Annotated in this window: 51 protein-coding genes and 2 pseudogenes (1 of these 53 cut by a window edge); 21 read left to right on the forward strand and 32 right to left on the reverse strand. The window is 58.8% G+C overall.

All coding sequences use genetic code 11. The features are described 5' to 3' along the window. Positions 1-77: pseudogene (locus B3797_RS08565) on the reverse strand (6-phosphogluconate phosphatase); the annotation flags it as partial. Positions 78-225: 148 nt separating this feature from the next. Here B3797_RS08565 and B3797_RS08570 point away from each other — a divergent pair. After that, positions 226-1,539, forward strand: coding sequence for an NCS2 family permease (locus B3797_RS08570; protein WP_311790870.1), 1,314 nt, complete (start codon positions 226-228; stop codon positions 1,537-1,539). A 58-nt stretch (positions 1,540-1,597) separates the two neighbouring features. On the opposite strand, the gene B3797_RS08575 is transcribed toward B3797_RS08570, so the two are convergent. The 8 genes and pseudogenes from B3797_RS08575 to rpmH form a co-directional block, all read right to left on the reverse strand. Continuing rightward, on the reverse strand, positions 1,598-2,611 hold the full coding sequence (locus B3797_RS08575) for an acyltransferase family protein (protein WP_311790871.1): 1,014 nt from the start codon (positions 2,609-2,611) through the stop codon (positions 1,598-1,600). A 397-nt stretch (positions 2,612-3,008) separates the two neighbouring features. Beyond that, a complete protein-coding gene (locus B3797_RS08580) occupies positions 3,009-3,758 on the reverse strand; it encodes a 4'-phosphopantetheinyl transferase family protein (protein WP_311790872.1) in 750 nt (249 codons plus the stop codon). A 166-nt stretch (positions 3,759-3,924) separates the two neighbouring features. Further along, complete coding sequence (locus tag B3797_RS08585) at positions 3,925-4,515, reverse strand: malonic semialdehyde reductase (RefSeq protein ID WP_311784325.1); 591 nt, start codon at positions 4,513-4,515, stop codon at positions 3,925-3,927. Positions 4,516-4,744: 229 nt separating this feature from the next. Beyond that, a complete protein-coding gene (gene mnmE / locus B3797_RS08590; RefSeq protein ID WP_311784326.1) occupies positions 4,745-6,109 on the reverse strand; it encodes a tRNA uridine-5-carboxymethylaminomethyl(34) synthesis GTPase MnmE in 1,365 nt (454 codons plus the stop codon). 81 nt (positions 6,110-6,190) lie between these two features. Beyond that, positions 6,191-7,837, reverse strand: coding sequence for a membrane protein insertase YidC (gene yidC, locus B3797_RS08595; RefSeq protein ID WP_311784327.1), 1,647 nt, complete (start codon positions 7,835-7,837; stop codon positions 6,191-6,193). A gap of 2 nt (positions 7,838-7,839) precedes the next feature. Continuing rightward, positions 7,840-8,098: pseudogene (yidD, locus tag B3797_RS08600) on the reverse strand (membrane protein insertion efficiency factor YidD). Then, complete coding sequence (gene rnpA / locus B3797_RS08605) at positions 8,062-8,421, reverse strand: ribonuclease P protein component (protein WP_081140549.1); 360 nt, start codon at positions 8,419-8,421, stop codon at positions 8,062-8,064. Before rnpA ends, yidD begins: the two are co-directional and overlap by 37 nt. Before the next feature lie 15 nt (positions 8,422-8,436). After that, the gene (rpmH, locus tag B3797_RS08610) at positions 8,437-8,577 is read right to left on the reverse strand and encodes a 50S ribosomal protein L34 (RefSeq protein ID WP_003849659.1); all 141 of its coding nucleotides are present in this window, start codon (positions 8,575-8,577) and stop codon (positions 8,437-8,439) included. A 598-nt stretch (positions 8,578-9,175) separates the two neighbouring features. Between rpmH and dnaA the strand changes: the two genes are divergently transcribed. The 7 genes from dnaA to B3797_RS08645 all read left to right on the forward strand — a co-directional run bounded on the left by dnaA (position 9,176) and on the right by B3797_RS08645 (position 19,400). Continuing rightward, positions 9,176-10,585, forward strand: coding sequence for a chromosomal replication initiator protein DnaA (gene dnaA / locus B3797_RS08615; protein ID WP_120457728.1), 1,410 nt, complete (start codon positions 9,176-9,178; stop codon positions 10,583-10,585). Positions 10,586-10,589: 4 nt separating this feature from the next. Continuing rightward, entirely contained in the window at positions 10,590-11,690 is a 1,101-nt protein-coding gene (gene dnaN / locus B3797_RS08620; protein ID WP_120457729.1) for a DNA polymerase III subunit beta, read from the forward strand. 213 nt (positions 11,691-11,903) lie between these two features. Then, a complete protein-coding gene (gene recF / locus B3797_RS08625; protein ID WP_311784328.1) occupies positions 11,904-12,989 on the forward strand; it encodes a DNA replication/repair protein RecF in 1,086 nt (361 codons plus the stop codon). 17 nt (positions 12,990-13,006) lie between these two features. Then, positions 13,007-15,415 carry a DNA topoisomerase (ATP-hydrolyzing) subunit B gene (gene gyrB / locus B3797_RS08630; protein ID WP_120457733.1) on the forward strand — a complete coding sequence of 803 codons (2,409 nt, stop codon included), beginning with the start codon at positions 13,007-13,009 and terminating at the stop codon, positions 15,413-15,415. A 263-nt stretch (positions 15,416-15,678) separates the two neighbouring features. After that, positions 15,679-16,488, forward strand: a complete 810-nt coding sequence (gene yidA / locus B3797_RS08635) for a sugar-phosphatase (RefSeq protein WP_311784329.1) — start codon at positions 15,679-15,681, stop codon at positions 16,486-16,488. A 291-nt stretch (positions 16,489-16,779) separates the two neighbouring features. After that, entirely contained in the window at positions 16,780-18,102 is a 1,323-nt protein-coding gene (locus B3797_RS08640; protein ID WP_311790873.1) for an MFS transporter, read from the forward strand. Positions 18,103-18,149: 47 nt separating this feature from the next. Further along, positions 18,150-19,400, forward strand: coding sequence for a DUF3748 domain-containing protein (locus B3797_RS08645; RefSeq protein WP_311790874.1), 1,251 nt, complete (start codon positions 18,150-18,152; stop codon positions 19,398-19,400). Here the strand turns inward: B3797_RS08645 and B3797_RS08650 are convergent. Continuing rightward, a complete protein-coding gene (locus B3797_RS08650) occupies positions 19,384-19,749 on the reverse strand; it encodes a YceK/YidQ family lipoprotein (RefSeq protein WP_311784332.1) in 366 nt (121 codons plus the stop codon). The genes B3797_RS08645 and B3797_RS08650 overlap by 17 nt on opposite strands. A gap of 286 nt (positions 19,750-20,035) precedes the next feature. On the opposite strand from B3797_RS08650, the gene ibpA reads away from it, so the two are divergent. Then, a complete protein-coding gene (gene ibpA, locus B3797_RS08655; RefSeq protein ID WP_033755460.1) occupies positions 20,036-20,452 on the forward strand; it encodes a small heat shock chaperone IbpA in 417 nt (138 codons plus the stop codon). Positions 20,453-20,532: 80 nt separating this feature from the next. On the opposite strand, the gene B3797_RS08660 is transcribed toward ibpA, so the two are convergent. The 6 genes from B3797_RS08660 to B3797_RS08685 are packed head-to-tail and all read right to left on the reverse strand — an operon-like array spanning position 20,533 to position 26,261. Beyond that, a complete protein-coding gene (locus B3797_RS08660) occupies positions 20,533-21,444 on the reverse strand; it encodes an EamA family transporter (protein ID WP_311784333.1) in 912 nt (303 codons plus the stop codon). A 16-nt stretch (positions 21,445-21,460) separates the two neighbouring features. Continuing rightward, a complete protein-coding gene (locus B3797_RS08665) occupies positions 21,461-21,961 on the reverse strand; it encodes a YbaK/EbsC family protein (RefSeq protein WP_311784334.1) in 501 nt (166 codons plus the stop codon). A gap of 36 nt (positions 21,962-21,997) precedes the next feature. Next, positions 21,998-22,798: a 2OG-Fe(II) oxygenase gene (locus B3797_RS08670; RefSeq protein ID WP_311790875.1), complete on the reverse strand. Its 801-nt coding sequence runs from the start codon at positions 22,796-22,798 to the stop codon at positions 21,998-22,000. A gap of 5 nt (positions 22,799-22,803) precedes the next feature. Then, the gene (locus B3797_RS08675) at positions 22,804-23,502 is read right to left on the reverse strand and encodes a class II glutamine amidotransferase (RefSeq protein WP_311784383.1); all 699 of its coding nucleotides are present in this window, start codon (positions 23,500-23,502) and stop codon (positions 22,804-22,806) included. After that, positions 23,499-24,776: an ATP-grasp domain-containing protein gene (locus B3797_RS08680; protein ID WP_311790876.1), complete on the reverse strand. Its 1,278-nt coding sequence runs from the start codon at positions 24,774-24,776 to the stop codon at positions 23,499-23,501. Before B3797_RS08680 ends, B3797_RS08675 begins: the two co-directional genes overlap by 4 nt. Before the next feature lie 18 nt (positions 24,777-24,794). Beyond that, on the reverse strand, positions 24,795-26,261 hold the full coding sequence (locus B3797_RS08685) for a hypothetical protein (protein ID WP_311790877.1): 1,467 nt from the start codon (positions 26,259-26,261) through the stop codon (positions 24,795-24,797). Between the two features lie 237 nt (positions 26,262-26,498). Here B3797_RS08685 and B3797_RS08690 point away from each other — a divergent pair, with 237 nt between their 5' ends. Continuing rightward, the gene (locus B3797_RS08690; protein ID WP_311790878.1) at positions 26,499-27,953 is read left to right on the forward strand and encodes a PLP-dependent aminotransferase family protein; all 1,455 of its coding nucleotides are present in this window, start codon (positions 26,499-26,501) and stop codon (positions 27,951-27,953) included. Positions 27,954-27,989: 36 nt separating this feature from the next. On the opposite strand, the gene B3797_RS08695 is transcribed toward B3797_RS08690, so the two are convergent. The 9 genes from B3797_RS08695 to B3797_RS08735 form a co-directional block, all read right to left on the reverse strand. Further along, positions 27,990-29,243 carry a valine--pyruvate transaminase gene (locus B3797_RS08695; RefSeq protein ID WP_311784339.1) on the reverse strand — a complete coding sequence of 418 codons (1,254 nt, stop codon included), beginning with the start codon at positions 29,241-29,243 and terminating at the stop codon, positions 27,990-27,992. Positions 29,244-29,320: 77 nt separating this feature from the next. Beyond that, positions 29,321-30,292, reverse strand: coding sequence for a glyoxylate/hydroxypyruvate reductase GhrB (gene ghrB / locus B3797_RS08700; RefSeq protein WP_311790879.1), 972 nt, complete (start codon positions 30,290-30,292; stop codon positions 29,321-29,323). A gap of 72 nt (positions 30,293-30,364) precedes the next feature. After that, positions 30,365-31,645: an MFS transporter gene (locus B3797_RS08705; protein ID WP_311790880.1), complete on the reverse strand. Its 1,281-nt coding sequence runs from the start codon at positions 31,643-31,645 to the stop codon at positions 30,365-30,367. A gap of 36 nt (positions 31,646-31,681) precedes the next feature. Beyond that, entirely contained in the window at positions 31,682-32,635 is a 954-nt protein-coding gene (locus tag B3797_RS08710; RefSeq protein WP_311790881.1) for a sugar kinase, read from the reverse strand. A 9-nt stretch (positions 32,636-32,644) separates the two neighbouring features. After that, on the reverse strand, positions 32,645-33,397 hold the full coding sequence (locus B3797_RS08715; protein WP_311790882.1) for a sugar phosphate isomerase/epimerase: 753 nt from the start codon (positions 33,395-33,397) through the stop codon (positions 32,645-32,647). A gap of 138 nt (positions 33,398-33,535) precedes the next feature. Next, a complete protein-coding gene (locus tag B3797_RS08720) occupies positions 33,536-34,561 on the reverse strand; it encodes a LacI family DNA-binding transcriptional regulator (RefSeq protein WP_311790883.1) in 1,026 nt (341 codons plus the stop codon). A gap of 67 nt (positions 34,562-34,628) precedes the next feature. Then, positions 34,629-35,615, reverse strand: coding sequence for a LacI family DNA-binding transcriptional regulator (locus B3797_RS08725; protein ID WP_311784345.1), 987 nt, complete (start codon positions 35,613-35,615; stop codon positions 34,629-34,631). A gap of 162 nt (positions 35,616-35,777) precedes the next feature. Further along, on the reverse strand, positions 35,778-36,440 hold the full coding sequence (locus B3797_RS08730) for an OmpA family lipoprotein (RefSeq protein ID WP_120457766.1): 663 nt from the start codon (positions 36,438-36,440) through the stop codon (positions 35,778-35,780). Between the two features lie 109 nt (positions 36,441-36,549). Beyond that, positions 36,550-37,110 carry a DNA-3-methyladenine glycosylase I gene (locus B3797_RS08735; RefSeq protein WP_311790884.1) on the reverse strand — a complete coding sequence of 187 codons (561 nt, stop codon included), beginning with the start codon at positions 37,108-37,110 and terminating at the stop codon, positions 36,550-36,552. A 137-nt stretch (positions 37,111-37,247) separates the two neighbouring features. On the opposite strand from B3797_RS08735, the gene B3797_RS08740 reads away from it, so the two are divergent. The 5 genes from B3797_RS08740 to B3797_RS08760 all read left to right on the forward strand — a co-directional run bounded on the left by B3797_RS08740 (position 37,248) and on the right by B3797_RS08760 (position 41,357). Further along, positions 37,248-37,937 (forward strand): autotransporter, encoded by a 690-nt coding sequence (locus B3797_RS08740; protein ID WP_311790885.1) that lies wholly within the window; start codon positions 37,248-37,250, stop codon positions 37,935-37,937. 77 nt (positions 37,938-38,014) lie between these two features. Beyond that, complete coding sequence (locus tag B3797_RS08745) at positions 38,015-38,692, forward strand: hypothetical protein (protein ID WP_311790886.1); 678 nt, start codon at positions 38,015-38,017, stop codon at positions 38,690-38,692. A gap of 103 nt (positions 38,693-38,795) precedes the next feature. Continuing rightward, complete coding sequence (gene dnaT / locus B3797_RS08750) at positions 38,796-39,332, forward strand: primosomal protein DnaT (RefSeq protein WP_311790887.1); 537 nt, start codon at positions 38,796-38,798, stop codon at positions 39,330-39,332. Further along, positions 39,332-40,072, forward strand: a complete 741-nt coding sequence (gene dnaC, locus B3797_RS08755; RefSeq protein ID WP_120457773.1) for a DNA replication protein DnaC — start codon at positions 39,332-39,334, stop codon at positions 40,070-40,072. The genes dnaT and dnaC overlap by 1 nt, the downstream gene beginning before the upstream one ends. Before the next feature lie 208 nt (positions 40,073-40,280). Beyond that, positions 40,281-41,357: an ROK family protein gene (locus tag B3797_RS08760; protein ID WP_311790888.1), complete on the forward strand. Its 1,077-nt coding sequence runs from the start codon at positions 40,281-40,283 to the stop codon at positions 41,355-41,357. Between the two features lie 157 nt (positions 41,358-41,514). Here B3797_RS08760 and B3797_RS08765 read toward each other — a convergent pair whose 3' ends face one another. The 5 genes from B3797_RS08765 to xylF all read right to left on the reverse strand — a co-directional run bounded on the left by B3797_RS08765 (position 41,515) and on the right by xylF (position 48,479). Beyond that, the gene (locus B3797_RS08765; protein WP_126690127.1) at positions 41,515-43,131 is read right to left on the reverse strand and encodes a malate:quinone oxidoreductase; all 1,617 of its coding nucleotides are present in this window, start codon (positions 43,129-43,131) and stop codon (positions 41,515-41,517) included. A 367-nt stretch (positions 43,132-43,498) separates the two neighbouring features. Continuing rightward, the gene (xylR, locus tag B3797_RS08770) at positions 43,499-44,677 is read right to left on the reverse strand and encodes a D-xylose utilization transcriptional activator XylR (RefSeq protein WP_311784352.1); all 1,179 of its coding nucleotides are present in this window, start codon (positions 44,675-44,677) and stop codon (positions 43,499-43,501) included. A gap of 92 nt (positions 44,678-44,769) precedes the next feature. Then, positions 44,770-45,945 carry a xylose ABC transporter permease XylH gene (gene xylH, locus B3797_RS08775; protein ID WP_311790889.1) on the reverse strand — a complete coding sequence of 392 codons (1,176 nt, stop codon included), beginning with the start codon at positions 45,943-45,945 and terminating at the stop codon, positions 44,770-44,772. After that, positions 45,938-47,458, reverse strand: coding sequence for a xylose ABC transporter ATP-binding protein (locus B3797_RS08780; protein ID WP_311790890.1), 1,521 nt, complete (start codon positions 47,456-47,458; stop codon positions 45,938-45,940). The genes xylH and B3797_RS08780 overlap by 8 nt, the downstream gene beginning before the upstream one ends. Before the next feature lie 28 nt (positions 47,459-47,486). Further along, positions 47,487-48,479, reverse strand: a complete 993-nt coding sequence (xylF, locus tag B3797_RS08785) for a D-xylose ABC transporter substrate-binding protein (RefSeq protein ID WP_311790891.1) — start codon at positions 48,477-48,479, stop codon at positions 47,487-47,489. 337 nt (positions 48,480-48,816) lie between these two features. Here xylF and xylA point away from each other — a divergent pair, with 337 nt between their 5' ends. The 4 genes from xylA to B3797_RS08805 all read left to right on the forward strand — a co-directional run bounded on the left by xylA (position 48,817) and on the right by B3797_RS08805 (position 53,189). Then, on the forward strand, positions 48,817-50,139 hold the full coding sequence (gene xylA / locus B3797_RS08790) for a xylose isomerase (protein ID WP_311790892.1): 1,323 nt from the start codon (positions 48,817-48,819) through the stop codon (positions 50,137-50,139). A gap of 18 nt (positions 50,140-50,157) precedes the next feature. Next, entirely contained in the window at positions 50,158-51,600 is a 1,443-nt protein-coding gene (gene xylB / locus B3797_RS08795) for a xylulokinase (protein WP_311790893.1), read from the forward strand. A gap of 99 nt (positions 51,601-51,699) precedes the next feature. Beyond that, positions 51,700-52,239 carry an isochorismatase family protein gene (locus B3797_RS08800; RefSeq protein WP_311790894.1) on the forward strand — a complete coding sequence of 180 codons (540 nt, stop codon included), beginning with the start codon at positions 51,700-51,702 and terminating at the stop codon, positions 52,237-52,239. A gap of 17 nt (positions 52,240-52,256) precedes the next feature. Further along, positions 52,257-53,189 carry a GlxA family transcriptional regulator gene (locus tag B3797_RS08805; RefSeq protein ID WP_311790895.1) on the forward strand — a complete coding sequence of 311 codons (933 nt, stop codon included), beginning with the start codon at positions 52,257-52,259 and terminating at the stop codon, positions 53,187-53,189. On the opposite strand, the gene B3797_RS08810 is transcribed toward B3797_RS08805, so the two are convergent. Further along, the gene (locus B3797_RS08810) at positions 53,174-54,169 is read right to left on the reverse strand and encodes an acyltransferase (protein WP_311784360.1); all 996 of its coding nucleotides are present in this window, start codon (positions 54,167-54,169) and stop codon (positions 53,174-53,176) included. The two genes, B3797_RS08805 and B3797_RS08810, sit on opposite strands and share 16 nt — an antisense overlap. Positions 54,170-54,361: 192 nt before the next feature. Between B3797_RS08810 and glyQ the strand changes: the two genes are divergently transcribed. Together glyQ and glyS are read left to right on the forward strand one after the other, a co-directional pair. Next, the gene (gene glyQ / locus B3797_RS08815; protein ID WP_311784361.1) at positions 54,362-55,273 is read left to right on the forward strand and encodes a glycine--tRNA ligase subunit alpha; all 912 of its coding nucleotides are present in this window, start codon (positions 54,362-54,364) and stop codon (positions 55,271-55,273) included. 9 nt (positions 55,274-55,282) lie between these two features. After that, complete coding sequence (gene glyS, locus B3797_RS08820; protein WP_311790896.1) at positions 55,283-57,352, forward strand: glycine--tRNA ligase subunit beta; 2,070 nt, start codon at positions 55,283-55,285, stop codon at positions 57,350-57,352. A gap of 74 nt (positions 57,353-57,426) precedes the next feature. Here the strand turns inward: glyS and B3797_RS08825 are convergent, their stop codons facing one another. Continuing rightward, positions 57,427-57,542, reverse strand: the end of a protein-coding gene (locus B3797_RS08825) for a glutathione S-transferase (RefSeq protein WP_311784365.1). It continues 496 nt past the right edge of the window; only the last 116 of its 612 coding nucleotides appear in the window; the start codon falls outside the window, past its right edge — the gene reads right to left on this strand; the stop codon is at positions 57,427-57,429.

Raw genomic sequence — 57,542 nt, forward strand, 5'->3', positions numbered from 1 at the left:
ACGTAAGCCTGGGTACAGAGCAATTCGCTGTCTACCAGGGTGCCGTCGCAGTCAAAAAACACACACTCTACTGACATCTGTCGCTATCCTTCTGATTTCGGGAGAGCACACACTTTAACCTAATCGCCGCAGATTGCGATCCCGGAAACGGTTGCGAAAAATCATTGTATTGCCGCGGCAAAGCGGTCAGGATACGCGCCGAGTTCTTTTCATCAGGATCCTGGCATGAGTAAACAAGGCCTTTTGCAGCGCGTTTTCAGGCTGCAGGAACATGGCACTACGGTGCGCACCGAGATTATCGCCGGTGTTACCACTTTCCTGACGATGGTCTACATCGTCTTTGTAAATCCACAGATTCTTGGCGTGGCGGGCATGAATACCCAGGCGGTATTCGTCACTACCTGCCTGATCGCCGCCTTCGGCAGTATTCTGATGGGGCTGGTCGCCAACCTGCCGGTGGCGCTGGCACCGGCGATGGGCTTGAACGCCTTTTTCGCCTTTGTGGTGGTCGGCGCGATGGGCTACTCGTGGCAGGTCGGCATGGGCGCGATTTTCTGGGGCGCGCTGGGTCTGCTGATCCTGACGCTACTGCGCGTGCGCTACTGGATGATCGCCAATATCCCGCTGGGCCTGCGCGTCGGCATTACCGCGGGCATCGGCCTTTTCATCGCCATGATGGGGCTGAAAAACGCCGGTATTATCGTGGCGAATCCCGATACTATCGCCGCCGTGGGTAACCTGACCTCGCACAGCGTCCTGCTCGGCGCGCTCGGCTTCTTTATTATCGCGATTCTGGCGTCGCGCAATATCCATGCGGCGGTGCTGATCTCGATGGTGATTACCACGGCAATCGGCTGGGCGCTGGGCGATGTGAAATATGTCGGCCTCTTCTCTGCGCCGCCTGCAATCGGCAGCGTATTAGGGCTGGCGGACATTAAAGGCGCGTTCAATATCGGCATGGCGGGCGTGATTTTCTCCTTTATGCTGGTCAACCTGTTTGACTCTTCCGGCACCCTGATTGGCGTAACCGATAAAGCGGGCCTCACCGATGAGAAAGGCACGTTCCCGCGCATGAAGCAGGCGCTGTTCGTCGACAGCTTCAGTTCAGTAACCGGCGCACTGGCGGGTACCTCGTCAGTGACCGCTTACATCGAAAGTTCGTCCGGCGTGGCGACTGGCGGCCGCACCGGCCTGATGGCGGTGGTGACCGGCGTGCTTTTTCTGCTGGTGATGTTCCTCTCGCCGCTGGCGGCGATGGTGCCGGGCTATGCGGCCGCAGGCGCGCTGATTTATGTTGGCGTACTGATGACCGCCAGCCTGTCGCGCGTGCGCTGGGACGATTTAACTGAAGCGGTACCGGCTTTTGTGACTGCGGCGATGATGCCGTTCAGCTTTTCGATTACCGAAGGTATTGCGCTGGGCTTTATCGCCTACTGCGTGATGAAGCTGGGCACTGGTCGCTGGCGCGAAATCAGCCCCTGCGTGGTGGTTGTGGCGCTGCTGTTTGTGTTGAAGATCGCCTTTATCGACGCGCATTAACCCCCACGCCGGTTAATAAACCCTTCGCGGAACCTCTGCTCAGAGGTTCCGCGCCTTCTCAGGCGGTCTTCGCCTGCTTTACCCGCGGCGATGAGCGCAGGGTAAACAGAAAGTTGAACCAGCCGCGCTGGCGCAGCAGACAAAGACTCCACGGCAAAATCATCGCCGCCGCAAAGGCCAGCACAAACAGTAAATCCTGCAGCCAGAGCGAATCGGTATGCAGCTTAAAGAGTTTGCTGAACAGCTGGATCACCAGGTAATGCGACAGATAAAAGACGATAGAGTTAACGCCCACATAGTGCACGACACGTGAATTCAGCTTCAGGGAAATCCAGACAAACAGCGGCACTGAGAGCAGTGCCAGCGCCGCCAGCAGCGTGTGCGAGGGCGGCTGAGCCATCATCAGCGTCAGGCACTCAAACAGAATAACGCTTGCCAGCGACGCGAGCACCAGCAGGATATTTTCACTTCGCTTAGCAATATCAAACTGGTTACGCACGACCTGATCGCCCAGATAGAAGAAAATAAACAGATTAATGGATTTGTTGAGGTGCGTATTATCAAAGCTGGCAAACATGCCGTTGGCATCAAGCGGCGGCAGCAGGTAACCCGCCAGCAGACAGGCTGGAATAACTAGCCAAAAGGGCAGCTGGCGAACCACGATAATGGCGATAAAAAAGAAAAAGAGCGAATGTAAAAACCAGGTAATATCGCCGCCGCCGCTTAAATGCATCGCCAGCACATGCAGCGGCGACTGTGGATTATTAGCCATAGAGCTGAACAGAATTTTTAATCCGCCATAGATGGCCACCCACACCACAAAAGGATAAAGAATCGTCTGCGCTTTATTATGGATGAATGGTCCTAATCCCTTGCGCAATCCCGCATCGACAAAGAGTCCGGAGACAAAAAAGACCAGGCCGAGGAAAACAGGGATCAGCAAAGGATCCAGTATCTTAATCAGTGGTGAAAAATGCCCCACATTACCGTTTACCGCAATAACGCAGTGCAACAGAATAACAACAAGTACGCCAATACCCCTCAGATTATCAACCCACGCTATACGCTTCATATATTTTTCCCTGTCCAGATAACAGGCTTCCTCTCCGCAGCCTGTGCAGAGTGACGCCTTAATTATGCGTTGCTATGTAATTTAAGCGCTAAAATAACGCGCGTTTATAATTTTCCAGACTGGGCTTAATAATGACAAGTCAGAAATTAAGCTTAAAGCATAATAAAATCTTAACAACTTACAGATTAATAACTTACAAAGCGTCTGCGACGTCATTATCGGAATAATTTCAGAAAGGGCGTCAACGCGCTAAAGCGGTTTATATTTAGTCGGTTTCACCGCGCGCGTTGATAATATATTCAGTATTATTCTTAAGCTTTCGATCCACGCGTTTTAATAGCGCGTGGCACCGACGAAGTTCGGGCAGGTTAGTCCCAGGCCGCTTACGCGGCCTTTTTTACATCTCAGGATGGGCGCTGCGTTCCAGCGGCGAGCTGGTCAGACGCAGCGTGCGCGGCCCGATATTGGGTTTACTCATCTCTACGTCGCGCAGCGCGTGCCACTGTTGCGAGGCATCAATTTCCCATAAATGCAGACGCTGGGTCGCGGGCGACAGGGCGCATGACCATACCAGCGTCGGCTCCGCATCGCACACCGCCTGAATATCGGGGTAAATCGTCGAGCGGAGGCGACCAGCGGCAGGCTGCAACCGCAGCGAGGCCATATTGTCGCTGCCTTCGCCGGTCAGCTTGAGAATGCTCTGGCGCAGCGTCCAGATTTGCGTCACCGCTTCCATAAAGTCCTGCTGCGCATTAATCCAGGTGCGCTCGCCTGACGTAAGCGACTGCATCAGCTGCTCCTGCGTCTGTCGGCTGTGGGCGCGTACGATCTCCATATCCAGCCCGGCGCGTCCGCCTTCTTCAGCCAGCAGCACGCCGACCATATTTCCGGCATAGGCGATACTAAAATCGGGTAAATCACGATCTGCAAAGGCCGGGCGGCCATTGGACTGGGTAACGAGGGTAGGAAGAGTAGTAATGCCGTAAACGCGCATCATCAGCTGCGCCAGCATCAGACGGGCAATAAGAAAGCGACCGCGGTGTTTGTCAGGAAGCTGTCGCGCCTGATCAATCACATCCTGCGGCATGCGCATGGCGTCGGCCACAATGCCGCGATCGCCCATCCAACGTACAAAATGACCCGCCATCCGTCGCTCCGTGAAAATGGTCACTTAATCATCAGGGCGCATTGTAAGAATTTTCTGAGCACATTGCATCCGGCATGGAGCACAATGGCACCATATTCAGAATTGACTGATAACAGGCTGCGGGAAGAAGGAAGCCGCTACGCAAGGGCACAGCGGCTGATTGCCGTCAGGCAAGTTTACATGCCTGTTCAAAAGGCAGGCGCGGCAGGCGTGGATGCAGTTTTTCATGGTTGCCGTAACCGAGGTTAATCAACATATTTACCTGCCAGTTGCTGCCTGTGAAAAACGCCTCATTGATTTTCGATGGATCGAAGCCAGACATCGGACCGGCGTCCAGCCCGAGCGAACGTGCGGCCATTATCAGATAACCCGCCTGCAGGCTGCTGTTGCGAAAGGCGGTCTCTTTCACCAGCTCCGTATTGCCGGTAAACCAGCTGCGCGCATCGGCGTGCGGAAACAGCTGCGGTAGCTGCTCATAAAACGCCAGGTCATGGGCGACGATCACCGTCACCGGCGCGGTCATGGTCTTTTCCAGGTTGCCGGATGAGAGCGCCGGTTTCAGCTTCTCTTTGCCCTCCTGCGAGGTGACAAAGACAAAGCGGCCAGGCGAGCAGTTGGCCGAGGTCGGGCCAAGGGCGGTCAGCGTATAGAGCTGTTCCAACACGTCAGCGTCAATGGCTTTGTCCTGCCAGTAGCTGTAGGTGCGGGCTTCGTTAAACAGCTGGTCCAGTGCGGAATTGTCGAGCGGTGTGTGCATTTTACTCTCCTTTGTCGGGCGGAAACGGCCGCCTGAGGCTTGCCATATTGAAGGCGTATCCGGAAAAAACGATGGGTTTCTTACCGTTTATACTCCAACAGCGGTTCGCCGCCAAATGAGAAAGGCATAAATAAGCGGGGCGTAAATTCGTACTGTTTTTGGCGGGCGCTGCGCCGGACATTAGCTCATGTCCGGCGGCTGGTTGTGGAGGGAAGGCGTGTTTAAGCGCTTACTTACCGATACAGAAGCTGGAGAATATCCTGCCCAGCAAATCGTCGGAGGTAAACTCGCCGGTGATTTCGCTCAGGGCCTGCTGCGCCAGCCGTAGCTCTTCCGCCAGCAGCTCGCCCGCCCATGCGCCCAGCAGCTGCGCCTTGCCCTGCTGTAAGTGAGTAGCTGCTAACTCCAGCGCCTGAAGATGGCGGCGGCGCGCCAGGAAGCCGCCTTCCATATTGCCGGAAAAGCCCATCGACTGCTTCAGGTGGTCGCGCAGCGCGTCCACGCCCGCGCCGGTGCGCGCCGAGAGACGAATAAGTGAGTGATGATTTACTTCCGTCAGGCCCAGCGTTTCGCCGGTAACGTCCGCTTTGTTGCGCACAACGGTAATCGGCAACGCTGCAGGAAGGCGCGAAACAAAGTCGGGCCAGATCTGCGCCGCTTCCGTGGCGTCGGTGGTGGTGCCGTCGACCATAAACAGCACGCGATCCGCCTGCTCGATCTCCTGCCAGGCGCGCTCGATGCCGATACGCTCGACCTCATCGCTGGCTTCGCGCAGCCCGGCGGTATCAATGATATGCAGCGGCATGCCGTCGATATGAATATGCTCGCGCAGCACGTCGCGCGTGGTGCCGGCGATATCGGTGACGATCGCCGCTTCGCGCCCGGCCAGCGCATTGAGCAGGCTCGACTTGCCGGCGTTCGGACGACCAGCAATCACCACCTTCATGCCTTCGCGCAGCAGGCTTCCCTGCCGCGCCTCGGCGCGCACGCCATCAAGATCGGCAATCACCTCATCAAGCTGCGCTTCGATTTTGCCGTCGGAGAGAAAATCGATCTCTTCATCGGGGAAGTCGATGGCCGCTTCGACGTAGATGCGCAGATGAGTCAGCGCCTCGACCAGCTGGTTGATGCGGGTCGAGAAAGCGCCCTGCAGCGAGTTGACCGCCGAACGCGCCGCCTGCTCGGAGCTGGCGTCAATCAGGTCGGCGATAGCCTCGGCCTGCGCCAGATCGAGCTTGTCATTAAGAAAGGCGCGCTCAGAGAACTCGCCCGGCTGGGCGATGCGCACGCCGGGCAGCGCCACGATGCGTTTCAGCAGCAGGTCGAGGATCACCGGGCCGCCGTGTCCCTGCAGCTCCAGCACATCTTCGCCGGTAAAGGAGTTCGGGCCAGGGAACCACAGCGCGATGCCCTGATCCAGCACGCTGCCGTCGGCATCTTTGAACGGCAGATAGTCGGCGTAGCGCGCCTTCGGCAGTTTGCCGAGCACCTGCTGCGCCACCTCGGCGGCGCGCGCGCCGGAGATACGCAAAATACCGACGCCGCCGCGTCCGGGAGGCGTCGCCTGGGCGACGATAGTATCGCTGTGGCTCATGGGATTTTCTCTCGCTAAAAAATAAGGCGGTCTTAATGACCGCCTCAGGGTAAACCAGATTGTCAGACGGGCGTAAGCGCGTTACGCCTTCTTCTTGTCGCGGCTATGCAGGCCGCGTTTTTCCAGCCCGCGATAAATCAGCTGCTGCTGGAGAATGGTTACCAGGTTGCTGACGATGTAGTACAGCACCAGACCTGACGGGAACCACAGGAAGAACACGGTAAAGATAACCGGCATATAGGTCATGATCTTCTGCTGCATCGGATCGGTCACGGTGGTCGGTGACATCTTCTGAATGAAGAACATGGTGATGCCCATCAGAATCGGCAGGATGTAGTAGGGGTCCTGCGCCGACAGGTCATGGATCCAGAGCACAAACGGCGCATGGCGCAGTTCTACTGAACCAGAGAGCATGTAATAGAGCGCAAGGAAGATCGGCATCTGGATAACCAGCGGCAGACAGCCGCCCAGCGGATTAACCTTTTCCGCTTTATACAGCGCCATCATCTCCTGGCTCTGCTTCTGCTTGTCGTCGCCCAGGCGCTCACGCATCGCCTGAATTTTCGGCTGCAGCATGCGCATTTTCGCCATCGAGGTGTACTGCGCTTTGGTCAGCGGGTACATGATGCCGCGCACGATAAAGGTGATGACGATGATGGAGAAGCCCCAGTTGCCGATAAAGCTGTGCAGGAACTTCAGCAGCTTAAACAGCGGCTGAGAGATAAACCACAGCCAGCCGTAATCGACAGTCAGGTCGAGATGCGGCGCGACGGCAGCCATCTTGTCCTGAATTTCCGGACCGACCCACAGGGTTGCGCCCAGATCCTGCTGCTGGCCCGCAGCGACAGTAACAGGCGCGGATTTATAGCCGATCGCCGCAATGCCGTTGCCCAGGTTGCTGGTATAGAGCGCATTGTTGCCTGCGGTACGCGGTACCCATGCGGTAGCAAAATATTGCTGCAGCATCGCCACCCAGCCGTTGCTGGTGGTCGCGTTCAGGTTTTCGTTATCCGCGATGTTATCGAACTTATATTTTTCGTACTTCTCTTCGCTGGTGGAGTACGCCGCGCCGCGGAAGGTATGCAACGCAAAGTTGTTGCTGCCGGTATCGCGATGCTTAGGCAGATCGATGGTCTGCTTCAGCTGGCCGAACAGCGACACTTCCAGCGGCTGCTGAGTGGTGTTGTTAACGTGATAATCCACGTCCACCGCAAACTCACCGCGCTTGAAGACGAAGGTTTTCGTGTAGACCACGCCGTTTTCGGCGGTGTAGGTCATCGGCACGCGCAGCTCGGTCTGGCCATCGGCCATTTCAAAGTGATCCTGAGCGGCGGTGAACAGCGGACGCGCGCCGTTGTTCGGGTTATCCGGACCGTTGCGGCCAGTCAGCCCGCTCTGTGCCTGATAAACGAAGGACGGCGTGGTTTCCAGCAGCTGGAACGGCTCATCGGAACCCAGTTTAGCTGGGTAGGTCAGCAGCTGAGCTTGCTCGACATCGCCACCGCGGGTGTTGATATTCAATGACAGGACATCAGTCTTAACGGTGATCGTTTTGCCCTGGCCGCTGGCCGGTACGCCCTGGCTGGCGGCATCACCTGCTGCGCTGTTGGTGTTCTGCGTGGTCTGGGTCTGCTGCGGCTGCGGAGCGTGGTCCGTCTGCCAGGCTTGCCAGATCATGAAAGACACGAACAGAAAAGCGATGAGAAAAAGATTGCGTTGCGAATCCATCGTTAATGTTCTCTGGTATCAAAGGTTTTTTGGCGGCACAGGATCGTCACCACCCGGGTTCAAAGGGTGGCATTTTAATACGCGTTTGAATGTCAACCAACTGCCTTTTATCAGGCCAAACCTGCGTAACGCCTCAATTCCATAATGAGAGCAGGTTGGCTGAAACCGGCAGTGCGGTCCCAGCAAGGGGCTGATGCCGCGCTGATAGACGCGGATCAGGACGATCAGGAGCCGCGCGCCAGGCGACAGTGACGACGCCATAACTTCTCCAACGCTTCCGCCAACGTACGGTTGTCGAGATCGGCAATCCCCTTTTTCGCCACGACGACGAAATCCATCGCCGGCAATTCATGCTGACGCAGACGAAAGCTTTCACGGGTCAGACGTTTGATCCGGTTGCGTTCGTGCGCGCGCTTGACGTGCTTTTTGGCGACGGTAAGACCGATGCGGGGATGCCCCAGCGAATTAAGGCGGCCGAGTATGGTAATTTGCGGCGTGCCAGCCCGTTGTGGCTGCTGGAAGACGAAAGTGAAATGAGTGGGAGTTAACAAACGTAACTCCCTGGGAAATGCGAGCTTAACCACGAGGGTTAGCTTTTATTACTTAGAAACGGTCAGACGAGAACGGCCTTTAGCACGACGACGTGCCAGAACCTGACGACCATTTTTGGTTGCCATACGAGCACGGAAGCCGTGAGAACGGTTGCGCTTCAGTACGGACGGTTGAAAAGTGCGTTTCATGGCGATTTCTACCTAAACTTGAAAAATTTCACTGGGTGACGCGTTTTGTGGGCCAGTAAAACGACCGACGCCTCAATGTGTCTTTAATAAAGAGGCGGGATTGTAATAATTGTACAGTCCGGAGTCAATTTACTTCGCTGGTCGCGGTACCTGGAAACCCGGATACAGCCCGCTGAGTCCGGGCATTGGGCATAGCGCGACAACGCCGGGGGAAGAATTATACGGCCTCCGCTTTAAAGCGCAAGGATCCAGCGGGATCTTCTTACGATCGGGCAGCAGGCCGCTACGGTAAAAACGAGAGGCTGCCTGAAAAACCACTCTTTTTTTGTCCTGGCCCGCATCTTTTTTCGCCAGCAGGCGTAAACTGGTTTACCTGTCCACGGCCTGTGGATAAAAAGGATCAAAACTGTGTAGAAAGTGAAGATCTCTGACTCGCTTTGCGCTATGATCCGCCCTTCCGCTGACGATCCGGTCGCGATCCCAGGGACGGAAACCGCTGATAGCGGTCGCAGGCGCTTTCTACCGTCTGTGTCAAAAATGAACGTTTCTTTATTAGCGCCTACTATTTCTTATCGATTTTGTACAAGTGGAGTCCGCCGTGTCACTTACGCTCTGGCAACAGTGTCTTGCCCGTTTGCAGGATGAGCTTCCTGCCACCGAATTCAGCATGTGGATTCGACCGCTGCAGGCGGAGTTAAACGACAATACGCTGGCCTTGTATGCACCAAATCGGTTTGTGCTCGACTGGGTACGAGATAAATATATTAATAATATCAACGGGCTGCTGAATGAATTCTGCGGCGTGGACGTACCTTTGCTGCGTTTTGAAGTGGGAACGCGTGCTACACAGCAACAGCAGCCAGCGGCCATGAGCCAGCCGGCGATGGCGAGCGTCAGCGCGCCTGCGCCGGTCGAGAGCCGTCCCGCGCCTGCGCAGCTTCTGCGCCCAAGCTGGGACAACGTTCCGGCGCCTGCCGACGTAACTTACCGCTCCAATGTGAATAACCGCCATAACTTCGATAACTTCGTTGAGGGTAAATCTAACCAGCTGGCGCGCGCGGCGGCGCGACAGGTGGCGGACAATCCTGGCGGCGCCTACAACCCGCTTTTCCTTTATGGCGGCACAGGCCTGGGCAAAACGCACCTGCTGCACGCGGTCGGCAACGGCATTATCGCGCGCAAGCCAAATGCCAAAGTGGTCTATATGCACTCCGAGCGTTTTGTGCAGGACATGGTGAAAGCGTTACAAAACAACGCGATTGAAGAATTCAAACGCTACTACCGCTCCGTTGACGCGCTGCTGATCGATGATATTCAGTTCTTTGCCAATAAAGAGCGCTCGCAGGAGGAGTTTTTCCACACCTTCAACGCGCTGCTGGAAGGCAATCAGCAAATCATTCTGACGTCAGACCGTTATCCTAAAGAGATCAACGGTGTGGAAGATCGTCTCAAGTCGCGCTTCGGCTGGGGACTGACGGTCGCCATCGAGCCGCCGGAGCTGGAAACGCGCGTGGCTATCCTGATGAAAAAAGCGGATGAAAACGATATTCGTCTGCCGGGCGAAGTCGCCTTTTTTATCGCCAAGCGGCTGCGCTCCAACGTGCGCGAGCTGGAAGGGGCGCTGAACCGTGTGATCGCCAATGCGAACTTTACCGGTCGCGCCATCACCATCGATTTCGTGCGCGAAGCGCTGCGCGATCTGCTGGCGCTGCAGGAAAAGCTGGTCACCATCGACAATATCCAGAAGACGGTGGCCGAGTATTACAAAATTAAGGTCGCGGATCTGCTTTCCAAGCGCCGTTCGCGCTCGGTCGCGCGCCCACGCCAGATGGCGATGGCGATGGCGAAAGAGCTGACGAACCACAGTCTGCCGGAGATCGGCGACGCCTTCGGCGGCCGCGACCATACCACGGTGCTTCACGCCTGCCGTAAAATCGAGCAGCTGCGCGAAGAGAGCCACGACATAAAAGAAGATTTCTCTAATCTCATCCGAACATTATCCTCCTGACGCTATGAAATTTATTGTTGAACGTGAGCAGTTGCTAAAGCCGCTGCAGCAAGTCAGCGGCCCGTTAGGCGGTCGTCCGACGCTGCCGATCCTGGGAAATCTGCTGATGCAGGTCAACGACGGCACGCTGTTGCTGACCGGCACCGATCTGGAAATGGAAATGGTAGCGCGCGTGGCGCTGGCCCAGCCGCACGAGCCGGGCGCAACTACTGTGCCGGCGCGTAAATTCCTCGATATCTGTCGCGGACTGCCGGAGGGCGCGGAGATCAACGTGACGCTGGAAGGCGAACGTATGCTGGTGCGCTCCGGGCGCAGCCGCTTTTCGCTCTCGACCCTGCCAGCCAGCGACTTCCCTAATCTGGATGACTGGCAGAGCGAGGTGGAATTCACCCTGCCGCAGGCGACGCTGAAGCGCCTGATCGAAGCGACGCAGTTCTCTATGGCGCATCAGGATGTGCGCTATTACCTCAACGGCATGCTGTTTGAGACTGAAGGCGAGGAGCTGCGCACCGTAGCAACCGACGGCCACCGACTGGCGGTCTGCTCGATGCCGATTGGCCAGGCGCTGCCGAACCATTCGGTGATCGTGCCGCGTAAAGGCGTAATTGAGCTGGTGCGCCTGCTGGACGGCGGCGAAACGCCACTGCAGGTCCAGATTGGCAGCAGCAATATTCGCGCGCACGTCGGCGACTTTATCTTTACTTCGAAGCTGGTAGATGGCCGTTTCCCCGACTATCGCCGCGTTCTGCCGAAAAATCCGGACAAGTCGCTGGAAGCGGGCTGCGATATCCTTAAGCAGGCCTTTGCGCGCGCCGCCATTCTGTCGAATGAGAAGTTCCGCGGTGTTCGCCTCTATATCACCGAAAATCAGCTTAAGATCACCGCCAATAACCCTGAACAGGAAGAGGCGGAAGAGATGCTCGACGTAACCTACGGCGGCAGCGAGCTGGAGATCGGTTTTAACGTTAGCTATGTGCTGGACGTGCTGAACGCGCTGAAGTGCGAAAATGTGCGTCTGCTGCTGACGGATTCGGTGTCGAGCGTGCAGATTGAAGATGTGGCGAGCCCGGCTGCCGCCTACGTCGTCATGCCCATGCGGTTGTAGAATACCTGGCTTACTGACTACTTTGCGTCCCGGCAGTGCCTGCCATCCCCACGTACTTCAGTACGTTCCGGTGGCTGCGCTGGCGAGACGCAAAGTAACGGTGACGCCGACGACGGCCTGGTCAGGTCGATATCGGGCTAACTCGCTTCGCCGCTGACGCCCTGGATCGCGAAGACGCGACACCTCTTAATTGCCTTCACGCTGGACTGATTCATGGCTTTAACCCGCCTCCTTATCAAAGACTTTCGTAATATCGAACAGGCCGATCTGGCGCTGGCGCCGGGATTCAATTTCCTGGTCGGCGCGAACGGCAGCGGCAAAACCAGCGTGCTGGAGGCGATCTATACGCTGGGCCATGGCCGCGCGTTTCGCAGTTTGCAGGCTGGCCGCGTAATCCGTCACGATGAGGCCGCTTTTGTGCTGCATGGCCGAATTGAAAGCAGCGAGCGTGAAATCTCGGTGGGCCTGACGAAGAACCGCGCCGGCGACAGCAAGGTGCGCATTGACGGCAGCGACGGGCATAAGGTTGCAGAGCTGGCGCAGTTGCTGCCGATGCAGTTAATTACGCCAGAGGGGTTTACTTTGCTCAACGGCGGCCCTAAATACCGTAGAGCCTATGTCGACTGGGGCTGTTTTCATAATACGCCCGGTTTCTTTAACGCCTGGAGCAATTTACGGCGGCTGCTCAAGCAGCGCAACGCCGCACTGCGCCAGGTCACGCGCTATAGCCAGATCCGCGCCTGGGACCAGGAGCTGGTGCCGTTAGCGGAACAGATCAGCCAGTGGCGCGCCGAATACAGCGAAGCTATCTCGGCGGAGATTGTCGCTACCTGCGGGCAGTTCTTGCCGGAGTTTGCGCTGAATTTCTCTTTCCAGCGCGGCTGGGATAAAGAGAGCGCCTACGGCGAGCTGCTGGAGCGCAATTTTGAGCGCGATCGCGCCCTGACCTATACCGCCAGCGGCCCGCATAAAGCGGATTTCCGCATTCGCGCCGACGGCACGCCGGTCGAAGATCTGCTGTCGCGCGGCCAGTTAAAATTATTGATGTGTGCATTGCGTCTGGCGCAGGGCGAGTTCCTGACGCGCCAGAGCGGACGCCGCTGTCTTTACCTGATTGATGACTTCGCTTCCGAGCTGGACGACAGCCGTCGGCGCCTGCTGGCGCAACGACTGAAAGCCACGCAGGCTCAGGTGTTTGTCAGCGCTATCGCCACCGATCATGTCATCGATATGAGTGACGAAAAGGGCAAGATGTTCCGCGTGGAACAGGGTAAAATAGCGGTTCAACCTGAAGATTAAATGAGCGAGAAACGTTGATGTCGAATTCTTATGACTCCTCAAGTATCAAAGTTCTGAAAGGGCTGGATGCGGTACGCAAACGTCCGGGTATGTATATCGGCGATACGGATGACGGCACCGGTCTGCACCACATGGTATTCGAGGTCGTGGATAACGCAATCGACGAAGCGCTCGCCGGTCACTGTAGTGATATCGTCGTGACCATTCATGCCGATAATTCCGTTTCCGTTCAGGATGATGGCCGTGGTATCCCCACCGGCATTCACGAAGAAGAGGGCGTTTCCGCTGCGGAAGTGATCATGACCGTCCTGCACGCAGGCGGCAAGTTCGACGACAACTCTTATAAAGTGTCGGGCGGTTTACACGGCGTGGGCGTCTCGGTAGTTAACGCCCTGTCGCAGAAGCTGGAGCTGACCATTCGCCGCGAAGGCAAAGTGCATCAGCAGACCTACGTGCATGGCGTGCCGCAGGCACCGCTGCATGTTACGGGCGAAACCGATCTGACCGGTACCCGCGTGCGTTTCTGGCCAAGCCATGACACCTTTACCAACGTTACCGATTTCGAGTACGAAATCCTGGCGAAGCGCCTGCGCGAGCTGTCGTTCCTCAACTCTGGCGTATCGATTCGTCTGGAAGACAAACGTGACGGCAAAGCCGATCACTTCCATTACGAAGGCGGCATCAAGGCGTTTGTTGAGTATCTGAATAAGAACAAAACCCCTATCCATCCGAATGTATTCTATTTCTCGACCGAGAAAGACGGCATTGGCGTGGAAGTGGCGCTGCAGTGGAATGATGGCTTCCAGGAGAACATCTACTGCTTCACCAACAACATTCCACAGCGCGACGGCGGTACGCACCTGGCTGGTTTCCGTGCGGCAATGACGCGTACGCTGAACGCCTATATGGATAAAGAAGGCTACAGCAAGAAAGCGAAAGTCAGCGCCACCGGCGATGACGCTCGTGAAGGTCTGGTTGCGGTCGTTTCGGTCAAAGTGCCGGATCCGAAGTTCTCCTCGCAGACCAAAGACAAGCTGGTCTCGTCCGAAGTGAAATCGGCGGTAGAACAGCAGATGAACGAGCTGCTGAGCGAATACCTGCTGGAAAACCCGAGCGACGCTAAAATCGTGGTCGGCAAGATCATCGATGCCGCGCGCGCCCGTGAAGCGGCCCGTCGCGCACGCGAAATGACGCGTCGTAAAGGCGCGCTCGATCTGGCTGGCCTGCCGGGCAAGCTGGCGGATTGCCAGGAGCGCGATCCAGCGCTTTCTGAAATTTACCTGGTGGAGGGTGACTCCGCAGGCGGTTCGGCGAAACAGGGGCGTAACCGTAAGAATCAGGCGATCCTGCCGCTGAAGGGTAAAATCCTTAACGTAGAGAAAGCGCGTTTCGACAAGATGCTCTCTTCGCAGGAAGTGGCGACGCTGATTACCGCGCTGGGCTGCGGCATCGGCCGTGACGAATATAACCCGGACAAGCTGCGCTACCACAGCATCATCATCATGACCGATGCGGACGTCGACGGCTCGCACATTCGTACGCTGCTGTTGACCTTCTTCTATCGTCAGATGCCGGAAATCATCGAGCGCGGCCACGTTTATATCGCGCAGCCGCCGCTCTATAAGGTGAAGAAAGGCAAGCAGGAGCAGTACATCAAAGATGATGAGGCGATGGATCAGTATCAGATCGCCATCGCGCTGGACGGCGCCACCCTGCACACCAACGCCAGCGCACCGGCGCTGGGCGGCGAGCCGCTGGAAAACCTGGTCGCAGAGTTCAACAGCACGCAGAAGATGATCAAGCGTATGGAGCGCCGTTATCCGGTCGCGCTGCTGCGCGCGCTGGTTTACCATCCGACGCTGGCTGACCTGAGCAATGAAGCAGAAGTTCAGACCTGGCTGGACGAGCTGGTGGCCTTCCTGGGCGAGCGTGAAACCCATGGCAGCAGCTATGTCGCCCAGGTACGCGCTAACCGCGAGCAGAATATCTTCGAACCGGTACTGCGCGTGCGCACACACGGCGTCGATACCGATTACACGCTGGACGCCGAGTTCATTCAGGGGCCGGAATATCGCAAAATCAACGCGCTGGGCGAAAAGCTGCGCGGCCTGATTGAAGAAGACGCCTACATCGAGCGCGGTGAACGCCGTCAGCCGGTCGACAGCTTTGAGCAGGCTATCGAATGGCTGGTGAAAGAGTCGCGTCGCGGTCTGTCGGTACAGCGTTATAAAGGTCTTGGCGAGATGAACGCCGAGCAGCTGTGGGAAACCACGATGGATCCAGACAGCCGTCGTATGCTGCGCGTTACCATCAAGGACGCCATCGCCGCCGATCAGCTCTTCACCACGCTGATGGGCGATGCGGTTGAGCCGCGCCGCGCCTTTATCGAAGAGAATGCGCTGAAAGCAGCAAATATCGATATCTAACGATCGACAGACGGCGGATAAAGCCAAAGCGCGGGTGACGGGAACCGAAGAGCAAAGCGTCCCGCGACAGGGATGTCGCGGGCCGAGCGAGCAAGGATGCCTTGAGCAACTTTGCGATCGGTTTCTGTCACCCACGTCGGCACCCTGTCTTCAGACCCTTCCTGACCGGAAGGGTTTTTTTATGCCTGAAGCATTACGAAAGTGGTCATTGTGAGCTGAATCGCGCTAGCATTTAAGCCAAACCCCGAATCAACGAGGAAGCTATGGCGATTAAACTGGTTGCAATTGATATGGACGGCACGCTGCTTAACCCGCAGCATGAGATCACCGCTGGCGTAAAATCAGCTATCGATCGCGCGCATAAAAAAGGCGTTGCCGTGGTGCTGGCGACCGGTCGTCCCTACGTAGGGATACAGCGCTACCTGATGGAACTGGGTCTGGCTGACGAGGGTCAGTACTGCATCAGCTACAACGGCGCGCTGGTGCAGCAGGCAAAAGATGGCGAATGCGTAGCGGAAATTACGCTGGGTTTTGACGACTACCTTTACATCGAACAGCTGTCACGCGAGCTGGGCGTACATTTCCAGGCGTTCGACAAATCCTTTCTCTATACGCCAAACAAAGATCTCAGCGAATACACCATTCATGAAGCGAGCCTGACCGGTATTCCGGTGCGCTATCGCTCGGTTGAGGAGATGGACCGCGCGACGCGCTTTCCCAAGCTGATGATGATCGATAAACCCGATCTGCTGGATGCCGCTATCCAGCGCCTGCCAGCTAAAGCCCAGCAGACTTACACCATCCTCAAGAGCGCGCCTTACTATCTGGAAATCCTCGATCGCCGGGTCAATAAAGGCCAGGGCGTTAAAATGCTGGCGGAAAAGCTCGGTCTGGCGCGCGATGAAGTTATGGCGATCGGCGATCAGGAGAACGACCTGGCGATGATTGAATACGCCGGAATGGGCGTCGCGATGGGCAATGCCATCGACTCTGTTAAGCAGATCGCGCAGTTCGTCACCAAAACCAATATGGAAGATGGCGTCGCGCACGCTATCGAAGAGCTGGTGCTGTAATCCCCTCACGGACGGCATTCCGCCGTCCGACCTCGCATTTTTCGCTTCCTGCTCAGGCCTGCGGGTCTGGATTGTCTGTTTTGTGATCTTCATTGTAGTACAACTTTGTTTTTGAGTACTACAATCAGCCTCACTCCATGTTGGCTCAGACGAGCCAGTCACTGAAGGTTGGTCGCACCACGTCGACGCGCTGACGCGGTCAAAATGCGCTACGCCGCTGCATTAAATATAAAACATATAAATCAAAAAGTTACTTACCGCTGTTATCCTACTCGACCTGAGGACCTCACGATGAACAACCATCTTCACCTCAGCACTATTAAGAAAATGAACCTGCGCATCATGCCTTTTATCATGGTGCTTTATCTGATCGCCTATATCGACCGCGCCAATATCTCGGTCGCCGCGCTGCAAATGAACGCCGATTTAGCGATGACCGCCGAAATGTATGGCATCGCTGCCGGTATTTTCTATGTCACTTACATCATCTTTGAGGTGCCGAGCAACGTGCTGATGACGCGCGTCGGCGCGCGCCGCTGGATCGCGCGCATCATGGTGAGCTGGGGCATTATCGCCGCCGGTATGAGCCTGGTGCAGACGCCGACGCAGCTCTACGTGATGCGCTTTTTGCTCGGCGCGGCGGAGGCTGGCTTTACGCCCGGCATCATTTTTTACCTGAGCTGCTGGTATCCGCGCAGCGACCGCGCTCGCGCGATGTCGCTGTTTTATATCGGCGCGGCGCTGGCGTCGGTCATCGGACTGCCGCTCTCCGGCAGCCTGCTTAATCTTCACGGTATGCTGGGCGTCGAAGGCTGGCGCTGGCTCTTTCTGCTGGAGGGCATCCCGGCGTTCGTGCTGGGTGTCGTCACCTGGTTTTATCTGGACGATGCGCCAGCCAATGCGCGCTGGCTGACCGCAGAGCAGCGCAGTTATCTGCAGCAGACGCTGGCGCGCGACGAACAGCATTCGGCGCTCAACGATCACGACTGGCGCGTGGCGTTGAAAAGCAGGCGCGTCTGGACGCTCAGCCTGTTGTGGCTGCTACAGGCTTTCGGCACTATCGGCATTACGCTGTTTTTGCCGCTGATCGTGAAAGCCGTGGCGGCGGATCGCAGCAACCTGACCGTGAGCCTGCTGTCGGCGGTGCCTTTCCTGTTCGCCTGCATTTTTATGTATCTTAACGGACGACACTCCGATCGCACCGGCGAAAGGGCGCGTCATCTCGGCCTGCCGCTGATGGCGTCGGGTCTGCTGCTGCTGGCGGCGCTGGCGGTGCCGCAACAGTGGATGGCCTACCTGCTGCTGGTACTGATGGTGGGTCTGAACTGGGCGATCACGCCGGTCTTCTGGGCGGTCACCACCGAAACGGTGTCCGGCGTGGCGGGCGCGGCGTCGGTAGCGCTGATTAACGCAGTGGCGAATATTGCCGGGCTGGGTTTTCCGCCGGTGATGGGTCGTATTAAAGACGCTACCAGCAGCTATAACGACGGTCTGCTGATTGTGGCGGGCGCGCTTATCCTCGGTGGCGTGCTGGGGCTGTTCGTCGGGCGTAAGCGGTCGATAGAGGGCGCCGCCGCGTCGCTGCCGCAGACAAAATCAAAGCTGCATCTTTAACGCTTTTGGCGTAGCGTGTGGGGCAACATTTTTAGTCAGGTTGCCCTATGCGCGAAAAACAGATCACCTTCAGCCCGCGACATCATCAGCTTACCAACAGCAACATCTGGACCGCCGACAGCCAGTGGCTGGCCTTCGACGTTCGTCCGTCAGGCGCCTCCTTTACCAGCGAGACCATTGAACGCGTCAATGTAGAAACCGGCGCGGTTGAGGTGCTCTATCGGGCAACCGACGGGGCGCATGTCGGCGTCGTGACCGTCAGCCCGGATCTGCCGCCGCGCTATCTCTGCATTCATGGCCCGGAACATCCTGACGAGACGTGGCATTACGATTTTCATCACCGGCGCGGCGTGATTGTGCAAAACGGCCGGGCGCAGAATCTCGACGCCTGCGATATCACGCCGCCCTTTACGCCCGGCGCGCTGCGCGGCGGCTCGCATGTGCATCTCTACAGCCCTGACGGCTCGCGCATCAGCTTTACCTACAACGATCATGTGATGCATGAAAAAGACCCGAAAGAGGATCTGCGCAACGTCGGCGTTGCGGTGCCGCTGCGCGCGGTCGCGCCGGTCAGGCAGCATCCCCGCGAATACAGCGGCAGCCACTTCAGCGTGTTGATCAGCCGCACTACCGCGACGCCGCGTCCGGGCAGCGACGAAATTAATCGCGCATATGAAGAGGGCTGGATCGGCGCGCGCGGCTACCAGAAGCCGGACGGCAGCTGGCAGCGCTGGGCTATCGCCTTTATCGGCGACACGCTCTCCGCCGCCGGTGAAAAACAGCCGGAGGTCTTTGTCGTCGATCTGCCGGAGGCGCTGGAAGATTACGCTATGCCGGGCGACGAACCGCTGGAGGGAACGGAGAGCCGCCTGCCGGCACCGCCCGCGGGCGTGCGGCAGCGTCGGGTGACCTTTACGCGCGGGCTGGCTCAACAGCCGCGCCACTGGCTGCGCAGCGCGCCTGACGGCAGCGCCATCGCCTTTTTAATGGCGGATGAGCAAGAGGTGATTCAGCTCTGGACGGTATCGCCCAATGGCGGCGCGCCGCGACAGGTGACGCGGCTGACGCACTCGGTGCAGTCAGCGTTTAGCTGGCATCCTCAGGGCAGCGCCGTCGCCTTTATCAGCGACAACCAGATCGTTCGCTGCGATATCAGCAGTGGCGCCTGCCAGCCGCTGACCGACCGCAGCGAACAGCCGCCGAGCGGCGACGCGGTCGTCTGGTCGCCGGACGGAGAAAAGATCGCCTTTATGCGTGAGGTTGACGGCTGGCGACAGCTCTTTACTGTGCTGGCCTGACCGCTGGAAAGGGCGCGGCCTGCGCCAGATTCTCCTGCGTGTGGTTTAGCTTTTCGCTCTGAAGGATACGCTCACGCGGGGAATCGATCGATTTGTCTTCGTCGCTGCGCGCATAATCCCAGGGCAGCAGCAGCGTATCCAGTACGGCGGAGAAGGGCAGATCGATCAGCGCCAGCGGCTTAAGCACCCAACTGCTGTGATCGTCGACCAGAATATTGGCGCTGGCGCGCGTGCCCGGATAGTAGCCCTGATTCGGGCCGGTATGTGACATCACGCTGGAGCACCCGGTAAGGGTAAAGGTGCAGCAGGCCAGCGCGCCTGCCAGAGGAAATGCTTTTAATAAATTCATCTTCATCGTCCCTTCAACTGTGGCGTTCGCCCCGGCTGAGTTAGCTTGTCCGTTAACATCCTCACTCTACGGCGAGGTGCGTTATGTCAGACGAAAGGTCCCCTGAGTGTATGCCACTTCAGCAGAATGGCGAAAAAAATTGCGATTCGCCTCTTGAAAGCGCACTGGGCATACCCATTTTTAAGCTACGGACGCACTCGCTGTCGCCGACAGGGACATCGGGGCGCCGCACAACCTGTCCATGGTGGAAGGTTGCCAAAACTTGCTGAATATCAGGAGTCATTCCATGCGTAATTTTGATCTTGCTCCGCTTTATCGCTCTGCTATCGGTTTTGACCGTTTGTTTAACCTGCTGGAGTCCAACCAGAACCAGAGCAATGGCGGTTATCCTCCGTACAACGTTGAACTGGTTAGCGAAAACCACTATCGCATTACCATTGCGGTGGCGGGCTTTGCCCAGAACGAACTGGATATTACCGCTCACGACAACGTACTGATCGTACGTGGCGCGCATCCTGAAGAGCAGACCGAGCGTAAATATCTCTATCAGGGTATCGCCGAACGTAACTTCGAGCGCAAATTCCAGCTGGCTGACCACATTGTGGTTCGCGACGCACGCCTGGAAAACGGCCTGTTGAGCATCGATCTGGAACGCATCGTCCCTGAAGAGGCGAAACCGCGCCGGATTGAAATTCTGAACTAATCAGAATCAACGAGAAAAAAACGCCGCTTCTGCGGCGTTTTTGTTTTTCATACTCTGTGTGACAAAAACCATGCACGCCATTACGGATGGGTGCGCATCGCCAGGCGCTGGCTTACCAGACCGCCAAAGACGTTGACCAGCAAGCCGAAGATAATCACCGCCGCGCCCAGCATCTGCTGCGCCGAAAGCCGTTCGTCCAGCACCAGCGCGGCGCTGAGGATACCCACTACCGGCACCAGCAGCGACAGCGGCGCTACGCGCCAGGTTTCATAGCGGCTAAGCAGGTTGCCCCAGATGGCGTAGCCGACGATGGTGGCGATAAAGGCGAGATAGATCAGCGCCAGTACGGTTTGCAGCGAGATGTGCGTCAGGCTGAAGAGAATGGCGCTTTCGCCTTCGAAGTACCATGAACAGGCGAAAAAGGGCAGCACCGGCACCAGCGCGCTCCAGACCACCAGCGACATCACCGGCACCTTGCGGTTGCGCAGAATGATCTTATTGGTGATATTACCCAGCCCCCACGACAGGGCCGCCGCCAGCGTCAGCATCATGGTCGTCAGCGTAATGCCCGCGGCCGACTGTCCCTCCATGCCCGCCGTCGCCAGCATAAACATCCCCAGCGTCGCGATCAGCACGCCTGCGATATGGTTCCAGCGCAGTTTTTCTGCCAGCAGCAGCGCGCCCAGCAAAAGCGTGAAAAACGCCTGCGCCTGCAGCACCAGCGAGGCGAGCCCGGCAGGCATGCCGAGCTTGATGGCAAGAAACAGAAAAGCGAACTGACCAAAGCTGATGGTCATACCGTAAACCACCAGCCAGCGCAGCGGAATAGCGGGGCGAGAAACAAAAAAGATCGCCGGAAACGCCACCAGGGTAAAGCGCAAACCCGCCAGCAAAAAAGGCGGCATGCCTTGTAAGCCGAGCTTGATCACCACAAAATTGACGCCCCACGCCACCACGACACAGAGCGCCAGCAACATATCTTTGGCTGACATAACCTTTCCTCTGCCGTCAGGCGCTAACCGCTACCGGCGTGGCGATATCGGCATAGCAGGCGTCGCCCACAATACGGTGATAGTCGTCTGCATTAAGGGCGATCGATTTTTCCAGCGCGCCGGCGTTAAACCACAACGTGCCGACGTCGCGCAGACGCGTATCGACGCGCAGCGCCAGCCGGTCATCAAAACTAAACGGCGGCACCGCGCCCATTACGCATTCGGTCAGCGACTGCGCCATCTCAGGCGCAGCGAAGCTCGACTTTTTACCGCCGATGGCGCGCGCCGCGCTTTTGAAATTGATTTTGCAGTCGCCCGGCACGATCGCCAGCAGGAAGCGCGATCCGCCCCCTTCCGGCATTGCGACTTCCAGCACCATCGCCTTCGCCGCCTGGTTAAGCGCATTGCCGCGCAGCGCGCTGATGGTGTCGGTCTGGCCGATCGCCTCATGCTCCACTACGCGATAATCCGCCTTATGCCGATCCAGCAGTTCGGTAATTTTTGAAAAGGTCGTCATCTGTTCTCCTCGTTTTGCAAGGCTGCGCGTCGGGCGTCAGCTCCACGCAATCGCGTGTTTCATTTTTTTATCGGTCAGGCCAAAAAAGAAGCCCATGGTTATGCGGGTATCGCCCTCGACGCGATCGATCTCATGGTAAAAGGCGGGATTAAACAGGTAGATATCACCGCTGCGCGGCGAGAATTCGCAGGTTTCGCTCTGCGCCACCACGCCGCTCTGGTAGCCCAGCTCGCCTGGCGTTTTGAAACGCTCATCTTCAGGCGCCCACTTTTTATTGAAAATGCGCAGCTCGCCGCCCGCGTTGCACTCCTGCAGGCAGACCACGCAGCTGAGCTGGTGCAGGATCTGCGTCACCGCCAGACCGGTATCGGCAGCGTCGCGCACGATATTGTCGTTGTGCAGCGGATTGGCGACGCCGTTGGCGTGGAAGCGCACAATCGATCCGGCGTAGTCGCCCAGCTCCGGCTCCTTGGCGGTTTTCAGGCTTTCCAGCTTCAGCGCGTGGCGCACCCACTCATAGATTTGCAGGCGCAGCGCGGCGAGAGAGGGCGGCAGCGCAGGCTCGATGTCGCGCCATTCAGTAAAATAGTTTTCCGGTGCGGCCGTATGTTTCGCCAGATAAGGGCCAAGCGTAGTCAACGCGCCGTTGGGATAGTGTGAAACGCGGATCTTCTCGCGGCAGCGCTGCAAATCTGTTACCACCTCCCGACGATCCTCATCGGTCAGGAAATTGCGTAGCACCAGCAGCGGCACGCGCGCCGTGACAATATCGTCCAGCCAGGTTCGCTCCACATACATGCTGGGATTGATGACGCGTATCTGATTAAAAATGGCCATGATGTTTACTCCCCCAAAGGAATTTCGCGTAGTTCATGGTTAGCCATGCGTCGCCAGCTGGCGGCGTCGCCCAGAGTTGGAACAGGTTCAGATGAAATATAGGTGCAGCGCTCATGCTGCAGTGTGTGCAGCGTAAAATAGTGCGGATAGGGTGTATCCTCCGGATGCCACTGCCACGCCCATGCGCGTTCACGCGTGACGAAAATCGCATTGCCCGCGCTGCCGCCCGGCTCGACCTGCGCCAGCTTGTCGCGCAGGTAGTCGCGCGTGAAGTCGGCGGGGGTAATGCGGTCCACCAGATATTCCAGATATTCCGCGGAGTCGAAGCGGGACGCCGCCATGCCGAGGCGAGCGTAAACCTTAGGCATAAAGCCGTTATGCATCATGTACCAGCGCGTGCCTGCGCTGTCGCGCAGCAGCGGATGGGAAAACTCCAGCCCCTGATTTGTACTCAGCGTGGCGTGGCGCACATGCACCGCCAGAAAACGCCCCCTGATACGATCGACATCAATATCGGGCAGCGCGTCGGCAAAAGGGCCGCTGCCGCGCAGCGTACGGATCTCGCCCTCTTCCAGCCATAAACATCCCCAGCCGTTAGGGTGCTCTTTAATTGGGCCGTCATGACAGGCGGTTTCTCCGCAGCTCATGGCGCGTGCCGCATCCAGTACCTGCGCCGCGTTGAATTCGCCCTGCGCCAGAATCATTCTGCACACAATAAATTTCCTTCTGAGAGTAAAGATGTCGCGCTGACCAGGTTGTTAAAGACGGCAAGAATATCGTCGCGACCCTCGGCAGCCAGGCGCAGCGTGCCGAGAATGCCCGCATGGCGCGTTAAATCGGCATAGAGCGACGAGCGCCGCGAGACCTGCAGGCCGGGAAAGGTCAGCGGCGGCAGCAGCGCGCCCTGCTGATGTTCCGCAATCCAGCTTTCCGCCTGACGGAGCTGGGCAGGCTGGCGCAGGCGCAGCTGGCCAACGGCGCGCGGCGGCGCGGTGAAGCGCAGCGCGGGCATCTCGCCGCCTGCTTCAAGCCGAAACGCGATCTCTACCCAGTTGATGCCGGTCGCTTCTTCCACCAGATTCACAACGCCCATGCCGGAAAGGCGAAAACCCATTTCAAGAAAATGCGGCACGCCATCCACTACGATGAAATCGATATGAAAGGCGCCGAGTCGATAGTTAAAGGTTTCACAGCAGAGCGTCATCAGGCTGGCGAACGCCGGCGGCAGCGGCTCGGCGGCGACGGCGACGTGGCCGGATTCGTAAAAACTGATCCCGCCCTGCGCGTCGCGATGCTGCTCAATCACTTTCTGGCAGCAGGTCAGCGCGTGCGGCTGCCCCTCATGCACCACGCCCTGCAGCGAATATTCATCGCCGTCCAGCCAGCTCTCGACGATAAACCCGCTAAAGCTGCGGCCGCCGTAGTTCATCGTCTCTTCCAGATTCTGCACGATGCCAGCAAGCCGCTCAGGCGACTCCACCAGCCAGATCCCCAGCCCGCCGCCGCTGTCCACCGGCTTGATAACGCAGGGATAGATCAGGGCCTGGTGGGCGTCGAGAATACTGAGCGGCGAGGCGAAAAAACGAAACTCCGGCTGGGGAAAGCGCGGCCAGGCTTTTTTCAGCGCCATCCGCTGGGCATATTTATCCAGCGGGATAAAGGTGCGCGGCGCATCAGGCCCGGCCAGAATTTCCCGCACCCGACCGGCGCTGGCGTTATAAGCCTCAAACCCGGCCAGCACCACGCGCGGATGCTCCATCAGACCGGCGTGCAGACAGGCCTGCAACACCTCCCAGGCATTTTCCGGCCGATCGAGGCGAAGGATTAGATCAAACGGCAGCGTCAGGCTGAGCGACTGGTAGTCGATAAAGTCGCTCATCTCCGCCAGTACGGTAAAGTAGCCGTCGCGCTTCGCCACTTCGCAGTAGGGATTCTGGCCGTCGCGCGTGGCGCCTATTTGCAGGAAGACCTTTCTCATCGCTTCGCCTTACCGGGATCAGCGCCCGGAAATCACTTCGGTCACGGTATCCTGCAGGACGCCGTGGTTAACCTGAATTACCGCCTTGTGCGGGTCGAAACGCAGAACGCGCGACAGCGGATCGGCGCTTTTGCCCTCCAGCAGCGAACTCACCTGGCTGCTGCGCCAGCAGTGGCGCATCTGGGTGAGATCCAGGCCAGAGAGCTGGCTTAGCTGCTGCGCCAGCGCCGCGTCGTCGCGCTCGCCGGAGAGCAGCTGGCGAATCGCCGCTTCATCCAGCGCGATCTGCTGCTGCGTCAGCCAGCTGCGCAGCTGGTTGCCCTGGGCGATAAAGGGGGAGTAGATCATGCAAATCAGCTGGGTCTCATCGAGGCCGAACGCCTCAGCGGCGAAGCGCGCCGCGCGCTGGCGCTGCTGTTCGATAGCCTCGTCGTCCTGATAGCGCGCCGCCATCTCGGCGATCAGCGGCTGCGGAAAATCTTTCTGCACCATCAGCCCCAGCGCAAAGCGCACATATTCGCGGATGCCTTCAGCGTAGCTGCGCTGCAGCAGCGTTTCTGCGCGCAGGCCGCGAATATGCGCCATCAGCGTCGGGTTGCCGCAGTCCGATTCGGAAAAGCTGAACATCAGCGCGTCGAAGCGGAAGCGCATAAAGTCATTGAGCAACGCCCAGTGCGCGCCAGCTTCGTAAGCGGTGTCCTGATAGATATTGAAGAACAGCGGGTTGCGCGTCAGCTGATGCATGATGCGGCGCGCGGGCGTAACGCCCTCTTCGCCGTGAATGGCGGCCGAGTAGCGATCTGCCACGCCGTCGAGCGTCTGCAGAAAGCCGCGAAATCCCTGATCTTTTTCCGCCGTCGGCGCGTTAAACAAGCGAGAAAGGTGGCGCGCCCAGGCGACATAGGCGGTCTGCTCCTGCGGCGAGTCGCCGGTGATAATCATATCCACGCCGCCGTTATAGTGCGCCGCCAGGCCGAACGAGTTCACCATGCTGAGGTTGCAGGCGTTGCAGAAGGTCGAGCGCGCGTCGGCGCGAAAGCGGTGGCCGTTCATCAGCACATCGCTGCGGTTTTGCTGGCGCACCGACTCAGGCAGGGGAAGATGACGTTCAAAAGGGCGGATCTGCTGGCCGTCGACGATCAGGCTCTCTACGAAGGCGTCATGGTGAATAGCCAGCGCGTGGTAAACGCGGTCGATATTCTCCATCACGCTGTCGCTCATGGCGGCGTGGCGGTTAGTGCTGATGCGCAGGCGGAAGGTGTCGCCGCGCTGCTGCCAGATTAACCCCTGAATATAACGCACATAGGCCACCATATAGCTGCTGTCTTTACCGCCGCCGTAGGCGAGCAGAATGCGGTTGCGCGAGAGATGCTCGCTATCAGGCAGCGCGGCAAGCAGGCGATGAGAGCACCGTTTAGCGGAATCGATGATTGCGGGCGTCAGATAGCCTTCAATTTCTCTCATCATGGTGGACAGATTATTCATTTCTCGCGTTTTCCTTTGGCTGATAAACTCGGTTAACTGCATGTAACCCGGTGATTTCATGTAAAACAGGCCATTAAGCGGTGTAGCAATGAATGCCTGAACTGAGACGGTCGTCAGGGAACCTGGCGCAGAGAACGGAACGGTTTTGCGTCATAAATAATTAAGAGATGCAGCCTAAAGTACTTTGAATGTACTCTCTTGAATACGCACAGATCAGTACGATATGGGGTGGAACAGATGCCCGGTGAAACGGACGAGCAGGAGAGTCAGAGCAGTCGTTACCGCCAGATAGCCGAGCAGATCAAGCAGGCTATTCGCAGCGGCTCGCTGCTGCCCGACAGCCGGTTGCCCTCGGTGCGCACCCTGGCTACGCAGTACAGCGTCAGCCTGACGACCGCGCTAAAAACGTTACGCACGCTGGAGGATGAGCGCTTTGCGGTGGCGAAGCCGAAGTCGGGCTTTTTCGTCGCGGCGCGCCTGACGCATAAAGAGGCGCAGCCAACGCAGTTAGCGCAGCCGCGCCTGGTCGCGCCGCTGGATGAGCAGACGGAGATGCATCTGGCGATCCTCGGCTCGGAGTGCCGCGTCCGTCTCGATCTGGCAAACGGCGACAGCTCGCTCTATCCGGTAAAAAAAATCGGGCTGCTGATGCGCCAGATGGGATACAGCAAACCGGCGCTGCTGGGCACCACGGTTAAAGGCACTGGCTACCTGCCGCTGAAGCATGAGATCGCGCGCCGCGCGGTGGAGTACGGCTGTAATATCAGCGCTGACGATATTCTGATCACCAACGGCTGCATTGAGGCGGTATCGCTGTCGCTGCGGGCTACGCTCAAGCCTGGCGACGTAGTGGCGGTGGAATCGCCCTGCTACTTCGTGCTGCTACAGATGCTGCATAATCTCAACCTGCGCGTCATCGAAGTAGAGGCCGGGCCAGAAGGTTATGTCGACGTCGAAAAGCTTACCGCGCTGTTTCGTCGTAAAGCGGTGCAGGCATTTCTCACCATCAGCAACGTCAACAATCCGCTCGGCAAATCGATTCCCAACGAGCAGAAAGCCTATATAGCCCGTCAGGCCGATGAGAATGACGTGGTTATCGTTGAAGATGATATTTTCGGCGACACCGCCTTCGGCGAACGGCGGCCCTTTCCGATGCGCGCGTTTAGCCCCAACGCCATCCTGTGCAGCGGCTTTTCTAAAACCATCGCGCCCGGCATCCGCATCGGCTGGGTGCACAGCGTCAACTACATGCGCAAAATCGCTTCGCTGAAATATACCTCGACCATGGGCACCTCGACGCTGTCGCAGGCGGCGATTGCCGAACTGCTGCGCAGCGGCGGCTATGACGCCCATCTGCGCAAGCTGCGGCGCGAGCTGGCCGGGCAAATCCAGAAGATGCGGCAGTCGCTGCTGAGCGAATTCCCTGCGGGCACGCGCGTCTCAGAACCAGAAGGGGGCTATGTGTTGTGGGTAGAGATGCCGCATCGGGCGCTGAACGTGCGCGCGCTGTTTCTCAAGGCGCGTAACGCTGGCATTGGCATTGCGCCAGGCCATATTTTCGCTACCGATCACCGCTACGACCACTGCTTCCGGCTTAACGCCGGGTTTGGCTGGAATAAAGAGGTCGAGCAGGCGATCCGCCAGCTGGCGCAGTGGTGTCGGGAGTCGCTGGTGGAAAAGGAAGAGGAGTAAGCTCCGGTCAGGCCGGAGCTTATTCAGGGCAGCCGATTACAGCTGCTCCGCAAACGCCTTTTCTACCTCTTCCGCCAGAATCTGCACCGCGCGCTCGATGTTCTCGGCGTCCGGCACATAGTTCATGCGCATGCACTGGTGCGTGTGCGGCCACGCCTGCTCCAGGCCGGGGAAGAAAAAGTGGCCCGGCACCATTAATACGCCGCGCGCCTTCAGCCGCTGGTAGAGCGCCTCGGTGCTGATCGGCAGATCGCGGAACCAGAGCCAGAGAAAAATCGCGCCTTCCGGTTTATGGATCAGGCAGCGTTCTTCCGACAGATAGCGGCGAAGAATCGCGATCGTCTGCGTCACTTTCGCCTGATAGAAGGGTTTAATCACCTCTTCCGACAGCCGCAGCAGGTCGCCGCGCTGGATCATCTCGGCGGCGATAGCGGGGCCGATGCTGCCGGGCGCCAGGCTGATAATGCCGTTCATATTGCTGATGGCGCTGATAGTCTTTTCGTCAGCGACGATAATGCCGCAGCGCGCGCCGGGCAGACCGAGCTTCGACAGGCTCATGCAGAGAATAATATTGGGATTCCACAGCGGGCGCGCTTCGCTGAAGATAATACCGGGGAAAGGCACGCCGTAGGCGTTGTCGATCAGCAGCGGCACATCATGCTGCTGCGCCAGCGCGTCAAGCTGCATCAGCTCGTCGTCGGTCACCACGTTGCCGGTCGGATTGGTGGGGCGCGACACGCAGATCAGGCCGATGTCGTCATGCATCGGCAGATGTTCAAAATCGACGTGATATTTAAACTGTCCTTCCGGCAGCAGCTCAATATTGGGTTTCGCGGAAACGAACAACCCTTCATCCAGGCCGGCATCGGCGTAACCCAGATATTCAGGCGCCAGCGGAAAGAGCACGCGCTTTTTGCTGCCGTCGGCGCGGCGACCGGCGAACAGATTAAACAGATAGAAAAAGGCGCTCTGGCTGCCGTTGGTCAGGGCGATATTCTGCGCGGTTACCGGCCAGCCTAGTTCGCTGCTGAGCAGCGTCGCCAGCGCATTCAGCAGCGTGGCTTTGCCGCGCGGGCCGTCATAGTTGCAGAGCGCTTCGCTCAGCTTGCCCTCGTCATGCATCTGCTGCAGCAGCTGCTGAAAATAGGCGTTCATCGCCGGGATCTGCGCCGGATTGCCACCGCCGAGCATAATGGTGCCGGGCGTGCGCAGGCCTGCGCCCATATCTTCCATCAGACGTGAGATGCCGGTGTGCTGGGTAAACTTGTCGCCGAACTGAGAAAAAGCCATATAGAAGTTAAAAACGTGTGACGAATGGGAAAACAACGATAACGCCCGCCAGCGGCGGGCGCAATGGAAAGGGCGGATTACTTAAGCACGTCAGGATTGACGCAGTTCTTTTCCACCTTGCCGGTCAGCGCGGCAATCAGGTTATCTACCGCATCCTGCGCCATACCGTAGCGCGTTTCATGGGTGGCGGAGCCGATGTGCGGCAGCGTTACCACGTTAGGCAGAGAGAAGAGCGGTGATGAGGTCAACGGCTCTTTCTCGAATACGTCCAGACCCGCCGCGTGGATCGTGCCCTCTTTCAGCGCGGCGATCAGCGCCTCTTCGTCCACCACCGGCCCGCGTCCGGCGTTGATCAGGATGGCGCTCGGCTTCATCAGCTTAAGCTGCGCCGCGCTGATCATATGGTGCGTCTGCTCGGTCAGCGGCAGGCTGATGCAGACAAAATCGCTCTCTTTCAGCAGCGTCTCCAGATCGTAGCGCTGCGCGCTGAAGCGAGACTGCGCCTCTTCATGTTCGCGACGCGCGTTATAAAGCACTTTCATGCCGAAGCCAAAGTGCGCGCGCTGCGCCAGCGCCATACCGATGCGGCCCATGCCGAGAATGCCGAGGGTTTTATGATGCACGTCGACGCCGAATCTGTCCGGCCCGATGCTTTTGTCCCACTGGCCCGCTTTTACCCACGCGTCCAGTTCGGTCACGCGGCGTGCGCTGCTCAGCACCAGCGCCATCATGGTGTCAGCTACCGTTTCGGTCAGCACCGTCGGCGTATGCATCAGCAGCACATGGCGTTGATTGAGCGCGTCAACGTCGAAGTTGTCATAACCCACCGATACGGTTGAGCAGGCGCGCAGCTTCGGCATTTTCGCCAGCAGTTCGCCGTCAACCTTGCCGCCAGAGCCGATCAGCCCTTCGGCCTGCGCCAGCGCGTCAGCGTGCTGCTGCTGGCTCTCTGGCGACAGATCGCGGATTTCGGTTACGCTGAAGTGGGCATCGAGCCGGTCGCGCAGGTCGTCCGGCAGGCTTTTATACAGAATCACGGATGGTTTCATCGTTCGCTCCCTGTAAAACGTGTGACGGGCGACACACAGGTCGCCCGGAGAAGAGGGTCAGCGCTTACGCTTTCAGGCGTGTTTCGCACCGTGCAGCGGCGGCGTTTTGTTTTCGGCCGGCTTGACGATCAACGTCAGCCACACCGATACCAGCAGCGCCGCGCCCATAAAGATATAGGAGGCCGCCGGACTGCCCGTCGCTCCATTAAGATAGCCGACAATCCAGGAACCGACGAACGACCCCAGCGCACCCATGCTGTTGATCAACGCCATCGCGCCGCCGGAGACGTTGCGCGGCAGCATTTCCGGGATGATGGCGAAAAAAGGTCCGTAAGGGGCATACATGGCGCCGCCTGCAATCACCAGCAGCGTGTAGGAGAGCCAGAAATTGCCGCTGCCCACCAGGTATGATCCCAGGAAGGCGAGCGCGCCGATCAGCAGCAGCGGCCAGACGAAGAGCTTGCGGTTCTGCATTTTGTCCGACGCCCAGGAAACCACGATCATCGCAATGGTCGCCGCCAGATAAGGTACGGCTGACAGCCAGCCCGCTTCCACCATGCCCATCTGCGTGCCGTTACGCAGAATTGACGGCAGCCACAGCACGAAGCCGTAGACGCCGATGCTCCAGGCGAAATATTGCATGCAGAGCAGAATAACGTTGCGGTTGCGGAAGGCCTCGCCGTAGTTGCGTACCGCCTTGATATTCTCCTGCTCTTTTTTCAGCTGGGCAGCCAGCGCGGCTTTCTCTTCATCGCTCATCCAGCGCGACTGCTCCGGCTTATCCTGCACCATAAACCACCAGGCGACAGCCCAGATTACGGCCGGGATCCCTTCGAAGATAAACATCTCGCGCCAGCCAAACGCGTTGATCAGGTAGCCGGACACCACCGACATCCAGAGCACCGTGACCGGGTTGCCAAGGATCAGGAAGGTATTCGCGCGCGAGCGTTCTGATTTGGTGAACCAGTTACTGATATAAATCAGCATGGCGGGCATAACCGCCGCTTCCACCACGCCGAGCGCGAAGCGGATCGCCGCCAGCATGGGGATATTGCTCACTATGCCGGTCAGTGAAGCGCAGACGCCCCACAGCACCAGGCACCAGAAAATCAGTTTTTTCACGCTGCGGCGTTCGGCATAGACCGCGCCGGGGATCTGGAAGAAGAAGTAGCCGAGAAAGAAGAGCGCGCCCAGCAGCGAGGACATGCCTTTGGTAATGCCCAGGTCGTCGTTGATGCCGGCGGCAGAGGCGAAGCTAAAGTTTGCGCGATCCAGGTACGCCAGACTGTAGGTGATAAACACGATGGGCATGATATACCACCAGCGTTTCGGCGCGATTGTCTGCGTTTTCATGGTGTTCTCCTCTGATATTGCGGTTCCGGATGCAGGCTAGTAATCGCCTAACTCGCTGCGTGTCGGCAGCCCTTCGCTGTCGCCGATCACCTGAATCGCCAGCGAACCAATTCTGTTGCCGCGCTTAATCGCCTGCGGCAGCGTTTTACCTTCCAGCAGCGCGCTGATCACGCCGACGGCGAAGCCGTCACCCGCGCCAACGGTGTCCACCACGTTATCAACGCGGATCGCCTCGACCTGACCCTGCTCGCCCTGCGCGGTTTTATACCAGGCACCATCGCATCCGGTTTTAATCACCACCGCTTTCACCCCTTTATCCAGGTAGAAATCGGCGATGGCTTCCGGCTGACGATAACCGGTCAGGATATAGCCCTCTTTTTCGCCCGGCAGCACCCAGTCGGCGTATTCCGCCAGATGGTTAAGCTGCTGACGCATCTCCTCTTCGCTGCGCCACAGTACCGGCCGCAAATTGGGATCGAAAGAGATGGTTTTGCCGCGCGCGCGCATCTCTTTCGCGCTGTGCTTCAGCAGCGCCAGTGAGCTGTCGGAGAGCGCCGCGGCGACGCCGCTCAGATGCAGATGGCGCGCGGCGCCGAAGTAGTCGCTGTTAAAATCGTCAACGGAAAGATGGCTGGCGGCGGAGCCTTTACGAAAATACTCCACCAGCGGATCGGAGCCGTCGTCGACTTTGGATTTCAGCTGAAAACCGGTGGGATAGCGCGCGTCTTTCGTGACCTGACGGTGGTCAACGCCTTCGCCCTCCAGCACCTGGCAAATAAAGCGGCCGAAGCTGTCGTCGCCGACGCGGCTTACCCAGCCGACTTTCAGACCGAGACGCGCCAGCCCGACGGCGACATTAAGCTCTGCGCCTGCTGCGCGCTTGATAAAGGTTTCGGCGGCGGCGAGATCGCCGGTTTCACGAGCCACGAACATCGCCATCGCTTCGCCAATAGTAACGACGTCCAGCGTGCCGTAATTCAGGGTAGTCATCTTCTCTCCTTACCGAGTGCGCAGCAGGGATACATAGTGGCGAGTTACCGCCAGCAGATCCTCGCCTTCCAGCGGGAATTCGATGCCGCGCGGCGCGTCGTCCGGCAGCTGTTGCAGCAGCTGACGCCAGTCATCTTTTTTCGCCTCGTCCAGCGCTACCGTGCGATAGCTGTCGCCATGCGGTTCAGCGGCTTTGACGTGAATATAGCGCACAAAACGACCAAGCTGCGCCGCCGCGTCCTGCGCGTTCTCCTGCGTCCAGAGCCAGTTGCCCATATCGAAGGTCATCACCACCGGCAGATTCTCCCGCTCCGCCGCCTGGAAAAAATGCAGCGTAGGCGCGAGCTTGCCGTTGGTGGTTTGATCGTTTTCTACCGCCAGTTCAATGGGGTAGCGCTCGCTGAGCGCGCGCAGATCCGCGCCGTACAGTTCGCCGTTAAATCCGCCCAGCGCCAGCTTGAGGCGCTGCGCATTCAGCTGCTGAGCTTCTTTAAGGTAGTTCTCCAGCTGGGGATTTAACGCGCCGTCGTCACAAAACAGCGTGTCGGGTACCGAGTAGCTGGCGCGCAGCTGATGTTGCTGAATAGCATGGGCCAGCGCGGGCAGGTTCGCGAGCGCAGCGGCATCGAAGAGTTCGCGGCGGATTTCTACGCCGTCGGCGCCTGCCTGCTGGATCAGCGGCAGCAGCGCTTGCTGACCGCCCAGCGCGGCGACCTGTTGTTGTCCGTAAGCTGCGGTCACCACAACAATTTCAGCGTTCATCGTCACTCCTCAAAAGCGCATTAAGCAAAATTCACAGAGAAAACGTTAATTGGAACCGGTTCCAAAGCAAAGGAGCAGAGGCTGAAACTATGATCGTGCTCACGAAGCGAGCACGAGAATGGAGGAAAGAGGGGAGGATCAGGGAAGCGGCTGGCTGGAGCCGCGCACCACCAGCTCGCCGGAAAAAACCTGCTCTCCGGCAGGCCCGGCGTTGCCTTCGATGCGGGAGATGAGTCGCTCCAGCGCCGCATAGCCGATTTGCCAGGTAGGCTGCCTGAGCGTAGTAATGCCGACGCCCGCCAGCGCGGCCCACTCCAGCTCGTCGAAGCCGAGCAGCCCGATATTTTCACCCCAGCGCAGGCCGACGCGCTGCATGGAGCGCGCAACCTGCAGCGTCATCGCGCCGTTCGCCACCATCACCGCCGCGCGTTTTCCGCGCTGACGCTGCGCGTAGTCGAGCAGCAGCGCATCCAGCGCCGCGGGCTGATGCTGCGGCACCTCCGCGTTTTCATGCGCAATCTGCGGCCAGGCGGCGAGCCGCTGGCGGAAAGCCTGCAGGCGTTCGCGACGCGTGTTGACGCTGCCCAGCGGCTCGCTCAAAAACAGCAGCGCCTCATAGCCGTTGTCGAGCAGATGCTGCGTGGCGATCTCCGCGGCTTCGGCGTTATTCAGGCCGACCACATCGCAGGCGAAGTCAGGTATTTTTCGGTCGATCAGCACCATTGGCAGCAGCGACTGCTGCAGGCGGCTCAGCGCCTCTTCGCGCATGCCGACGGCATTCACCACCACGCCCTCAACCTGATAGCTGCTCAGCAGCTGAAGATAGTGCTGCTCCAGGTCCACTTCATTGTTGGTGTTGCACATCAGCAGCGTAAAGCCGCGTTCGCGGCAGGCGGCTTCAATACCGCACATGACGTCGACCGAATAGGGATTGGTGATATCCGCGATAATCAGTCCGATCAGACGCGTGCGGCCGCGCTTCAGCCCGCGCGCCATCTGGCTGGGACGGTAGTCAAGCTCGGCTATCGCCTGTTCGATACGGGCTTTTAAATCAGCGGAAAGAAGATGCTGCTCGCCATTGAGATAGCGAGAGACGCTGGTTTTACCGGTTCGCGCGCTGCGAGCAACATCGCTGATGGTGGCGCGAGGCGGTCTGTTCTTCATGTCGATACCTGTAAAAAGAGAAACAGGCAGAGACTAGCACAGCCGCTGGCCGTCGCAAAAAGGGCGATCAGCGCGCCGCGCTGTCCAGCCAGGGCTGACGCAACAGCTGTAGCTGTTCCAGCGGCGCGCCGTTCAGCATCTGCACTACCATATCAGCGAGCTGCTCGCCGGTTTCGCGCTCTGAAGCCTGGCGAATAGCGACGACCGGCGCCTCGACGATCGCTTCACGCGGCAAGCCCTCCCAGGCGTACAGGCGAACCGCCTGAGGGCCGTCAAGCCGGTTCGCCTGCTGCATCGCCAGCGCCGCACCTTCCGCCAGCGCGCTGCTGTCGGCGATAATCGCCTGAAGCGGCTTCTCCTGCGCCAGCCAGGCGGCGCTCTGCAGATAGCCGGCGCGACGCGACGGCGGCACCGCCACCATATCAACAGGCGCGACGGCGCCCATGGCGTCGAGAAAACCCTGACGGCGGTCGCGGACAAAGGTTGTCGCCTCATCGCTGCCCAGCCAGGCGATACGCGTCAGTCCCTGCTGCAGACAGGCTTCCACCGCCAGGCGCGAGCCGAGGTGATTATCGACATCAAGCCAGGCGTAGGGCTGCGGCAGGTCGCTGCGGCCGAGCGCCAGAAAGCGAAAGTTTTTTTGCTGCAGGCTCAGCAGGCGTTCATCCTGCGGAAGAGTATGAGTGACGATTAGCGCATCCAGCACCCGGCTGCGCAGCAGTCGGGTCAGGGTGCGCGGCCCGTCCTGAGGCTTATCGACCAGCAGCAGCAGATCGATCTCCAGTTGCGCAAGGCGCTGATCGAGCGTCAGCAGCATTTCGCTGAAACGGCAGTCGCTGATGGGTGACGTACTGACGGGAAAAACTAAACCCACCGCATTAGCGCGGCCCGTTTTCAGACGGCGTGCGGCGGCATTGGGACGGTAGCCGCGACGCTGTGCTTCTGCTTCGACACGTTTGCGGGTCTCCTCTGCCACATCCTCATAGCCGTTTAATGCCCGGCTAACCGTGGTGACGGACAACCCTAATTCGCTGGCGATGGCCTTTAGTGACATGCTGGACGACTCGCTGAACACGTTTATTTTCACGCTAACATAAAGTCTGTTTTGGCACTACAGAATGCACGCCAACTGGCCGCTTTTGTCGAAATAAGCGCGTAAAAATGCCAGAAAAATAACAGAGAGAGAAGAAGCGCCCCGTTGCGGGGCGCTTTCGCATCAGCCCGTGGGGCTGAGGGTGATTTCCACGCGGCGGTTTTGCGCTTTGCCTGCCTCGGTGCTGTTGGTAGCGACCGGGTTATCAGGCCCCAGGCCCTGCGTGCGCAGACGGCCCGCCGCAACGCCCTGCGTAATCAGCGCGCTGGCGACGCTCTCTGCACGCTGCTGTGAGAGACGCATATTCAGCGCGCGCGAGCCGGTGCTGTCGGTGTAGCCCACCACGTTTACCGCGGTTTTTGGATACTCTTTTAGTACCATAGCGACGCCGGTCAGGGTATTGGCGCCCGCCGCTTTCAGGCTGCTGCTGCTGGAGTCGAAAGTGACGTTATTGGGCATATTCAGCACAATGTTGTCGCCCTGGCGCGTCACGCTGACGCCGGTGCCGCGCATTTTTTCACGCAGCTTGGCTTCCTGCACATCCATGTAGTAGCCGATGCCGCCGCCCAGCGCCGCGCCGGACGCTGCGCCAATCAGCGCGCCTTTGCCGCGATCTTTTTTCGATGAGGAGAGAACGCCGACGCCGGCGCCCATTAACGCGCCGATTCCCGCGCCGATACCGGATTTACCGGCCTGTGATTCGTTGGTGTATGGATTAACGGTACAACCTGACAGCGCAAGGCTGCCGCTCAGTAACAGGCAAAGCGTAAGTGATTTTTTATACATGCTCATTCCCTAAATCAAATAAAGACATGACGTCTTTTAAGCGGCGAGATTATGCCGCTTATAATCAGAGAAAGGGTGAGGGAAACTCTTATTTTGCTGAGGTTAAGCGTTAAAGGTTGTCAGGATGGCAAAAACAGTCTGTCTGATGATCGCTAATCAGCCCGCAGGCCTGCATAAAGGAATAGCAAATTGTCGGGCCGACGAATTTAAAACCACGCTGCTTTAACGCCTTCGACAGCGCTATGGCATGCTCTGTCGTCGTGGGCGCTTCTTTATAATGCGCGAAGTGATGAACAATCTGCTGGTTATCGACAAATCGCCACACGAAACGCGCAAAATCCTCTCCTTTCGCCTCCATTGCCAGATAAGCGCGCGCGTTAGTGATAATGGCGGCGAGTTTGCCGCGATGGCGTATCAGCCCGCTGTCTGTCATCAGGCGCGCCAGATCCGCTTCGTCCATCAAGGCCACCGCCTCTGGATCGAAAGTGTGAAAAGCACGACGATAGTTTTCGCGTTTTTTCAGTACGGTAATCCAGGAGAGGCCCGCCTGCTGACCCTCCAGACAGAGCATCTCAAACAGCGCCTGCTTATCGGTTTGTGCAATGCCCCACTCCCGATCGTGGTAGGCCAGGTAAAGCGGGTCCTGAGTGACCCAGCCGCATCGTTGCATATTCAGTATCCTGAGAGAGAAAATTTTATGACGACGCTTGATCTTACGTTCAGCCGGTTAATAGTTATACAACAGGCGCGATAAAACGGCCCCTTAATAGCGCCGAGTGTTCTCTTCAGCATCGTCTGGAGCTTTTCATGTTGCAGAAAAGTCAGTGTGCCAGCCAGCGCCTTGTGGCGTTGGGGCTGAGTAGTGCGTTGCTTTTTTGTTCTGCAACGCCTCTGTTTGCGTGGAGCAGCGAGACGTTGTCATCAACGGATGACGGCGCGCGCACGCGTCCCGATTACAACACTATCCTTGCTGAAAAGATTTCCCGAAATCACCTGATTGTCGGCAACGACGCCGATATGAATTTCCTGGACGCGGCGCTGAACCCGGCTCAGGGCCCGTTCACGCTGCGCGTCGAGCCTGTGCCGACCGGCAAGCGCTACAGCGCTGGCTGGGATATGCCGCTCGGCGCTTCGCTGACCACCGGACCGGTGGCGCAGTATGCGACAGCGGTCGCGCCGCTCAGCTGCCCGCAGTGCGATTTTAGCCGCGACGCCGTAGCAACGCTGGGCTGGCGCGTTGACTCCCGGCTGGGCTGGATCGCGCCCTACGCGCAGCTTAGCTATAGCTATCAGCCGGGCGAGGGCTTTCCAGGCGAGGCGCGCGATCGGCTGCCGGATGACGCGGCCCCGCGCGAAGAGAGCCGGCTGGACGTCAGCGTCGGCGCCAATATACCAATAAATCATCAGGTTGCAGCGTTCGCGGCTTTTTCGCAAAGCAGCGCGCTTAACAATGGCGATCAGTTGATTTACAGCCTCGGCCTCAGCGCCAGCTTTTAGCTCAGGGGCATAAAATGAGAAAGGGCGAGCAGTCAGCGCCATATAATAAGCGCGCTAATCAAAAAAGTGGTGATAAAATGCGCGAAAAACTCTCAATACTTGGCCGTGAATGCGCGGCTTTTTTATTTGCAACACTCTTCATTGTGATGATGATGTCGGCTATCTATATCGATGTTAACTGGATGAACAATGCCATGCACGAGACTTCACTGACGGAGACGCTACAGGAGTTTATGCTCGCCTCCATCGCGGTGATGTTCTTCTGGTCGGCGCACCGGCGTCCCGGCCTGCGCGGCGCGCTTATCCTGGTCGGCGGCTTCTACAGCTGTATGTTGATCCGCGAGCTGGACTTTGTGTTCGATATGGTTAAACACGGCAGCTGGATATGGTTCGCGCTGGCGACCACTGCCGCCTGTCTGGCGCTGGCGCTGCGTTCGCCGCGCGGCACGCTGGACGGGCTGGTCGCCTTCATAACGAATCGTTGCTGGCTGATGACCGTCAGCGGCATGCTGGTCGTACTGGTGTTCTCCCGCCTGTTCGGCATGCATCAGCTCTGGCAGCACCTGATGCTGGATGGCTATAACCGCGTGGTAAAAAACATCGCGGAAGAGGGCACCGAGCTGCTGGGCTACAGCCTCTGCTGGCTCGCTTCTGTACGCTATCTGTGGCAAACGCGTCCGGCGCGCATCAGGGTTGCGGCTGCTGAGCCGCTACAGACGCCGCTTTCCGTCGGGACTGCTTCATCCTCCTCGTAAGCTACGCCTTTTTTGGCGATCCAGGACGCTAAAAAAGGTACAATAGAGACTTGTGCGCCGGTGCTCTGCCGGCGCAACGTGCAGGTCAACGTCAGGTTTCATCATGTCAGTCAAAATTCTTACTTCTACGCTTATTGGCCTGGATGCCTTTCGTCAGGATCCGCGCCAGGCGCTGCAGCAGGCGGAAAACGGCACGCTGGCGGTGCTGGATAATTACGTTCCGGCATTTTACGCCGTGACGCCCGAGCGGCTGGCGCATCTGCTGGCGCTGGAGACGGCGGCGCAGCAGCCCAGCGATGTGACGCTGGATGACAGTTTATATGACGACCTGCCAGCCGCCTTGCCGACGCCGGTCGGCAAGTTCGCCATGTATTCAGGCTGGCAGCCCGACGCCGATTTTCAGCGGCAGGCCGCTATCTGGGGCGTGGCGCTGAGCGAGCCGGTAACGCCTGCCGAGCTGGCCGCCTTTGTCGCCTACTGGCAGGCGGAAGGTCGCCTGTTCCACCATGTGCAGTGGCAGCAGAAGCTGGCGCGCAGCGTGCAGATGAACCGCGCTGCCAGCGGCGGCCAGCCAAAACGCGACATGACGCAAATCAGCAATACTGATTACAACATTCCCGATGGGTTCCGAGGTGAGTAATGAAAACGCCGACCGATCTGTTCAGCCGTTTGAAAAAGATGATGCCCGCCAACGTACAGCCGAAGTTCACCAGCGGTGAAGAGCTGCTGGCCTGGAACCAGGAGCAGGGCCGCCTGCGTTCGGAATCAATCGTGCGTGAAAACCGCGCGATGAAAATGCAGCGCGTAATGGGGCGATCCGGCATTCGCGAGCTGCATATGAACTGCTCCTTCGATAACTATCGCGTCGAGAACGAAGGCCAGCGCAGAGCGCTGACGATGGCGCGTCAGTATGCGGACGATTTTGAGGGCAGCATCGCCAGCTTCGTTTTTTCTGGCCGTCCGGGCACCGGTAAAAACCACCTGGCGGCGGCTATCGGTAACGATCTGATCCTGCGTGGCAAAAGCGTGCTGATCGTCACCGTCGCAGACCTGATGTCCAGCATGAAAGGAACCTTTAGCGGCGGCAGCGACATTACCGAAGAGCGGCTGTTGCAGGATCTCAGCACCGTCGATCTGCTGGTGATTGACGAGATCGGCATGCAGAGCGAATCGCGCTACGAAAAGGTGATTATCAACCAGATCGTCGATCGCCGCTCCTCCTCGAAACGCCCGACCGGTATGCTCTCTAACCTCGATCCCGCAGGCATGAATACCCTGCTGGGCGAACGCGTAATGGACCGCATGCGTCTCGGCAACAGCATGTGGGTGCGCTTCGACTGGGAAAGTTACCGCAGCCGCGTGCGCGGCGACGAGTATTAATCTTCTCTTCTCTGTAGAAAACCGGGCGCGACCCGGTTTTTTTACGCCTTTCGCATTGTGCTGCGACTTGTGTGAAACAGCGCGCAAAAGTGCCGGATAAGGCGCGACACGGGCTGTTACACTGAAAGATACGTTGCCTGTCAGATGAGCGCTAAAAAATATGAGTAAAGGCCCTGCACTACTCAGACTTAACAATCAGAAGCGCGTGATGACGCAGCTCCGCCGGTTGCGCGTTACCTCGCGTCAGGATTTAGCCCATATATTGTCGCTCAGCAAAAATACGGTTTCGCTGATCGTGGATGAACTGCTGGAAAAGTCGCTGCTTCGGGAGATAGGGCCGATCAGCGTGGCCGCCGCCGGAAGGCCGAAGATAGAGATCGCTCTCTGTCCGGAAAAGTTGAAAAGCGCAGGCGTCATGGTGGAGCGCAACGCGATTTACTGGCGCGTCTGCGACTATTTTTCGCAGGTGATGGTGGAGCAGACGCGCCGTGTTGATACCACGAACCCGAAAAAGCTGCTGGATGAGGTAGCCAACCTGTGCGCCGAACTGGCGGAGAAGCATCCGCAGCTGCTGGGCATCGGGCTGGGCTTTCCCGGCATCGTCGATCCAGAGCGCGGCTGGATGCATCTTTCAACCCAGCTCGGCTGGCAGGATGTCGATCTGCTGACGCCGGTCAGACAAAAGGTGGGTTTGCCGCTGCGCGTGATGAATAACGTCAAGGCGTCGGCGCTGCTGGCGGTTCAGCAGCTTGGGCTAAGAACGGAAAACAGCCACTTCTATTTGCGTATTGCCGAAGGGACAGGCGGCGCGCTGGTGCAGCAGGGCGAGGTAGTGACCGGCCACAGCTGGACCGCGGGCGAGGCGGGGCATCTTAACGTGCAGCCGGACGGCCCGCGCTGTCGCTGCGGACGTCAGGGATGCGTCGAGACGCTGATTAGCAAGCCGGCGATAGAACAGCAGCTGGCGCAGCGCCGCCCTGGTTTAAGCTGGCAGACGCGCCATGAGGCACCAAAGGTCGTGGATGAGGTGATGCAGCAGGCGGGCAGCTTCCTCGCCAGGGCGATTGGCCAAATTATTTTGCTGCTGAACCCGGCCAGCGTCATTATCGATGCGCCCTGGAATACGCACACGCTGTTTTGCGAAACGGTGCGCAAGCGTATCGAATCCAGTACGCCCGCTTTTACCTTCCAGAATACGGCGCTGCATTTTTTGCAGACGCGTCTCGATCCGGCTGTAGGGCTGTCGCTGGCGGTGATAGAGCAGTATGAACAGAGGCTGGACTAGAGGGCGGGAGAGGCTGACTGAAAATCCGGATGCGGGAGCGATCGCAACGTTACACCGGGCTTCCTTGCCCGCTCGTCCCGCGACTTTTCTGTCGCGGGACGCTTTGCTCTGCGCTCCCCGTCACCCGGGTATCGGCTTTGTCAGCCGTTTGCTACGGTTACTGCGCGGCGGCTACCGGCGTCGCTGCCGGGGCACTGTTCGCCGCTGGCGTCATCGGCGTGTAGTCGAGCTGCAGTACGCGGCTGGTTTCCGACAGCTCTTTCTCTGTCGCCGCCACGTTGCCGTTCAGCTTCTGACCGTAAGAAGGGATGATCTCCTTCAGCTTGCTCTGCCAGGCGTCAGACGCCACTTTGTCTTTAAAGACTTTTTCCATCAGCGTCAGCATGATAGGCGCAGCGGTTGACGCGCCCGGCGAAGCGCCCAGCAGCGCGGCGATAGAGCCATCTTTCGATGCGACCACTTCAGTGCCGAGACGCAGCACGCCGCCTTTCTCCGCATCTTTCTTGATGATCTGCACGCGCTGGCCTGCAATCGCCAGACGCCAGTCCTCTTTCTTCGCCTCAGGGAAGTATTCTTTCAGCGCCGCGAAGCGATCGTCGTCCGACAGCATCAGCTGGCCAATCAGGTATTTCACCAGATCGAAGTTATCCAGGCCGACATGCACCATTGGCATGAAGTTGGAGGTAGTGGTTGCGCTGAACATATCCCACAGCGACCCATTTTTCAGGTACTTGGTGGAGAAGGTCGCGAAAGGTCCAAACAGCAGCACGCGCTTGCCGTCGAGCATACGGGTATCAAGGTGCGGCACCGACATCGGCGGCGCGCCAACGGAGGCCTTACCGTACACTTTCGCCAGGTGACGCTGCACCACGGCCGGGTTATCGGTGACGAGGAACTCGCCGCCCACTGGGAAGCCAGCATAGTTATCCGCTTCCGGAATGCCTGACTTCTGCAGCAGCGGCAGCGCCGCGCCGCCTGCGCCGATAAACACGAACTTCGCGTGCACCACATGCTCGGCGTTGTTGTTGTGCAGATCGGCGATGGTCACGTTCCAGCCGCCATTATCGGCGCGCTTGATATCGCGCACTTCGTGGCCGGTCTCCAGCGAGAAGCGATCGCTTTTCTGCAGCGAAGCCACCAGCTGGCGCGTAATTTCGCCAAAATTCACGTCGGTGCCGATAGGAATACGCGTTGCCGCGACTTTCTGCTTAGGATCGCGGCCTTCCATTACCAGCGGGATCCACTTCTCAATCTGCGCGTGGTCTTCTGAATATTCCATGCCGCGGAACAGCGTGCTTTTCTGCAGCGCTTCATAACGCTTATGCAGGAAGTTGACGTTATCGTCTCCCCATACAAAGCTCATATGTGGCGTGCTGTTAATAAAGCTTTTCGGGTTGGTCAATACGCCGCGATTTACCTGGTAAGTCCAGAACTGGCGGGAAATCTGAAAAGATTCATTAATTTCGACAGCTTTGCTGATATCAATGCTGCCGTCATCTTTTTCCGGGGTGTAGTTCATTTCCGCCAGCGCGGAGTGGCCGGTGCCTGCGTTATTCCAGCCGTTGGAGCTCTCTTCAGCGACTTTATCGAGACGCTCAACCATCTCAATATTCCACTGCGGCTCCAGTTCCTGCAAATAGGTTCCCAGTGTGGCACTCATTACGCCGCCGCCAATCAGCATGACGTCGACATTTTTCTGCTCGTCGGCCCAGGCCGCGTGTTGCGCGACCAGCAGCGGCGCGCAGAGAGCCAGAAGTTGTACAATTTTACGCATGAAAAACTTCTCCAACGGCTATCTGTCGATAACCGGCAAGTGACACCGCGCGCCTTCTGCGGAAGCGCTGCGATCTCCATTCAAATTTCAACTCACATCCAGCACGAGCGGTAGTGTGTTAAGTTACAGTTAAAAGCGCGGCGGAATATAACATTCGCAACACATGTTTTAAAAAGAATTACAAATATTGTAACTATTGTAACTTTTGAAAGCGGGAAAAACAGGAGAGGCAAACGAGCTTATTTAACAGGCAGGGCAAGAGAGGAAAAAACAATATTAACCGCAAGGCTAAACCGCCCGGCTGCAATAAATAGCGGTTTATTTTTTGTCAGCGCGCGGCTTAGCCTTGATAAAATCAGCGGCCATTTTACATCACGCTTTCACCATGATGCTGCCGATACTCCTTCGGCGTGGTGGCATAGCTTTTTTTAAATACCGAATAGAAATATTGCAGCGATGGGTAGCCGCACATCTGAGAAATTTCATTGATGTTCAGAGAGGAGGAGGCCAGCAGCTCGCGCGCTTTTTCCAGCTTCTCGCGGTGGATCATGGCGTGAATAGTATCGCCGGTTTCATCGCGGAAGCGTTTCTCCAGGTTAGAACGCGACAGGCCGATGGCGTCCAGCACCTGCTCCACCTTGATGCCTTTACAGGCGTTGAAGCGAATATAGTGCATGGCCTGAATCACGGCCGGATCGCGCAGCGAGCGGAAGTCGGTGGAGCGGCGGGCGATCACTTTAATTGGCGGCACCAGAATGCGCTGGAGCGGCAGCGGCTGCTTGTCCAGCAGGCGATGCAGCAGTTTGGCGGCCTGATAGCCCATCTGCCGCGTGCCCTGCGCCACCGACGAGAGCGCCACGCGCGACAGATAGCGCGTCAGCTCTTCGTTGTCGATGCCAATCACGCTTAGCTTCTCTGGCACCGGGATTTTAAGATATTCGCAGGCCTGCAGCAGATGGCGCGCGCGCGCGTCGGTGACGGCGATAATGCCTGTCTGCTGCGGCAGGGTTTGCAGCCAGTCGGCCAGCCGGTTCTGCGCGTGCTGCCAGTTTTCCGGCGCGGTATTCATGCCCTGATAAACCACGCCCTGATAGCGCTCGCGCTGTACCAGCTGACGAAACGCGTGTTCGCGCTCCTGCGCCCAGCGCTTGCCGCTGGAGGCGGGCAGCCCATAAAAGGCGAAGCGGTTGATGCCCTTCTCTTTAAGGTGAAGAAAGGCGCTCTCTACCAGCGCCGCGTTGTCGGTGGCGATATAGTGCACCGGCGGATAATCCTGCTGGCGATGGTAAGAGCCGCCGACGCCGACAATCGGCACCTCGACGTTCGCCAGCAGCTGTTCGATGGAGCTGTCGTCATAGTCGGCGATTACGCCATCGCCCAGCCATTCCCGGATATTGTCGATGCGGCAGCGAAAATCCTCTTCGATAAAAATATCCCAGTCGGTCTGCGACGCCTGTAAATATTCGCCGACCCCCTCCACCACCTGACGGTCGTAGACTTTATTGGCATTGAACAGCAACGTAATGCGATAACGTTTTTCATGCATAGTGGCGCGCTCTCCTGAATCCCAGCGCAATGGATAGCATGGCCGGATGAACAGCAGAAATTGTTTGCGCCAGGTTGTGATCGCCGACGCGATTACACCCGGCGGCGCGTGGCGGTGTCCATCCACACTGCCAGCAGCAAAATCGCTCCTTTAACGATGTACTGCCAGAAGGTGGGCACATCCATCATGCTCATGCCGTTATCCAGCGAGGCCATAATAAAGGCGCCCATCACCGCGCCCGCAACCGAACCCACGCCGCCCGCCAGGCTGGTGCCACCGATTACGCAGGCGGCAATCGCATCCAGTTCGGCGATATTGCCCGCCGACGGCGAGCCAGCGCCGAGGCGCGAACTCAGGATCAAACCGGCGATCGCCACCATCACGCCGTTGATGGCGAATACCGCCAGCTTGGTACGCGCCACGTTAATGCCTGACAGCCGCGCGGCGTCCAGGTTGCCGCCGATAGCATAGATACGACGGCCAAAAGCGGTGCGCGTCGCCATAAACATACCGCCCAGCAGCAGCAAAGCCAGCAGCAGTACCGGCGTCGGCACGCCGCGATAGTCATTCAACAGCCAGATCGCGCCCAGCACCAGGACGGCGGTCAGCGCCTGACGCGCTACCGTACCGCCAGCGGCAGACTGGGTCAGTCCAAGCTGCTGACGGCGCAGCCGCAGCCGCCACTGCCACAGCATAAAGAGCGCCAGCCCGGCGATGCCGAAACCGAAGCCGACGCCGTCGGAGAGATAGCTCTGCCCGATCTGCGACATCGCAGGCGTGGTCGGCGCAACCGTTGTGCCGTTGGTGATCCCCACCAGAATGCCGCGGAACGCCAGCATTCCGGCCAGCGTGACGATAAACGACGGCACTTTGCGGTAGGCGACCCACCAGCCGTTCCAGGTGCCCAACAGCAGCCCCATCAGCAGCGTCACCGCTATCGTCAGCGGCAGCGGCCAGCCGAGCCAGACGTCGAAAATCGCCGCCGCGCCGCCCAGCAGGCCCATCATCGATCCAACCGACAGATCGATCTCCGCTGAAATAATCACGAACACCATGCCGACCGCCAGAATCCCGGTGATCGCGGTCTGACGCAGCAGGTTAGAGACATTGCGCGGGCTGAGCCAGGCACCGTCGGTGGTCCAGGTAAAAAACAGGGCGATAACCACAATTGCGCCCAGCATCACCAGCACCTGTAGATTAGGCAGCGAAAATTTACCCGGCGACGGCGCGCCCGGCAGCGTGCCCTGACGACTTTCGGTTTTAAGCATAATGTTCACTCCGCAGGGCCGCTTCCATAACTTGCTCCTGAGTCAGGTTGTTATTAATCAGATCGGCTTTGATCCGCCCTTCATGCATCACCAGAACGCGATCGCTCAGGCCCAGCACTTCAGGGAGTTCAGATGAGATAACGATCACGGCGATCCCCTGCTGCACCAGACTGTTGATCAGCAGATAGATCTCCTGACGCGCGCCTACGTCGATGCCGCGCGTCGGTTCGTCGAGGATAAGAATTTGCGGGTTCAGCAGCAGACATTTGGCGATAATCGCTTTTTGCTGGTTGCCGCCGCTCAGTCGGCCGATCGCCAGCTCCGGCGAAGAGGTTTTGACCCGCAGTCGCGCGATTGACGCGTTAATAACGTGCTGCTCGCGCGTCTCATCGAGCGGCGCAAAGCGGTGGCTGAAATGATCCAGCGCCGCCAGGGTAATATTTTTCCCGACGCCCATCAGCGGCACGATGCCATCTTTTTTGCGGTCCTCCGGCACCATCGCGATGCCCTGCGCAATCGCCTGCTGGCAGTCGCGGATCTGCACCTTTTTTTCGTTTATCCAGATATCGCCCTGCCAGCGGCCAGGCCAGACGCCGAACAGGCACTGAACCGTTTCGGTGCGGCCCGCGCCGACCAGCCCGGCGATGCCGAGGATTTCGCCGCGCTTCAGGCTGAAGGAGACGTCGTTGACGCGGCGCACCTGGCGGTTAACCGGATGCCAGGCGGTCAGATGTTCGACGCGCAGCACCGTTTCGCCGATAGTGTGTCGCTGATGCGGGTAGAGCGCGGTCAGCTCGCGTCCCACCATCATGGTGATGATGTCATCCTCGCTGAGCCCGGCGGCTGGCCGGGTGGCGATATGCTTGCCGTCGCGGATCACGCAGATGGTATCGGAGATCGCTTTAACCTCGTTCAGCTTGTGCGAGATATAGATGCAGGCGATGCCGTGATCGCGCAGGTTGTGAATAATGCTCAGCAGCACTTCGGTTTCACGCTCGGTAAGCGAAGAGGTCGGCTCATCAAGGATCAGCAGCCGCACCTGCTTGTTCAGCGCGCGGGCGATCTCGACCAGCTGCTGCTGTCCCAGCCCCAGGTCGCCGACCCGGGCGTCGGGCGAGACGTCGAGCTTCACCCGCGCCAGCAGCTGCTGGCAGCGCAGCGTCATGGTTTCGTCATCGACAATGCCGAAGCGGCCCAGCTCCGCGCCGAGAAAGATGTTCTCCATCACCGTCAGCTGGCGCACCAGCGCCAGCTCCTGATGGATAATCACAATGCCCTTGCGTTCGGTATCGCGAATGGTCTGCGCCTGAATCTTCTCTCCGGCGAACTGGATCTCTCCGTCGAACTCGCCGTGTGGGTAAAGCCCGCACAGGATTTTCATCAGCGTGGATTTACCCGAGCCGTTTTCGCCGCACAGCGACATGACTTCGCCGCTCTCCAGCCGCAGGCTGACGTTATCCAGCGCCTTCACCGCGCCGAAACGCTTGGTGATATTGTTCATTTCCAGCAGCATCGATCTCTCCTCTTCGCGGCGCGCGCGCTCAGAGCTCGCTCTGTTTATGGAAACCGTCTTTCACCACGGTGCTTTCGATATTCTCTTTATTGACCTGAATCGGCGTCAGCAGGCGAGAGGGCACCTCTTTCAGGCCGTTGTTCAGCTTGCCGTTGCTGGCGGGCGTTTTGCCGTTGCCCAGCTCAATAGCGATATTGGCGGCTTCGGTGGCGAGCTGGGTGATGGGTTTATAGACGGTCATGGTTTGCGTGCCGTTAATAATGCGCTTGATGGCGGCGAGATCGGCGTCCTGGCCGGAGATGGCGACTTTGCCCGCTAGCCCCTGTGCGCTCAGCGCCTGAATCGCGCCGCCTGCGGTGGCGTCGTTGGAGGCGACCACGGCGTCGATATGGTTGCTGTTGGCGGTCAGGGCATTTTCCATTATTTTCAGCGCGTTTTCCGGCAGCCAGGCGTCGACCCACTGATCGCCCACTATTTTAATGCTGCCGTTGTCGATGTAGGGTTTTAACACCTTCATCTGACCGGCGCGGAACAGGTGCGCGTTATTATCCACCGGCGATCCGCCCATCAGGAAATAGTTTCCTTTCGGCACCTGCTTAACAATACTTTCCGCCTGAAGTTCGCCGACTTTCTCATTATCAAACGATATATAAAAATCGATATCCGCGTTATTTATCATGCGGTCATAGGCCAGCACTTTAATCCCTTCGCGTTTCGCCTCGGCGACGACGTTGCTTAATACCTGGCCGTTATAGGGAATGATCACCAGCACATCGACGCCGCGGTTGATCATATTTTCAATTTGCGACATTTGCGTCTCTTCATTGCCGTTGGCCGACTGCACGAACACTTTCGCGCCCTGCGACTCCGCCTGCCTGACGAAGATGTCGCGGTCTTTTTGCCAGCGCTCAAGGCGCAGGTCGTCAATCGCCATACCGATTTTTACTTCTTTCGCTAAGCCAGCATGACTGACGAGCGCCAGCGCGGCGCAGGCGGCTAACAGCGTAAGTTTCATTTTCATGATTTTTATCCTGTAGGTAGAGGCTGTTGTCGTTATCGCATTGGTCCAGGCGAATGAATTGTTGACCTGAGCTTCCGCCAACTTCAATTACTGATTTTTATCCGGCGATTACGTTTTTTGGTTTATTTCTGTTTTTATGAGCGGGATCGAGATTTAACGTTTTTAAGAGGAGCGGAGGGCAGATTTAGCGGAAGTTGTTATTAATTTGCGAGCAGACGCACAAATAATAATTATCTCAATCTGGGTGTGAAATATCGTAATTGAGCCAGCAGAAAAGGCGCAAGCAATATAAAGGCTCACGGCCGACTGTCCGGATTTTCACGCTGAGGAGCGAAACATGCACGCCTATTTCGACCAGATCGAACGCGTTCGTTTTGAAGGGGTAAAGAGCACCAATCCACTGGCTTTTCGTCATTACAATCCTGACGAAGTTATTCTTGGCAAGACCATGGCCGAACACCTGCGTTTCGCCGCCTGCTACTGGCATACCTTCTGCTGGAACGGCGCGGATATGTTCGGCGTCGGCGCTTTTGACCGTCCGTGGCAAAAGAGCGGCGACGCGCTGCAGCTGGCAAAGCTGAAGGCAGACGTGGCGTTTGAGTTCTTCCACAAGCTGAACGTGCCTTACTACTGCTTCCACGACGTTGACGTCGCGCCGGAAGGGGACTCGCTGCGCAGCTATCAGGAAAATTTTGCGGTGATGACCGACAAGCTGCTGGAAAAACAGCAGGAGAGCGGCGTGAAGCTGCTGTGGGGCACCGCCAACTGCTTTACCCATCCGCGCTACGGCGCAGGCGCGGCGACCAGTCCCGATCCGGAAGTCTTCGCCTGGGCGGCGAGCCAGGTTTGTAGCGCCATGCAGGCGACGCAGACGCTGGGCGGCGAAAACTACGTGCTGTGGGGCGGCCGCGAGGGCTATGAAACCCTGCTTAATACCGATCTGCGCCAGGAGCGCGAACAGATTGGCCGCTTTATGCAGATGGTGGTGGAGCACAAACATAAAATCGGCTTCCAGGGCACGCTGCTCATCGAGCCGAAACCCCAGGAGCCGACCAAACATCAGTATGATTATGACGTGGCGACGGTTTACGGCTTTCTGAAGCAGTTTGGCCTGGAAAAAGAGATCAAGGTGAACGTCGAGGCGAACCACGCCACGCTGGCGGGTCACTCGTTTCATCATGAGATCGCTACCGCCATCGCGCTGGGTATTTTCGGCTCGGTGGATGCCAACCGCGGCGACATACAGTGCGGCTGGGATACCGACCAGTTCCCGATCAGCGTCGAAGAGAATGCGCTGGTGCTGTACGAAATTATTAAAGCGGGCGGCTTCACTACCGGCGGGCTGAACTTCGACGCCAAAGTGCGTCGCCAGAGCACCGACAAATACGATCTCTTCTACGGCCATATCGGCGCGATGGACACGATGGCGCTGGCGCTGAAGGCAGCGGCGCGTATGGTGGAAGCGGGCGAGCTGGACAAGCGCGTGGCGCAGCGTTACAGCGGCTGGAATGGTGAGTTCGGCCAGCAAATCCTGAAAGGAGAATTTTCCCTCGCTTCGCTGGCGGCGCATGCTCAGCAGCAGCAGTTTAATCCGCAGCATCACAGCGGTCGCCAGGAGCAGCTGGAAAACCTGGTAAACCACTATCTTTATGATTTCTGAGATAACCGGGAGTAAGGCATGTATATCGGGATCGATTTAGGCACGTCCGGGGTCAAGGTAGCGCTGCTGGACGCGCAGGGGCAGGTGGCGGCGGTAAGCAGCGCGCCGCTGCAGGTGTCGCGTCCGCACGCGCTCTGGAGCGAGCAGGATCCCGAAAGCTGGTGGCTGGCGACCGATCGGGCGATGCAGGCGCTGGCGCAGCAGCACAGCCTGAGCGAGGTCAGAGCCATCGGCCTGAGCGGTCAGATGCACGGCGCGACGCTGCTGGACGCCGCGCATCAGGTACTGCGCCCGGCCATTTTATGGAATGACGGACGCAGCGGCGAACAGTGCCGCGAGCTGGAGCAGCGCGTGCCGGAATCGCGTCAGATCACCGGCAACCTGATGATGCCAGGCTTTACCGCGCCCAAATTGCTGTGGGTGCGGCAGCATGAACCGGAGATTTTTCAACGGGTGGCGAAGGTGCTGCTGCCAAAAGATTATCTGCGCTGGCGGCTGAGCGGCGACTTCGCCAGCGACATGTCCGACGCGGCGGGCACGATGTGGCTGGACGTGGCGCGGCGCGACTGGAGCGACGTTATGCTCGACGCCTGCGGGCTGACGCGCGACCAGATGCCGCAGCTGTTCGAAGGTAACGCCATAACCGGTTCGCTAAGCCGCGAGATTGCGGCGCGCTGGGGCTTGCCGCCGGTGCCGCTAGTGGCGGGCGGCGGCGACAACGCCGCGGGCGCGGTGGGCGTTGGGATGACCGAGCCAGGGCAGGGCATGCTGTCGCTCGGTACCTCCGGCGTCTATTTCGTGGTAAGCGACGGCTACCTGAGCAACCCGCAGCGCGCGGTGCACAGCTTCTGCCATGCGCTGCCGCAGCGCTGGCATCTGATGTCGGTCATACTCAGCGCCGCCGCCTGCCTCGACTGGGCCGCAGCGCTGACCGGCTGCGCAGACGTGCCGCAGCTGCTGGCGGAAGCGGAGCGCGCCGATGAAAGCGCGCCGCCGCTGTGGTTTCTGCCCTATCTTTCCGGCGAGCGCACGCCGCACAACAACCCGCAGGCGACAGGTGTCTTTTTCGGCCTGACGCATCAGCACCGTCGGCCAGAGCTGGCGCGGGCGGTGCTGGAAGGGGTCGGCTATGCGCTGGCGCAGGGCATGGATGCGGTGCACGAGTGCGGCGTCACGCCCTCCAGCATTATGCTGATCGGCGGCGGCGCGCGCAGCGCGCTGTGGCGGCAGATGCTGGCCGATATCAGCGGTCAGACGCTCGATTACTGTCAGGGCGGTGAAGTCGGCCCGGCGCTGGGCGCGGCGCGTCTGGCGCAGCTGGCGATCGAACCGCAGGCGACGCTGCCCGCCTTAACGCGGGTGCAGCGCCATCAGCCTGATGCGGCGAACCATCAGCGCTATCAGCCGCTGCGCGACACCTTTGCTCGTCTCTATACGCAGCTTGCGCCGTTGATGCAGTAAGCCTGTCCCGCGCTGTCGCTATCCTGTCCCGATTTGGCCTTCCTGCTGTGCTCCAGGCCCGTCATGATGGGCCTGGGTTCATATCTCAGGAGGCGCAAAATGGCGCAGGCAGCTCTGTTGGTAATTGATGTTCAGCAATCTTTTCTCCACCGTGATTTCTGGCAGGAAGATGACTTTCCGGCGTTTCAGCGCCACATCAGCGCGCTGATCGCAGGCTGCCAGGCGAAAGGGATCCCGGTGGTGGACGTGTTTCACGTCGCGCCGGAAGGCCCCTTCGCACTGGCGTCCGGCTGGGTGAAGCGAATGGAATTTTTGCAGCACAAGGCGACGCTGAGCGTCCAGAAACGGGTTCACAACGCCCTGACCGAATCGGGTCTGCTGCCCTGGCTGAACGAGCAGGCGATCGATACGTTGATTATCAGCGGCATCCGCAGCGAACAGTGCTGCGAAACCATTGCGCGCGTGGCGTCCGATCTCGGTTTTAAGGTACTGTTTGTCAGCGAAGCGACCCTGACTTTCCCGATGACGCACAACGGCATTACGCTCAGCAGCGCCGAGCTTATTCACCGTACCGAAACTGTGCTGGTCAACCGCTTTGCCGAGATAGTGAGCGTGGAAGCGTGCCTGGCGCGCGTCTGACAACAAGGAACGCCGCAATGCCGCAAACCGTCCTGTTTCTTACCCTGCCCGGCGTGATGGCGCTCGACCTGACCGGACCGGCGGAGACGCTGCGGCTGGCGGGAGATCGCTTTACGCTGCGCTATATCGGCCCGCAGGAGGCCGTTTTAAGCTCCACGCAGATGACCATCGCCGGCATCGAGCCGCTGCCGGAAAGCCTGCCGCCCGACAGCCTGCTGGTGGTGCCGGGAGTTTATGATTCTGCAGTTTGGTTCGCTACGCCGCAGGCGGAGATGGCGCGGCGCTGGCTGCAACGACAGCAGCCGCTGCTGCGCGCGCAGCAGTTTTCCCTTATCTGCGTCTGTTCCGGCGCGCTGCTGGCAGCAGAGGCCGGTTTGCTCGACGGCGTGCAGTGCACGACCCATCACGATGTGCTGTCACGCCTGAAATCTGCCGCGCCCGCCGCGCTGGTAAAGGAGAATCGCGTCTTTGTCGATGACGGCAATATCTGGACCAGCGCAGGTATCACCGCCGGGATCGACCTCTCCTTACACCTGATTAACCGGCTGTGCGGCGCGCAGATCGCGCTGGAGGTGGCGCGTGACATGGTGGTGTGGTTCCGCCGCTCCGGCGACGATCCGCAGCTGTCGCCCTGGCTGCGCTATCGCAATCATCTGCACCCGGCGATACACCGGGCGCAGGACGTGATGATCGCGCATCCCGAGCGCGGCTGGTCGCTGGAGGATCTCGCCGCACGCGTTCACGTCAGCGGCCGCCATCTGGCGCGCCTGTTCCGGCAGCATCTGGGTATCAGCGTGCGTGAATACCACGAGCAGCTGCGGCTGGGCATCGCGCGCCAGCGCCAGCAGCAGGGCGAAGGCGCGGAAAAAGCGGCGCTGGCGGCGGGTTTCTCTTCGGCGCGCCAGCTGCGACGCGCCCGTGACCGCTGGCGCGATCAACTTACCCAGTGACGCTTATCGAGACGCTGAAGACCCATCGCCAGCAGCAGACTGCCCCCCAGCGTCACGCCGAACACCCAGGGGAGATCGAGCAGCGGCCGCGACATATCGTCATAGTGGCGGGTGCGCAGGAAGTGGATAAAGAGCGCGTGAAAGCCGTAGATCGGCAGCGAATAACGAGAAAGCGTGCCGAGCACCGGCAGCGTCCGGGCGCTCAGCGCATTCTTGAACAGCACCAGCAGGCTGATGGCGGCGATAAACACCAGCGGGCCGCAGTAGAGATACCAGCGATCGTTGAACGCGCCGTTGGCGATCAGCGCCTGTTTTGTTCCTAACGTAATGCCGATAACGCAGGCGATGAACAGCCCCGCCGCCAGCGGCGTCACGCCGCGTTTTTCGGTTTCCATGGTGCCGATAGCGCGTCCCAGCAGGGCGTAGAGCAGGTAATAGATGCTGTCGCCGCTGACGTAGAGATTCACCGGTAGCCAGTGAAAGGGGCCGACCGCCTGATCCACCGTGTTCGGGTTCGCCAGCACCGCCAGCACCAAAACCAGCAGCGTCACATAGCGCGCCTGCACCGCTTTCACCTGAATCAGCGGCGACAGCAGATAGATGCCAATCAGCGCAAAGAAAAACCACAAATGATAAAACACCGGCTTTTGCAGCATCTTCAGTAGCGAGCGCCCCTCGCTGATGGGCGTCAGCCAGGTGATATAGGCCAGCGCGACCGCGCTGTAGAACAGCAGACAGAGCACCAGCCGCAGCAGATGGCGCGGCTGCGCGCTGCGTTCGCCGAAGAACAGGTAGCCGGAGATCATAAAAAAGAGCGGCACGCAGACGCGCGACGCTGAATTAAGCAGGTTGGCGATATCCCACCAGTGACCGGTCACCGCCATCGGGCCGGTGATATACCAGGTGGTGGTATGGATCACGATCACCATCAAACAGGCGACCGCGCGTAAATTGTCGATCCAGCAAATCTTTTGCGACATCGGGTCCTCTTGCGCATCACATTAGTGCGAAGAAGGGTAGACAGTCGCGATGCGCGCGACAACTTTTCGCGTCAGGATTCGGAGCCGTCTGGCGACGCGACGCCCGGCAGGATTTCCGGCTGCACATCGCGCGGTCAAAGGGTATACTGTCGCACTCTTTTTTCATCTACCCGACTCGCGTGCGAAATCATCATGCAAAAGTTTGATACCAAAACCTTTCAGGGCCTGATCCTGACATTGCAGGATTACTGGGCGCGTCAGGGCTGCACCATCGTTCAGCCGCTGGACATGGAAGTGGGCGCTGGCACTTCACACCCTATGACCTGCCTGCGCGCACTCGGACCAGAGCCGATTGCCGCAGCCTACGTGCAACCGTCGCGTCGACCTACCGACGGCCGCTACGGCGAAAACCCGAACCGCTTACAGCACTACTACCAGTTCCAGGTGATCATCAAGCCGTCGCCGGACAACATTCAGGAGCTGTATCTCGGATCGCTGAAAGAGTTAGGCATCGATCCTACTGTGCATGATATTCGCTTCGTGGAAGATAACTGGGAAAACCCGACGCTGGGCGCCTGGGGTCTCGGCTGGGAAGTGTGGCTCAACGGCATGGAAGTGACGCAGTTTACCTACTTCCAGCAGGTGGGCGGCCTGGAGTGTAAGCCGGTGACCGGCGAGATCACCTACGGCCTTGAGCGACTGGCGATGTATATCCAGGGCGTTGACAGCGTTTACGATCTGGTCTGGAGCGACGGCCCGCTGGGTAAAACCACCTATGGCGACGTGTTCCATCAGAACGAAGTAGAGCAGTCCACCTACAACTTCGAATACGCCGACGTCGATTTTCTCTTTACCTGCTTCGAGCACTACGAGAAAGAGGCGCAGCAGCTGCTGGCACTGGAAAAACCGCTGCCGCTGCCGGCCTATGAGCGCATCCTGAAAGCCGCGCACAGCTTTAACCTGCTGGACGCGCGCAAGGCGATCTCCGTGACCGAGCGCCAGCGCTATATTCTGCGCATCCGCACCCTGACCAAAGCCGTGGCTGAAGCCTACTACGCCTCCCGCGAGGCGCTGGGCTTCCCGATGTGCAATAACAACAAGTAAGAGGCAGCCATGACTGAAAAAACGTTTCTGGTGGAAATCGGCACCGAAGAGCTGCCGCCGAAAGCTTTGCGCAGCCTGGCCGAAGCCTTTGCTGCACAGGTAACCGCCGAGCTGGATAGCGCCGGTCTGGCACACGGCGAAGTGCGCTGGTATGCCGCGCCGCGCCGTCTGGCGCTGAAAGTGGCTAAGCTGAGCGCCGCGCAGCCCGATCGCGAAGTCGAAAAACGCGGCCCGGCCGTGTCCGCTGCCTTTGACGCCGACGGCAATCCGACCAAAGCGGCGGAAGGCTGGGCGCGCGGCAACGGCATCACTGTCGATCAGGCTGAGCGCCTGAGCACCGATAAAGGCGAATGGCTGGTTTACCGCGCGCAGGTGAAAGGCGAATCCGCCCAGTCGCTGCTGCCCGGCATGATTGCTACCGCGCTCGGCAAGCTGCCGATCCCGAAACTGATGCGCTGGGGTGCGAGCGACGTGCAGTTTGTGCGTCCGGTGCACACCGTGACGCTGCTGCTGGACGACGAGCTGATCCCGGCCACGATTCTCGGCATTGAAGCAGGACGCACTATTCGCGGTCACCGCTTTATGGGCGAGCCTGAGTTCACCATCGACCACGCCGACCAGTATCCTGACATCCTGGAAACGCGCGGCAAAGTCATCGCCGATTACGCAGTGCGTAAGGCGCAGATCAAAGCCGATGCGGAAGCGGCGGCGCGCCAGCTGGGCGGCAATGCCGACCTGAGCGACAGCCTGCTGGAAGAGGTGACCTCGCTGGTCGAGTGGCCGGTCGTGCTGACGGCAACCTTTGAGGAGAAATTCCTCAAGGTGCCGGCGGAAGCGCTGGTCTACACCATGAAGGGCGATCAGAAGTATTTCCCGGTCTACGACGACGCGGGCAAGCTGCTGCCGAACTTTATCTTCGTCACCAATATCGAATCGAGCGATCCTCAGCAGATTATCGCCGGTAACGAGAAGGTCGTGCGCCCACGTCTGGCGGATGCTGAATTCTTCTTTAATACCGACCGTAAAAAGCGTCTGGAAGATCATCTGCCGCGTCTTGAAACCGTACTGTTCCAGAAAGAGCTGGGCACGCTGCGCGACAAGACCGACCGTATTCAGGCGCTGGCGGGCTGGATCGCCGCGCAAATCGGCGCGGACGTGAATCATGCGACGCGCGCCGGTCTGCTCTCCAAATGCGACCTGATGACTAATATGGTGTTTGAGTTTACCGACACCCAGGGCGTGATGGGGATGCACTACGCGCGTCACGACGGCGAAGCTGAAGATGTGGCGGTGGCGCTCAATGAGCAGTATCAGCCGCGCTACGCCGGCGACGATCTGCCCTCTAATCCAGTGGCCTGCGCGCTGGCGATCGCCGACAAAATGGATACCCTGGCGGGCATCTTCGGCATCGGTCAGCATCCGAAAGGCGACAAAGATCCGTTTGCGCTGCGCCGCGCCGCGCTGGGCGTGCTGCGCATCATCGTAGAGAAGAACCTGCCGCTCGATCTGCAAACCCTGACGGAAGAAGCGGTGCGTCTGTACGGCAGCAAGCTGAGCAACGCCAACGTTGTAGATGACGTCATCGACTTTATGCTGGGCCGTTTCCGCACCTGGTATCAGGAAGAGGGCCACAGCGTCGATACGCTGCAGGCAGTGCTGGCGCGTCGTCCGACTCGCCCGGCTGATTTCGATGCGCGTATGAAGGCGGTGTCGCACTTCCGCACGCTCGACGAAGCGGCGGCGCTGGCGGCGGCGAACAAGCGCGTCTCCAATATTCTGGCGAAATCGACCGAAACGCTGAATGAGTGCGTGCAGGCGTCGCTGCTGAAGGAGAACGAAGAGATCCAGCTGGCGACCTTTGTTACCGCGCTGGGTGACAAACTGCAGCCGTACTTCGCTGAAGGTCGCTATCAGGATGCGCTGATCGAACTGGCGCAGCTGCGCGAAGCCGTCGATAACTTCTTCGACAAAGTGATGGTGAACGCCGACGATCAGGCGGTGCGGGTGAATCGCCTGACGCTGCTGGCGAAGCTGCGCGAGCTGTTCCTGCAGGTGGCGGATATTTCGCTGTTGCAGTAAGCGGTTTATGTAATGAAAAAAGGGACGAGAAATCGTCCCTTTTGCTTTTAGGCGAACATCATCGTCACAGACCGCTAGGCAGCCGGCGGTGCGGTGCGCGCAAAGCTTTCGCGCTGGAACAGATTCTCCGCCAGCTTCACCAGCGCCGGGCGATCCACGCACCAGTTCGGCACCACATGACGGAAGTTGA

Origin of the sequence: Pantoea sp. UBA5923, assembly GCF_002431095.1 — a bacterium.
Lineage (GTDB): Bacteria > Pseudomonadota > Gammaproteobacteria > Enterobacterales > Enterobacteriaceae > Pantoea > Pantoea piersonii.

Bases quoted from the DNA above. Each gene is read 5' to 3' on its own strand.
- B3797_RS08570 (WP_311790870.1), top strand. From the start codon at position 226: ATGAGTAAACAAGGCCTTTTGCAGCGCGTTTTCAGGCTGCAGGAACAT.
- B3797_RS08575 (WP_311790871.1), bottom strand. From the start codon at position 2,611: ATGAAGCGTATAGCGTGGGTTGATAATCTGAGGGGTATTGGCGTACTT.
- B3797_RS08580 (WP_311790872.1), bottom strand. From the start codon at position 3,758: ATGGCGGGTCATTTTGTACGTTGGATGGGCGATCGCGGCATTGTGGCC.
- B3797_RS08585 (WP_311784325.1), bottom strand. From the start codon at position 4,515: ATGCACACACCGCTCGACAATTCCGCACTGGACCAGCTGTTTAACGAA.
- mnmE (WP_311784326.1), bottom strand. From the start codon at position 6,109: ATGAGCCACAGCGATACTATCGTCGCCCAGGCGACGCCTCCCGGACGC.
- yidC (WP_311784327.1), bottom strand. From the start codon at position 7,837: ATGGATTCGCAACGCAATCTTTTTCTCATCGCTTTTCTGTTCGTGTCT.
- rpmH (WP_003849659.1), bottom strand. From the start codon at position 8,577: ATGAAACGCACTTTTCAACCGTCCGTACTGAAGCGCAACCGTTCTCAC.
- dnaN (WP_120457729.1), top strand. From the start codon at position 10,590: ATGAAATTTATTGTTGAACGTGAGCAGTTGCTAAAGCCGCTGCAGCAA.
- recF (WP_311784328.1), top strand. From the start codon at position 11,904: ATGGCTTTAACCCGCCTCCTTATCAAAGACTTTCGTAATATCGAACAG.
- gyrB (WP_120457733.1), top strand. From the start codon at position 13,007: ATGTCGAATTCTTATGACTCCTCAAGTATCAAAGTTCTGAAAGGGCTG.
- yidA (WP_311784329.1), top strand. From the start codon at position 15,679: ATGGCGATTAAACTGGTTGCAATTGATATGGACGGCACGCTGCTTAAC.
- B3797_RS08640 (WP_311790873.1), top strand. From the start codon at position 16,780: ATGAACAACCATCTTCACCTCAGCACTATTAAGAAAATGAACCTGCGC.
- B3797_RS08645 (WP_311790874.1), top strand. From the start codon at position 18,150: ATGCGCGAAAAACAGATCACCTTCAGCCCGCGACATCATCAGCTTACC.
- B3797_RS08650 (WP_311784332.1), bottom strand. From the start codon at position 19,749: ATGAATTTATTAAAAGCATTTCCTCTGGCAGGCGCGCTGGCCTGCTGC.
- ibpA (WP_033755460.1), top strand. From the start codon at position 20,036: ATGCGTAATTTTGATCTTGCTCCGCTTTATCGCTCTGCTATCGGTTTT.
- B3797_RS08660 (WP_311784333.1), bottom strand. From the start codon at position 21,444: ATGTCAGCCAAAGATATGTTGCTGGCGCTCTGTGTCGTGGTGGCGTGG.
- B3797_RS08665 (WP_311784334.1), bottom strand. From the start codon at position 21,961: ATGACGACCTTTTCAAAAATTACCGAACTGCTGGATCGGCATAAGGCG.
- B3797_RS08670 (WP_311790875.1), bottom strand. From the start codon at position 22,798: ATGGCCATTTTTAATCAGATACGCGTCATCAATCCCAGCATGTATGTG.
- B3797_RS08675 (WP_311784383.1), bottom strand. From the start codon at position 23,502: ATGATTCTGGCGCAGGGCGAATTCAACGCGGCGCAGGTACTGGATGCG.
- B3797_RS08680 (WP_311790876.1), bottom strand. From the start codon at position 24,776: ATGAGAAAGGTCTTCCTGCAAATAGGCGCCACGCGCGACGGCCAGAAT.
- B3797_RS08685 (WP_311790877.1), bottom strand. From the start codon at position 26,261: ATGAATAATCTGTCCACCATGATGAGAGAAATTGAAGGCTATCTGACG.
- B3797_RS08690 (WP_311790878.1), top strand. From the start codon at position 26,499: ATGCCCGGTGAAACGGACGAGCAGGAGAGTCAGAGCAGTCGTTACCGC.
- B3797_RS08695 (WP_311784339.1), bottom strand. From the start codon at position 29,243: ATGGCTTTTTCTCAGTTCGGCGACAAGTTTACCCAGCACACCGGCATC.
- ghrB (WP_311790879.1), bottom strand. From the start codon at position 30,292: ATGAAACCATCCGTGATTCTGTATAAAAGCCTGCCGGACGACCTGCGC.
- B3797_RS08705 (WP_311790880.1), bottom strand. From the start codon at position 31,645: ATGAAAACGCAGACAATCGCGCCGAAACGCTGGTGGTATATCATGCCC.
- B3797_RS08710 (WP_311790881.1), bottom strand. From the start codon at position 32,635: ATGACTACCCTGAATTACGGCACGCTGGACGTCGTTACTATTGGCGAA.
- B3797_RS08715 (WP_311790882.1), bottom strand. From the start codon at position 33,397: ATGAACGCTGAAATTGTTGTGGTGACCGCAGCTTACGGACAACAACAG.
- B3797_RS08720 (WP_311790883.1), bottom strand. From the start codon at position 34,561: ATGAAGAACAGACCGCCTCGCGCCACCATCAGCGATGTTGCTCGCAGC.
- B3797_RS08725 (WP_311784345.1), bottom strand. From the start codon at position 35,615: ATGTCACTAAAGGCCATCGCCAGCGAATTAGGGTTGTCCGTCACCACG.
- B3797_RS08730 (WP_120457766.1), bottom strand. From the start codon at position 36,440: ATGTATAAAAAATCACTTACGCTTTGCCTGTTACTGAGCGGCAGCCTT.
- B3797_RS08735 (WP_311790884.1), bottom strand. From the start codon at position 37,110: ATGCAACGATGCGGCTGGGTCACTCAGGACCCGCTTTACCTGGCCTAC.
- B3797_RS08740 (WP_311790885.1), top strand. From the start codon at position 37,248: ATGTTGCAGAAAAGTCAGTGTGCCAGCCAGCGCCTTGTGGCGTTGGGG.
- B3797_RS08745 (WP_311790886.1), top strand. From the start codon at position 38,015: ATGCGCGAAAAACTCTCAATACTTGGCCGTGAATGCGCGGCTTTTTTA.
- dnaT (WP_311790887.1), top strand. From the start codon at position 38,796: ATGTCAGTCAAAATTCTTACTTCTACGCTTATTGGCCTGGATGCCTTT.
- dnaC (WP_120457773.1), top strand. From the start codon at position 39,332: ATGAAAACGCCGACCGATCTGTTCAGCCGTTTGAAAAAGATGATGCCC.
- B3797_RS08760 (WP_311790888.1), top strand. From the start codon at position 40,281: ATGACGCAGCTCCGCCGGTTGCGCGTTACCTCGCGTCAGGATTTAGCC.
- B3797_RS08765 (WP_126690127.1), bottom strand. From the start codon at position 43,131: ATGCGTAAAATTGTACAACTTCTGGCTCTCTGCGCGCCGCTGCTGGTC.
- xylR (WP_311784352.1), bottom strand. From the start codon at position 44,677: ATGCATGAAAAACGTTATCGCATTACGTTGCTGTTCAATGCCAATAAA.
- xylH (WP_311790889.1), bottom strand. From the start codon at position 45,945: ATGCTTAAAACCGAAAGTCGTCAGGGCACGCTGCCGGGCGCGCCGTCG.
- B3797_RS08780 (WP_311790890.1), bottom strand. From the start codon at position 47,458: ATGCTGCTGGAAATGAACAATATCACCAAGCGTTTCGGCGCGGTGAAG.
- xylF (WP_311790891.1), bottom strand. From the start codon at position 48,479: ATGAAAATGAAACTTACGCTGTTAGCCGCCTGCGCCGCGCTGGCGCTC.
- xylA (WP_311790892.1), top strand. From the start codon at position 48,817: ATGCACGCCTATTTCGACCAGATCGAACGCGTTCGTTTTGAAGGGGTA.
- xylB (WP_311790893.1), top strand. From the start codon at position 50,158: ATGTATATCGGGATCGATTTAGGCACGTCCGGGGTCAAGGTAGCGCTG.
- B3797_RS08800 (WP_311790894.1), top strand. From the start codon at position 51,700: ATGGCGCAGGCAGCTCTGTTGGTAATTGATGTTCAGCAATCTTTTCTC.
- B3797_RS08805 (WP_311790895.1), top strand. From the start codon at position 52,257: ATGCCGCAAACCGTCCTGTTTCTTACCCTGCCCGGCGTGATGGCGCTC.
- B3797_RS08810 (WP_311784360.1), bottom strand. From the start codon at position 54,169: ATGTCGCAAAAGATTTGCTGGATCGACAATTTACGCGCGGTCGCCTGT.
- glyQ (WP_311784361.1), top strand. From the start codon at position 54,362: ATGCAAAAGTTTGATACCAAAACCTTTCAGGGCCTGATCCTGACATTG.
- glyS (WP_311790896.1), top strand. From the start codon at position 55,283: ATGACTGAAAAAACGTTTCTGGTGGAAATCGGCACCGAAGAGCTGCCG.